The sequence below is a fragment of the Alcanivorax sediminis genome (assembly GCF_009601165.1).
In the GTDB taxonomy this organism is placed as follows: Bacteria; Pseudomonadota; Gammaproteobacteria; order Pseudomonadales; family Alcanivoracaceae; genus Alcanivorax; species Alcanivorax sediminis.
This window is the reverse complement of the sequence record NZ_WIRE01000001.1, coordinates 1,086,326-1,142,562: the sequence shown is the minus strand read 5'-3', so window position 1 is coordinate 1,142,562 and position 56,237 is coordinate 1,086,326. Positions and strand designations below refer to the sequence as shown.

The following is a 56,237-nucleotide window of genomic DNA, read 5'->3' as shown; positions in this document are numbered from 1 at the left end:
GCCAATCAGACTGCTATTTACAGTCTGAGGCTCGTCCCCGAGACGTCAAAAGTGCGTCAAATAGCGTTGTACTCAGATAAAACGGGGCCGCTGCCAGATGAAGCGTAAAAAATAGCGGTTGAATGGAATGGCAAAACAAGCCCGTGACGATCGGGCAGATCATTGGTCGCCCACCCGGTCAGTAAAACCCTGCGTCACCCATTCAGCAAATCGGCGAAGGAAAAATAATCAAGCTCATCGCCGGGAAAAACTTCCTCACCAACAGGCACCACCGCAAGACCATCTGCCCAGACAGCCGAACTGAGCATCCCGGAACTCTGATTGGGGTGTTTTTCCAGCACCAGCGACTGATGACCGGGAGTACAGCGGACGCGCAAATATTCTTGCCGCTTGCCTGCCTTGCCAATGGAAAATTTCACGGGCAAAGAGACAGGTTGCGGCAGCACATTTTCCTGACCACAACAACGCCGCAAGGTGGGCAGCACCAACATTAGATAGCACACAAGGACCGCCGACGGGTTACCCGGCAGGCCGAAGAACGGGAGGCCTTCCACCTCGCCAAAGGTGAAGGGCTTGCCCGGCTTGATCGCCAAACGCCAGAAGTCCAGCTTGCCATGGCTCTCCAGCACCGCCCGCAAGTGATCCTCTTCCCCCACAGAAACACCGCCGGTGGAAATGATGACATCCGGACGCTGCTGCGGATCAGTCAGATAGCGCGTCAGTGCATTGCGAATCAGCTCCGGGTCATCCGGCAGGTGCTCCCGCAGTACATTCGGGAAACCACTCTGGATTAGAAGCTGCTCCAGCTGGGGACCGTTGCTGTCGTAAATTTTTCCTGGCAGCGGCATTTCTTCCGGCGGCTGCAGCTCGTCCCCCGTCGTCAGCACCAGAATACGGGGCGCATTGATCGTCACACGGGCCTCGCCTACTGACGCAATCAACCCCACCGATTGCGGCGTCAATCGCTCCCCACGCTCCATCACCGTCTCATCCCGACGGGCATCCTGACCGGCGGGGCGAATATTATCGCCCGCATGGACGGTCTCTTGCCCGGGCAATCGCACGCGCCCGTCAGCGATCTCGCAGTCTTCCTGCATGATCACGGTATCCGCCCCCGCCGGCACTGGCGCACCAGTAAAGATGCGAGCCACCTGGCCCGGCATCAAGGTAGCGGGCGGATCGCCCGCCGCCACACGTAAATGCATGGGCAACGTCAACCCTGGCTCATCCAGATCGGCATAACGCAGGGCCACACCGTCCACCGCAGCATTATCAAAGGCCGGCACATCCACCCTCGCCCGGACCGCACTGGCCAGGTACTGGCCACGAGCGTCGATCAGCGCAATATCCTGTACCGCCTGAAACGGTTTGGCCGCCGCCAGCAGGCGCTCAAGCGCCTCGCTGACCGGCATCAACGTCACCGGCGCGCTCACCGTCGCACCTGCCCGACAAAATTACAGGGGCGATGACGGGCATCCAGCTGCTCGCGGATAATCCGGTCCCAGCCCGTCGCGCAGGCATTGTTGGAACCGGGCAGGCAAAAGATCACCGTGCGGTTGGCGAGGCCCGCCAGACAGCGGGACTGAACCGTAGAGGTACCAATATCCTCCACACTGACCTGACGAAACAGCTCGCCAAAGCCTTCTATCGTCTTGTCGAACAGCACGGACAGAGCTTCCGGTGTGGAATCACGACCGGAAAAACCTGTACCTCCAGTGGTCAGGATCACCTGGATGTCCTCATCCGCGATCCAGTCCGACACCACCTTGCGCAGCTGATAGATATCATCCTTGACGATCTGGCGCGCGGCCAGCGAATGCCCGGCCTCCTGCACCCGGGCCACCAGCAGGTCACCGGAGGTATCGGTTTCCGCAGTACGGGTATCACTGACGGTCAGCACCGCAACCGCCAGCGGCTCAAACACGGACTCGCTTTTCGACATCGCAAACTCTCCATGGCAATGCCCCAATAATAGCACGCCCCCCATACGGCATGGCCGCGCGCTGCGTCTCAAGGGCCCCATTTTAGCGTCAGCATTTGACCTGCGGCTCCTCAGAACAGCCCCGCTTGACCGTAGCCGACAACCCTCTATTCACTCCACACCGGCGGGCGTAAATTAAGGATATACAGATTGTTTATTTTCGGGAGACTCACATGAGCAGCATGGATACCGCCCAGCAAGAGGCCGCCAACCTGCCCCGCATGCCACAGCGCAACCTCAAGAATATCCCCGGTGACTACGGCTGGCCCTTGCTGGGCCACACCGTGCCGTTCCTGAAGGACTACCACAAAATGGTAACCGATCAGGCCAACAAGCACGGGCTTGTCTTCAAGGGCTCGGTGCTGTTTCAGCGGGGGGTCACTCTTCTCGGACCGGAAGCTAACGAATTTGTTCTCAAGGATCCCGAGCACGCCTTTTCCAGCCGGGCCGCCTGGAACCCGATTCTGGAAAAGCTGTTTACTGATGGCCTGATGTTGCGGGATTTTGCCGATCACAAATTTCATCGCCGCATCATGCAGCAGGCCTTCAAGAAGCCGGCCCTGGCCAGTTATCTGGATCGCATGAATACGCACATCGACCGTGAGATCCAACACTGGCCCACCGGTAAGGAAATCCAGTTTCTGGATTACATCAAAACGTTACTCTTGGATGTGGGCGCACAAATTTTCTTTGGTCTGGAGATGGGGCCGGAATCCGACAAGGTAAACCAGTCTTTTATCGATGCCACGGAAGCCTCACTGGCGGTACTTCGGGTGGAAATTCCCGGGACGCTCTGGCATCGCGGCATGAAGGGCCGTCGTTACCTGGAAGACTTTGTTACCCGACTGATTCCGGCAAAGCGCAACAGTGATCACAGTGATTTCTTCAGTGAACTGTGCAAGGCGGCGGATGAAGAAGGCGGGCTAAGTGATCGCGATGTAATGAACCACATGATCTTCCTGCTGTTTGCGGCCCACGACACCACCACCAGCACCCTTTGCTCGGTGCTTTACATGCTGGCCAAACACCCCGAGTGGCAAGATATTCTTGCATCTGAGATGCAATCGTTGAACAAGGATGCGCTGGAATATGATGACCTGGCCAAACTGGAAAAAACCGGATTGGTATTCAAGGAAACCCTGCGCATGCGCCCGCCGCTGACCACCTTCCCGCGGCGCACGGTCAAGGATGTCACTTTCAAGGGGTACACCCTACCGCGCAACACCCTTGTAAATGTATCAACGCTTTACACCCATTACATGGACGAATACTGGAGCCACCCGCATACCTTCGACCCGGAACGATTCAATGACGAGCGTGCCGAACACAAGCAGCACTTCTACCAGTGGCTGCCCTTCGGCGGCGGCCATCACAAATGTCTGGGGCTGAACTTCGCCGAGCTGCAGACCAAGACCTTCCTGTTCCACTTCCTGAAACAGTACAAGGTCAGCGTGAAACCCGGTTACGAAGTGCCCACCCAACTGGTGCCGTTGATCATGCCAAAGGATGGGTTGCCGGTGACGATTCAGAAACGTTAAAGACAGGCGCGAGTGACGAGAAGCGAGTTTCGAAAAACCAAACCGGTTTTGACTTTCGCTCCTCGTTACTCGCTTCCCGTTACTTATGATTGCTGAAACAAATGCACATCCCGCTGCGGGAAGGGGATGGTAATGCCCGCCTTGTCGAAGGCGTATTTCACTTGCTCGAACAAACCGAAGTACACCGGCCAGTAATCCTCGGAGTTCACCCAGACGCGGGTCAGCATGTTGATACTGCTGTCGGCGTGGGCAGAGACGAAAATATTAGGATCAAACTTGTCACCGCTCAGGATCCGGTCGTCACTATCGATAACGGACTGAATGGCAGCACGAGCGTCTTCAATGCTGTCGCCGTAGCTGATCCCGAACTCGATATCCACCCGCCGCTGGGGTTCGCAGAAAATGTTCTTGATGCAACCGTTGGACATCAGACCATTGGGAATCACGATACGCTGGTTGTCATAGGTGATCAGGATGGTGGTGAAGATCTGGATGTCGTGGACCCGGCCCATGTGCCCCTGGGCTTCGACGATGTCCCCCACCTTGTAGGGCTTGAAGAACAGAATCAGCACACCACCAGCCAGATTGCCCAGACTGCCCTGCAAGGCCAGCCCCACGGCAAGACCGATGGCACCCAGCATGGCGATGAAGGAGGTAGTTTCGATACCCACCATACCCGCCACTGCCACCAACAGCAGGATCTTCAACAGCACATCGACCAGGCTGGTAAGAAACTTCTGCAGAGACGCATCGATGGCCTGGTGGCCCAACACCACATTCATTCCCTTGACGATACGCTTGATGATCCAGAAACCCACGATCAGGGTTAGAATTGCCAGCACGAACTTGGGCAAATAGGTCATACCCAGTTCAATCGCCTTGTCCAGATAAGGCTGGAGCTGCTCCATGTCCATCGTTCCTTCCTTTGTTAGTAGTTATTGCGAGCCTTAAAATAGCACCAAGCGATATTCCGCCAACCCCCCACCGACTGAATTTGCAAATATTTTTGTTTGTCGGGACATGCAGGCCATTACCCCAAACCGCTATACTGCACACACTAATACCCCCACCGACAACACCGACAGACAGCTATGAAATACGCCATTCTCCCGGTCACCCAGTTCCAGCAGAACTGCTCCTTCCTGAAATGCGAAGCCACTGACAAGCTGGCCATCGTCGACCCCGGCGGGGACCTGGAGAATATTCTGGAAGCGCTGAAGCAGGTGGGAGGAACGCCGGAGAAGATTCTGGTGACCCATGCCCATCTGGATCATGTGGGTGCTGTGGCGGAGCTGGCTGACACCCTGAGCCTGCCCATTGAAGGCCCCCACAAGGACGATCAGTTCTGGATCGACATGCTGCCCCAACAGGCACAGATGATGGGCTTTGCGCCTTCCCGGCCGTTCACCCCGAATCGCTGGCTGGAAGACGGCGATCGCGTCACCGTGGGCGAAACCGAATTTGAAGTGCGCCACTGCCCCGGCCATACCCCCGGCCACGTGGTGTTCTATCAGCCGGAAAGCAAGCTGGTCGTCGTGGGTGATGTATTGTTCAACGGCTCCATCGGGCGCACCGATTTTCCCAAAGGGGATTTCGACACCCTGATCACTGCCATCAAGGAAAAGCTGCTGACGCTGGACGACGATGTGTCGTTCATTCCTGGCCATGGCCCCATGTCCACCATCGGTCACGAGCGGGTCAACAACCCCTTTGTCTCTGGTAAACACGGTTAAGCGCTAATGGAATCCATCGCCATGAAGTGGCTGCTCACCGCCGTCATTCTGATTCTCGGCTGGGCCATGTCCGCCGTGCTGCGCGGTGTCACCAAGCGGCTGGGCCGTCGCCGCGAGTTCAGCAGGGCGCGCATCTTCCAGACCTCCGTAGTGATCAATGCCGCCAGCCTGGTGATCAGCCTGATTGCGGTGGGGGTGTTATGGGGATTGAAAGGCGACGGCCTGATGGTCTTTGCCACCTCGCTGATGGCATTGCTGGGGGTGGCGCTGTTCGCCAGCTGGTCCATGCTCAGCAATGCCACTGCCGCGATCATTCTGTTCTTCAGCGCGCCTTATCGGGTAGGCGATCGCATCCGCCTGCTGGACGGCGACAACACCGTCACCGGGCAGATTCGTCACATGGGCCTGATCTTTATCACCGTGCAGGACCAGCTCGGACACCGCTACACTCTGCCCAACAACCTGCTGCTGCAGAAAACCGTAATCCGCCTGAAGAATGACACCCTGCCCAGGGATCAGAAACACGTGCGGGCGGATTAGAAGAGGGGCAAGCTGGAATCCTGGCGCGAGTTTCGAGTTTCGAGTTTCGAGTTTCGAGTTTCGAGTTTCGAAGATCAAAACCCGAAACCATCAGCCAGGCACATTGTGCGCCATTTTGTCTTTGCCTTTCGTAACTCGAAACTCGCGTCTCGAATCTTCCGCTACAGCCGATACCCCAGGCTCAACATGTACATGGTCCCCTCATAGGGAAAATCGGCGATGGAATCATTGAAATCCATCTTCACCGCCTGCTCGCGCACCACCACGCCCAACTCGGCATTGCGGGAGACAGAAAAGATCAGCCCCGCAGAGGCATAAGCACCGTAACCAACGCTGGTCTCCCGCTCGTCACCATTGATGACCACAGTGCTGCTCAGCGGCTGGGGATAGGTATCCGGTTTTTCCTGCTTCAGGGTAGCGACCAGCAGCATCGGGCCACCGGAAAGGTACAGGCGGGCACGGGAACCCAGCAAAACATCCCCATAGGCACCCAGCAGGGTGCCAAATACCAGCAGCTCATTGTCTATCTTGATGTTAATGGCGGTGCCACCATCGACCACTGCAGAGTAAGACACCGTGTCGTTCTGCCAGCTGATCAAGGCGCCGCCTTCATAGCCATAGCGAATGCGCTCGCCACCCAGCACTTTCTGCACACCTGCGGTAAAAAACGGCAGGTCGTCATACTCGCCATCCAGGACCACGTCTCCGGCATACAGGGTGGTATCACTGTCCTTGAGTTGTAACTGCCCGGCCTGGAGAAAACCGTACTGAATGTCCTCGGCGATCGCTCCTTCACTGCATAGCAATGCCGTCAATATCAGACCCTGCAATCTCCACATGATTGTTCCCGTGTTCAGCCCTGGCGGCCGGGCCTGTCCAGCCAACCACACAAGCCGGTTACCGCCATCGCCATAGTTCGGTAAAGTAGCCCCATTGGAACCGTTTGTGGAAGGATACATCATGCGCACTCTCCCCCTCTCGCTGCTGCTTGCGCTTGGCTTGCTGACCGGCTGCCAGAACAGTGACTCCGAAACACCGCTACCCGATGCCTGTTACCAGCCACCCGAGTCCGGGATGTGCAAGGCCTCCTTCCAGCGATACTACTATGATGCGGATACTGACAGCTGCCGCACCTTTATCTGGGGTGGCTGCAAAGGCAGCGTGCCCTTCGAAACACTAGATGCCTGTGTCAGCACCTGCGGTGCCAGCAACAGCGAAACCGCCACACCCGACTCCGGCAAGGGGGCCCCGCGATGAGCGATACGTCTCGCGCCAGCCTGGCCCGTGCGGTCTATGTGCTGCACCTGGTTGGCCTGATCACCGGCGGCCTGACCGCTATTGCCGGTGTGATCATTGCCCACATTAATGCCTCTGATGCACCGCCGCCCCTGCGTGAACATTTCCGTTTCCAGTACCGGACTTTCTGGATAGGGCTGCTGTATTCGTTCATCGCCGGCATCACCACCGTGGCCTTCATCGGATGGCTGTTGATGGTGGTCATCACTATCTGGTGGATCGTCCGGTGCGCCCGTGGCCTGAGCGCACTAAACCGAGACGTAGCCCCCAACAACGTCGACGGCTGGGGCTTTTAAGCCGCTGTCACCTTAATGTCATCCATGCCTGCCAGACTGGCGGGCTACCCGAACCCAGGAGAGACCATGCTGTTCCTGCGCCTGACCGCCATCGCCCTTTTTGCCCTGCTGCTTTCCGCCTGCGCCCAGAGCCCGGTTGTCCAACTTTATGACGGCCCAGCCCAATCCGATAACAAGGTCGTAACCGTTCGCGTGCCTAGCCAGCTCGAAGTGTTCACCATCAACGGCAAGGAAGTCGACGGCGTGAATACCTTCTTTGCTTCCGACTTCAAGGATCTGAAACTGACCCCGGGCCGCTACGAGATCCTGGCTTACTACAAGGAGCTCTGGCAGCTGGACGCAGATAACCACGAAATTGTTAAAACCAATCCGGCTAATTTCATCGTCGACGGCAAACCCGGTGACATGTGGGTATTGGGCTATAAGCAGCCCGCAGACGTGGAAGCCGCTCGCGCCATGGAAGACAGCTTCACTGGCTGGGCGGAAAATGCCGTCAGCGGTGAAAAGGTAGCGGCTGCGCAGTCTCAGCTGATTCTCAAGCGTGGTTTCCTGGCGCCGGTCACCGGCGAGGAAGTGGCCGCGCCGGCCAGCAACACGGTGGCACCACAGGCAACAGCCGCGAGCACCTCTGCCCCGGCGCCTGCGGCGGGTGGCGAAGCTGCTGCGGCCGCCAGCTATCTGGATACACTAAAAGCCCAGTGGAATCAGGCGACACCGGAAGAGCGCCGCGAATTCCTGCAGTGGATAGCGGAATAACACTGCACGCTGCATGGGCTTAAAGCACCCGAGAGGCCCTGCCCGCGATTAACAGGTGCCGGTTAACCCCGGGCCGACTTCGCTCAGGCAAGCTGAGCTCCTACGGATACACAAACGCTGTAGGAGCCCAGCTTGCCTGGGCGAAGGCTGAGAGGGGCAGTGCGGGCACTGCCTGTCCGTCCCTCCCCAGCTATCCCGCGTTGCAACTTTCAACTTTCAACTTTCAACTTTCAACTTGAAACTTGCAACTGTTCACTCCCCCTGAATCGTCGCCACCACTCTTCTCCCTCCACCATGATCGCGATGCTCGCAGAGGTAGATCCCCTGCCAGGTGCCCAGTGCCAGGCGACCATCCGAGATGGGCAGGCTCAGCGACGGGCCGATCAATACGCTTTTGATATGGGCAGGCATATCATCCGGACCTTCCAGGGTGTGCTCATAGTAGGGCGCATTTTCCGGCACCATCACATTCAAGTGACGCTCCAGATCGCCGCGCACATCCGGGTCCGCATTCTCATTAATGGTGAGTGACGCGGAGGTATGCTGGATAAAAAGATGCAGCAAGCCTACGCGTATGTCGGCCAACTCAGGCAACTGCTCCAACACTTCGCGAGTCACCAGATGACAGCCCCGGCGTTTGGCAGAGAGGCAGAGGGTTTTCTGTTTCCACATGGCAGTATCCCGGTATGGCAGGCTTCGTCCTGTTTTGACCTTGGCGCGCCGCCCATTCAACGGCAGACTCAATGTCATATAACAGGGAGCAAGCATGAAACTGAATGGCCAGACTATTGTACTCACCGGCGCCTCCAGTGGCATCGGCGCTGAAGCCGCTGTCCTGATGGCAAAGCGTGGCGCCAGGCTTTGCCTGGTGGCTAGACGCGAAGAACAGCTTCGTGAAGTGCAGCAACGGGTGGAAGCGGAAGGTGCCTCCGCCGCGATCTATCCCTGCGACCTGAGCGACAACAACGCCATCGAAGCCTGTGCTTCACAGATTCTGGCCGAACACCCGCAGATTGATGCACTGGTCAATAACGCCGCCCATTCCATTCGCCGCCCCATCGAGCAATCTCTGGATCGCCTGCATGATTATCAGCGCACCATGCAGCTTAACTACATGGGTGCCGTAGCCATGACCCTGAAACTGTTACCCCGCTTTCTTGAGCAGGGTCACGGTCATGTGGTGAATATTTCCAGCCTCTCCACCCAGATACCCATCCCCCTGTTCTCGGCCTACCTGGCCAGCAAGAGCGCACTGGAATCCTTCACCCGCTCCCTGCAGGCAGAAATGGGACATCAGGGCATCACCACCACCGTGGTGTACTTCCCCATGGTACGCACGCCCATGTCGTCAAAGACAAAAATCTATAAATACATGCCCATGATGCACGTGCAAAAGGCGGCAGGGTGGATCGTGGAAGCCTGTGAAAAACGTCCGGCGCGTATCTCGCGCCCTCTGGGTAACCTGGGCAGCATGCTGCTCGCTGCTGCACCCGGCCCGATCACGAAACTACCGCAGCCGTTATTTCGCGGGATGGATCAACTGCTGGCGAGCCGTTTGAAGAAGAAGGGATAAAGCAGGAGCGAGTGACGAGAAGCGAGTTTCGAAAAGCGAAAACATTTAGCCGCCCTACCAACAAGGACTGGCGGGTTTTGACTTTCGCAACTCGAAACTCGCCACTCGAAACTTCTGTTTTAATTCACCACATTGGTCGCTGCACCCGCCCGCCAATTCTGGATATTACTGACCACTCCATCCAGCAACCGTTGCCGGCACTCGCGGGTACCCCAGGCGTTGTGCGGGGTGATAATCAGGTTTGGAATATCTTTTGCCAGCAGCACATGGTCGCGGGGCGGTGGTTCGCTGCTGAGCACATCCAGGCCGGCACCACCCAGTTGGCCACTACGCAACGCCTCGGCCAGTGCAGGCTCATCCACCAGCCCGCCCCGGGCTGTATTGATCAGCAAGGCACCTGGCTTCATTTGCGAAAGGAAGGCAGCGTCCACCAGCTTGTCGGTCTGGGCGGTGAGAGGGCAATGCAAGCTGATCACATCGGCTTGCGGCAGTAACTCAGATAACGGCAAACGGCCCTCATGGCTGCGGCCACTGAAAGACTGCGCCGCGATCACCTTCATGCCAAAGGCCTCCGCAAGCCGACCCGTTTCTCGGCCCAGATCACCGTAGCCAATAATACCGAGGGTTTTGCCCGCCAGTTCCATGATCGGGTAATCGAGCAGACAAAACTGCCGTGCCTCACTCCAGTCGCCCCGTTTCACTGCCCGATCGTACTGCAAACAGTGGGTGGCCAGGGTGAGCATCAGCATCAGGCTGTGCTGCGCCACCGAAGCCCGCGCATAGCCGGACACATTGCACACCACAATGCCTTGATCCCGGGCGGCGTTCAGGTCCACATTATTGGTACCCGTGGCACAAATACAGATAAGCTTGAGCGCAGGGCAGGCAGCAAGGGTATCGGCATCCAGCACCACCTTGTTGGTGATAACCACCTGCGCCCCCTGCAAGCGCTCGACTCGCTGTGCCGGGGCCGTATAGGGGAAAAAGGTCCAGGGCATCAGCGCATCCAGTGCGCTGAAGTCCAGTTCATCGGGGTTCACGGTTTCCGAATCGAGAAAGACGCCCTGCATGATCAAAGTCCTTCAGCGGCAAGAATGAAAAGGGAGCACCCATGCTAACGGATCTACTGGAAGAAATGGGGTTTTCACTACCCCGCCAGGAGTGGCAAAAGCCGGTGATCGGAGTCAGCGCCTGCCTCACTGGCCAGAGAGTTCGTTACGACGGTGATCACAAGCATAATGGTATTGTCATGCACCAGCTGGCGCCGCTGATGCGTTTTCGTGAAACCTGCCCGGAAGTCAGCATCGGCTTGCCCATTCCCCGCCCCCCCATTCAGGTCGTGCAGTTTGACGATGCTCAACGAGTTAAAGCAGTAAACAACCCTTCCATGGACTACACCGAGTCTCTTGAGAACATTGCTGCAAACCTGGGGGAGCCCCTGTGCGGGTTCGTGCTCAAGGCTCGCTCTCCCAGTTGCGGCCACCTCACCACCCCGATTCATGACGAACATGGCAACGAGATTGCCACCGGCTCCGGCGCCTTCGCCCGCAAGCTTCACGAACTTTATCCACGCATTGCCCTGGCCAACGAGAGTGACCTGGAAAAACCGGCCTTCCTGAAACAATTCGTGATACAGGTTTTCTGTTATCAGCAGTGGCACCACAATGACCATCAGGGCAGCTGGCTGCAGGAGCGCCTTGAGAAAAGCGAATTACTGGAAGAACCGTTGAAGACCAACTTTCAGCATTATCTGTCGCGACTTGGGCAGGCCATGCACTAGAAAAGGCAATTAATAGTTAATAGCTAAAAGACGAATCCCGGATCAACTGCAGGAACGGAGCGAAGCGAGTTGCGAAAACCTTCAATCCTTACCGCTTTCCGGTTTTGTCTTTCGAAACTCGCCACTCGTAACTCGAACAGCCCTTCCTTTATCTGACAGGTCACCAGTCGAGAAACGATCAAAGAAGAAATCTGCCGTAGAAGCCAGCCTGCTGGCGACATTTTTCTTGTTAAAGAATCAACGTCAAACCGCCGGTCAAAATGGCGAACAGGATCGACAGGCCAATCAATGTTCCCCAGGGGAAAGGTTTCGGCGGTGGTTCGATTTCCAGCTGTTCTTCCAGGTAGCGGCGAAGCAGCGCGGTATTGCGGGTGTTGGCCTTGTAGATAGCATCGAACGCATCGCCCACCACCGGCAACAACCCGCCGGCGAAATCGATGAGCATGTTGCGCACCATACGCAGCTTCACCTTGTTGCTTGCCCCCGCCCGCTGCGCCTCGATCAGCACATAGCTCGAAAGCGCAAGACCTGCCACGTCACCGATGCCGGGAATCAAACCGATAAGGGCTTCCGCACCAAACCGGAATTTTGTGAAAGGAATACCGATACTGCTGTCGGTAAAGCGGCTGAACTTGTCCAGCCGCGCCAGCGCTGCGCGCTGCTTTTCTTCACTGACCGCCATCAGATCTCCACGAACAACTGGCCGTTCTCTTCACTGACTGGCCAGGTATCCAGTTTTTTCTCACCGCGGACCACGTTCAGCAGCTGTACACCGGGAGGGAAATTGGCCCACTCGCTCACATCGCCCGTACGAATATCGAAACGAGCGCGGTGCAGCGGGCACTGGACGCACTTGTCATCCACAATTTTGCCTTTGCCGAGAGAGGCAAACATGTGACTGCAACGAGCCTGTGTAGCATAGAACCCATCGCTCAGGTGATACACCACCAACTTGGTCTCACCGGCCTGCATGGCCTTGCTCTTTCCTTCCGGGATTTCACTACTGGCACACAATTCGTAACGCATCTTGCACTCCTTGCTGGCGGGGAAAAAGCTTCGAGCGGCTAGAAACACCCCCGAAGAACTAACTTGTTGGCAGAATGGGAGGCTGGCCATTCTACAGAGACCATGCCGACGGAAAGCCCTTCGTTCAACAAGTTGAATCTCCTAAGGGGCATCAGATCCTGCCTGTCGCCGAACTCGACGATTTGGAAGGCGTTTCCGTTCTTCGAAAAACCCGGGCACTATTTTGGGTTTAACTTTCCAATCGAGCGTAGCTCGTAGCTCGAAATCATTCCAGATAGGTATACCCTGCCAGCCCTTCCCTTACCAGTTCAATGAAGCCATCTTGCTCATCTGAGCTCAAATGGGCCTGGCGGCAGTTCTTTTCCAGGGTTTCCAGCAGACGATCCGGGTCGTAGTTCACATAGCGCAGCACAGAGCTCACCGTATCGCCCTGAATGGCATGATCAAGGACGATCTGGCCATCGTCAGTTACATCCACATCCACCGAGTCGGTATCACCGAACAGGTTATGCATGTCACCGAGGATTTCCTGATAAGCCCCTACCATGAAGATGCCTAGATGGCCGTTGATATCATCCGGCAACGGCAGCGAAGACTCCACCCCTTCGCCATCCACAAACTGGTCGATGCGGCCATCAGAGTCACAGGTAATATCCTGCAAAACCGCGCGCCGGGTCACAGGCTGGTTGAGGCCCGACAGTGGCAACACCGGGAAGACCTGATTGATCCCCCACACATCTGGCACCGACTGAAACACAGAGAAATTCACGAACAGCTTGTCGGCCAGCGTTTCGTTCAGCTTGTCGAGCAAATCACGCTGCTGTTTGCGTAGCGGGTTAAGGCGAGCACGCAGGGCCAGCAAGCAATTGATATACAACTGCTCGCCACGGGCGCGGGCATCCAGACCAAGATCCCCTGCCAGATAGCGCTGATGAATATCTTGCCATGCGCCCACCACCTCGGAGAAACGCTCCAGCAAATTGCCCGCCTTGCCCTGGAGCTGTTGTTGAAGCTCCCAGAGCTGATGCAGTTCTGTTGCGTCGTCATTGCCAGGTGCCGCCACCGTGACCGGCGACAGGGACTCCTGATCGGTGATATTGACCAGCAACACCGCATGATGCGCCGTCAGGGCTCGGCCAGACTCGGAAATGATGTTGGGCTCGGGCAGCCCGCGCTGATGACACTGCTGCTGCAGGGTCTGCACGATGTGGCGGGCATAGTCCGCCACCCCGTAGTTCATGGAGCAATAGGAGCGTGAGTGGGTACCCTCGTAATCGACGCCCAGACCGCCGCCCACGTCCACGGTTTCCACCGCCGCGCCCAGTGCTCGCATCTCGGCGTAGTAACGGGCCGCTTCGCGCATACCCGCCTTGATATCCTGGATATTGGCCACCTGGGAGCCCAGATGAAAATGCAGCAACCTGACGCAATCCAGCCGGCCCGCCTGACGACAGTGTTCGATGGCGCTCATCAGCTGCGGCGCGCTCAAGCCGAACTTGGATTTCTCTCCACCGGTGTTCTGCCAGTTGCCCTTGCTGATGCTCATCAGCCGCACCCGCAAGCCGATGCGGGGTGACACACCCAGCTCATCGGCAATACGCAGCAGGGCAGGCAGCTCGGACATTTTCTCCACCACAATATGCACGTGGAAGCCCAGTCGCTCGCCCATCAGCGCCAGACGCAGGTACTCCGCATCCTTGTAGCCGTTACAGACGATCGTGTCGCCGGGGTTGGACAATGCCAGTACGGCCAGCAGCTCCGGCTTGGAGCCGGCTTCCAGACCGATGCGCTCACCGTCTTCACGGGCACGGATGATCTCATGCACTACCCGGCGCTGCTGGTTCACCTTGATGGGGTACACCGGGGTGTACTGGCCCTGATAGCCATGACCGTCAATGGCCTCGCGGAAAGCACCTGCCAGCTGCTTGACCCGCTGGCGCAGGATTCCGGAAAACCTTGCCAACACCGGCGCACGCAGCCCGGCGGCTCGACAGGCCTCCAGCACGGCTTCCAGGGTGGCTTCGCCGCCCTGTTCACCATTGGGTCGCACACACAACTCGCCGCCCTGATCGATGCGGAAGTAGCTGTCACCCCAGCGGTCCACATTGTAGATCTCGCTGGCCGGTACGGAGCTTGAATCGGTCATTACCTGTCCTGTTAAACGCTGACATGCAACACGCACCACACTGGCACGCTCTTTGGCGCCATTATGCCTGCCTGCTGCCGCTCGTCGCATCCCTTTTTAGCCCTTTGACAGGGGGGGCTGAGGTCTTACAATCGCGACTATTAACCATCACAGGAGCCACAGCGCTCCCACCCACCGGAAAGGCCCATGAGCAGCACCCAAGACAACTGGTTTTACGAGCACTTTGACAGCGCTGGCACCGCCTTCGGCCTGCGTCTGAAGCAGAAGCTGGAAGAGGTACAGACCGAGTATCAACACATCGAGATGTGGGAGACCGACAGTTTCGGTTACCTGATGACCATCGATGGCGCCACCATGCTCACTACTCGTGACAATTTCCTCTATCACGAAATGATGTCGCACCCGGTGCTGTTCAGTCATGCCAACCCGAAACGCGTGGTCATCATTGGCGGCGGCGACTGCGGCACCCTGCGTGAAGTACTGCGTCATCCGGGTGTAGAGAAAGCCACCCAGATTGATATCGACGAGATGGTGACCCGCTACTCCGAGAAGTACTTCCCGGAGCTGTGCGAATCCAACGACGATCCCCGTGCCGAGCTGTTGTTTGAAGACGGCGTGCAGTACATGCGTGATTGTGCCGATGGCAGTGTGGACGTGATCATCGTGGATTCCACCGACCCGGTCGGCCCGGCGGAAGGCCTGTTCAAGGCCGACTTCTTCCGCGATTGCCACCGCGTGCTGGCCGAAGGTGGCATCATTGTGCAGCAATCGGAATCACCGCTGCTGCACAGCGACACCATCATCAAGGATTTGCACGCCAACATGCGTGAAGCCGGCTTTACCAGCACCCAGACCCTGCCGTTCCCGCAGCCGGTGTATCCGAGCGGCTGGTGGAGCTGCACCATGGCGGGCAAGAACACCAATGTGGGCGAGTTCCGCGAAGCGGATGCCACCGGGAAAGGTTTCGACACCCAGTACTACTCCGCCGCCATTCATAAAGGTGCACTGGTATTGCCGCCCTTCATGACCAAGGCCATCAAGGGCTAAAGATACGCCCCCCTTCCAGGATGCAGAAGGGGGTTCTTTGCCCGGCTGGCGATCTCAACCCAGCCCTCTATACGTCAACCGCCAGCCATCTCAGCAAGCGCTGCGAGAGCCTGATCCCAAAGCTCGGAATACATGCCGAGAATCTTATCCCGATCATTGGGATCGAACATGCCCTCACAGGAAGCCCCATCTCCAGCCTCCCGGTAACCTTCCACCGTGACAGCCATTGAACGCTTGATAGAAGAGTGCAGCTCATTCACAGGAACGAAGAAAATTTCGGACATCGCCTCCAGGCTATCGACTTCCTGTTGGTTTTCCGCACTACCCTGAATCATCATCGAAGCTTCGAACAATTTTTCTTCCCGTATCGCTTCAGCACTTGCTAAAAAATCAGAAGAAAAAGCTTTAGCCTGATCATAGCAACTTCCGGTAGCACTCCCTTCTCCTTCTCTCCCCGCCGAGCAAGCCACGACTGCCAGGAGAAGAACAAGGCAAAACATTGTCTTCACACACTGCATATCACCACCCCCAAAGGCCAGACCCAGATTGCGCAAGCGACGTATTAAGTATCAGGGCCAATTCGATATCATTTAAGCTTTTTCAGTTGAACAGAAAGGCTGCTCATATAATCCCCCAGACGGTACGGCCCCGCCCAATTTTCCTTTACGTTGGCAAACTGGGTCGCCACATAATGAGACAGTACCTCAATGCTCTCCGGGTCAGTCTGCAACTCGATTCTCGCAACGCCCTCGGAATGAGGAAAATCCTTGAGCGCGGCTTTTAACGATTTTTCAAGCAGTGCTTCGTTATCGGCAACACCCACCAGATAACTGATTGCATAGTTGGGCTCGTGCAGTTTTTTCCAGCCATGAAGGTCAACCTCCCGCAGCGCCTCCTGATTGCCGGTGGAAACGTAAAGATGCGCGAGAACGTCATAGTAGGGCTTCGCCTCGGCATCCGACTTGGCAAGCGCCAGCAAGCGTCGCTCCCACCTTGCCATCACCTCTTCAGCTGACATCTCTTGCTCCGAGAGCAAATGCCTGACCAAATCATAGACAAACCGTGGGGATCCAGGCAGCTGCTGCTCGCCATCAATCAGCCCCAACCCCTTCACACGCGCAAGATACTCTCCCGGAGTAACCGTATCCGCATCACGACACAGGGAATAGATCACCGCCAGCGGAGCGTCTGGATCCAGCACCTCCCCGGCTAGGGCATCATCAAAGGCGAGGTAGCTCTCTCTGGGAGCATAATTCCACCAATCACTTTCCCATTCACTATCCAGAGCCGCCAGATCGCAAAGCAACGCTTTCTCTCCCCGTCGAATCCGGCTGATCAGCCTGGTCCGTTCCGCCTCCTGATTACGGTCAGAAAAAATCGGGTACATCGCTTTTTCAATACTCGTGTGATGCTGCCGAAAATTCACTTTGGACCAAACAGCCAGAGCGTCCTCAGGCTGATTCAGCATCAGGTACACGTGCGCGAGATAGGCCGGCAAAACCGGGGATTCTGCCTGTACACCAGAATCAATAACTGCCAGATAGTAGTCCTGCGCAGATCGATAATTTCCCTTTCGATGCTCATGCATCCCTCTCTCGAACCAGACAAAGGGGTTCTCGGTATCAAGACGCTCGGCTTTCATCATTAACTTGCCACTACGCTCGGGATCGATCTGATAAAGCATATTGCCGAGAAAGAAGTAATCCGATGCTGTTTTATCCTTGTTGGGAACCAGGGAAATCAGCAGGTTATTTGCTTCTTCAATCCGGCCCTGCTGCATCAAGCTGTGAATTTCCTTGCTGTCCGCCATTTCCTGATAAATCGCGCTTTTTTCCCGCACGGAAGCCATAAAACGGGCACTGTCATAGGCTTGCGTCAGCCCAGGGGCCAGCAATCCCGAGAGAAGGAAAAACACGATTGATAATTTCACAATACCTCCTTGATTATCGTCAGGACAGGCAGAGTGCACCGGAGGCATACAACGAGGTATCTACGGACATCCTTTCCATCATTTTCTGACTAGCTCATCATCCTGATGAAAGCTGATTGTTGTTTTATTCTGTTATCGACGCAAACCGTTGAGGCTGTCAAATGGTCCAATCTGTCTGATCGTCGAAAATGGTCCCCTTTATACTCCCTCGAAATTCACAATGTTGAGAGGTGATCTAATACAAAAGCAGCCAAGCCCTTCGCACTACCAAAGTACTCCAGCTGCTCCACCTGCAGCTCCGGGAACCGTTCTCTGGCCTCGTCGATCTGGAACGGAATATCTTTGCCTACATGCTTCCCCTTATTGAAAAACAAGGGATACAACTGAACCGTATCCACCGGCTGATGTTCCAGTTGCTGGATCGCCTCGATGAGCGATGGCTTGGCCAGCTCCAGAAAACAGGGAAGCACGGCGGCATATTCCTGACCGTTAGCGCGAGCGAATTCCGCCACCTTTTCGACCAGGGCACGAAATTCGTCGTTAGCGGTTTCGCTGCGGCTACCATGGGCCATGATCAACAGGGCCTTGCTCATGTGGACTCCTCCCGTGATGGATTCTCTGAAAAGGCCGCTATTCTAGCCGCTTCCTCAATCACCAGCGCGTGACGGCGAGCCAATGCCCGCCTGTCATCATCGTAGCCGCCGCCAATGACCGTGGCGACCGGTATACCTTTGTCCCGACAACGCCGAATCACACCATGATCCCGATCGGCTATCCCCTGCAAGGAGATGGCCAGACGGCCAAGAGGGTCATGATGATAGACATCCACGCCGGCATCATAGAACACCAGATCCGGCTTCACTTGCTCAAGCAAAGATTCCAGTGTTTCAAACACCGTATCCAGATAATCCTGATCCGTCATCCCCAGCGGCAACCCTACATCCAGATCACTGGTCATCTTTCTTACCGGAAAATTCTTCTCGCAGTGAATAGAGCAGGTAAAAGCTCGCGGCTCCTCCATCAGCATGGCCGCTGTGCCATCGCCCTGATGGACATCGCAATCAAAGATCAGGATTTTCTGCACCGAGCCGCTGGCCAGCACCTGTTTAGCCGCGAAAGCCAGATCATTAAAGAGGCAGAAACCGGAGCCGAAATCATAATGGGCGTGATGAGTACCGCCCGCCAAATGGCACGCCAGCCCGTGCTGCAAGGCCAGCTGCGCGGTGAGCAAGGTACCCATGGGAGCAATGCAGGTCCGGCGGATCAGGCCAGCGCTCCAGGGCAACCCCATCCGCCGCAGGGCCTTCTGATCCAGGTTGCCGTTCACGATGGCGTCAACATACTGCGGGCAATGCACCTGTGACAGCAGGCTCTGCCGGGCCCGCCCCGGCCGATACTCGTTATCCCGATGGGCAATACCACTACTGCGCAGATAATCGTGCAGCAACGCGAACTTCTCCATCGGGAAGCGGTGTTCGCCGGGGAAGGGAAAACTGTAATCGGGGTGATAAACGAGGGGAAGCATAGCGACCCGAGGCTGGACTCTTGAAAGCATTGTGACCAGACGAGCGAGAGGAGGCAATGGGCTTCCAGCTCTCCGCTTCAATGGTTTCCTGCCTGCCGGGTGGTAGCGCCTGAGGAGGCGTGATAACAGCACTCGCCCAGCTTGCCAGGGCGAATGCTACGCCTGAAGCGATCTCACCCTTTCCGGAATAATAAAGCAGACTCGCTGTTCAACCAGGCGCATCCTGTTTTTCATCACGACAACAGCCAGCGCAGCCCCACATACATCTGGTTGCGTGCATTGCCAACTATCACATCACCATGGGCCAGGCTGAGATTTTCGATGGGCCATTCGAGAATACGGGTCACACTCACCCGTGCCTTGCGACGACTCAGGTAAACCAGGCGCAGGAGCGGGTGCCAGCCGGGCTTCTTCCACAGGCCACCGATTTTCAGGTACCAGCGGGTAAAACCATGGTCACATTCGTTGAAGTTCTCGATCAGGTCTGCAGCGATCAGCGTCCTGCTGGCGGGATGAAAGAAAACGGTTTCATTCAGCAAAGAGCCTTCAATGAAGACCAGCTCGAAGTCATTACCCCAGTCTGGATGCGGAGTTTCCGTCAACACCGCATCGAAGCTGAGATCCTTGCGTTTTTTGGCCAGCTTGGCAGGGCCATGCAACAGCGCCTCGGGATAACGAGCCTTCACTTCCCCAGCAAAAACATGATGGAAGAGATTTGGGCAAACGATGTGAGTCACGTCACCCAGTGACGCCAGCTCCGTAGCCAGCGCGTCGTCCACCGGAATGGGCGAGTGTAGCAACAAACCACCGGAAGACAGTTTTACCACTGTCATACGACTGCCCACATGCAGCCCAACAAAGGTATGGGGTACAGATACGTGCCATAGGCCATCGGCTAGCGGTTGCAAGCGTGACATCGGTGTCTCCTCATTTGTCCTTTACGCCCTGAGCGGGTCCAGCAGGTTTTCAGTGCCATCCATTTTCAGCATCAGGGCCAGGGCCATCAGGCGCCCCAGCTCCCCTTTCGGAAAGCCCTTGTCCGCAAACCACAACAAATACTCTTCAGGCAGATCAATCAGCACCCGCCCCTGATACTTGCCAAAAGGCATGGTGCGCTCCACCAGTGCCTTGAGGTCTTCCTGTTTAAATTCCATATCATCAGCCATAACGACGGCACAAACGACGATGACGATGCCGAAACAGCAGCGACACCAGCGCCCGCGCCACGCCGGGAAAACACCGCGGCTCGAATTCCAGAGTGTCCAGCAGCGTACAGCCCCCGGGGGCCGGGGCCAAGTGTCTTTCATGGCGCCACTGCCGCATGCCCGTCATCGGCGACCGCTCAATAAAGCCCGTCATGGGACTCAGGGACAGCAGGGTCAGGTGCGACACGCCCACAGGCACTATCCCGAACAACCGCAGCTGGCTTCGAAACAACGGCACACCGGGTTGAAACGCCAGGGCATCCAGACGGCAGGCAGGATCAGGCATGCTCATGGTTATCAGCGGACGCATCTCATCATTGATTCCGGCGCCACTCATGACCCCCTCCCATACCCGCTCTACCGGTGAACGCAACGCCGACTGAAACTGCAGATACATCATGGCGCCAATCCTTCCTCCCCGTGACGGCAGGACTCCTCGGGCCATTCAAACTCGATGGTGGAGTGGGCAAAGCCATAGTCCATTACCAATTGTCTGAAATGCTGCTTGAGGGCCAAAACCTCTTCCACCGGGGGCGCTCCCTGAAGCTCCACATGGGCACTGAAGACATGGTGCTCACCATCCAGGCTCCACACATGCACGTGGTGTACCCCCCCAACCTGTCGCGGTTCGCACAGCTGCGCAACCAGCGCCTGCACATCCACATCCGCAGGCACCGCTTGCAGAAACACCTTCAGCGAGGCCCACAGATTGCGGGCAACGTTAAACAGAATGAACAGGGTAAAGCCAATAGACAGGATCGGGTCCAGAATCGGCACGTCCCAGACCATCAGTACCAGCGAAACCACCAACACAGCCAGCCAGCCGAGCACATCCTCCAGCAGATGCCAGCGGATCATGCTGGCATTCATGGACGACTGCCTCAGCAAACGCCATGCCCCCAGGCCATTGACGACCACACCCAGCACCGCCAGCCACAACATGCCGGTGGCGTCCGGCATTTCCGGTGCCCACAAGCGCGGTACGGCCTCGCTGATGATGAATATGGAACCGACAATCAACACCAGCGCATTGATCACCGCCGCCAGTACCGACAGCCGCTGATAGCCATAGCTGTACTTGCTATCCGCCTTGCGCTGGCTGGTCTTGCCCAGCGCCCAGCCCATGCCGATGGCCAGGGTATCGCCCAGGTCATGCACTGCATCGGAAAGAATGGCGACGGAGTTCACCATCAGTCCGCCGACAAATTCGATAATGGTGAAGATAAAGTTCAGCCAGAAGGCAACCGCAATGGCCCTGCCCTCCTCCTCGGCATGGTGGTGGTGTCCGTGGGAATGCGGATGTCCATGCATCAGCGCGTCTCCATATGCATTTTCAGTGACGCCGGAATCGGCATGGGCTTGAGTGGGCTCACATTGGCTCCGCCGGTATTCCCCTCCGGCACCCACAGGCGCGACATCAACAGTGCCGCTGGCAAACGCAGCCACTGGCCACGAATCTCATGCCAATCCCGCTGACGCCAGGCCACCTTGAACATCCACCAGTGACTGAGTGTGTGCGCCCGGGTGCTGCGCTGGCCGAGAATATGCGCCTGCTCGAGCAAGGCAAACGCCTCGCTCCACTGCTCTGCCTGATAAGCATTGCGCGCCTGGTTCATGGTGTACTGAAACGCCCGCCGCTGTCTTGGGTGCATGAGCTCCTCCTGATTATCTGGTCCCATGTCCCCATTAAAAAAGCTATAGTGACTACAGGTTCAAGTCCTGCGGAACAAAATGATGAACAACCTGTTTTCCATAGGCTCGCTCAGCAAGGCCACCGGCTGCAAAGTGGAGACCATTCGATACTACGAGAAGATTGGCCTGATGCCGGAACCAGCACGCAGTGAAGGCGGGCAACGACGCTACCATCGCCATCATCTCGACCGACTGCGATTTATTCGTCATGGCAGGGCGCTGGGTTTCACCCTGGACGATATCCGAGAACTGCTGGATTTGAGCGCATCCCACCAACATGCTGACAGCATTGCCCGTCGTCATCGGGATGCGGTTCAGGAACGCATTCGCTCACTCACCGCCCTGCGAAATGAACTGGATCGAATGATTGAAGATTGTGCCCACGGACACAGCGGCGAATGCCGGGTTATTGAAACACTGAGTGATCATGGCCGCTGCCTTGGCGACCATGATCATTAACGGGGCAGGTCAGGGCTGCTGCAGTTTGTCGAGCGTCTTGTTGTCAAAGTCACTGGCATCGTGACGTTCCCAGAGCTGACTGGACGGCTCACCCCAGGCCCGGTTCACCTTGCGACCACGCTGCACTGCCGGACGCTGGGCAATCAGGTCATTCCAGCGCAGTACATGCTTGTAGGTATGCGCTTCGATGAATTCTGCTGCTTCATAGACCTTGTTGGTCACCAGCGCCCCGTACCAGGGCCAGATGGCCATGTCGGCAATGCTGTATTCGCTTCCGGCAATGTACTCATTTTCCGCCAGCTGCCGATCCAGCACATCCAGCTGCCGCTTGATTTCCATGGTGTAGCGGTTGATCGGGTACTCGTATTTTTCCGGCGCGTAGGCATAGAAGTGACCAAAGCCACCCCCAAGCATGGGCGCACTGCCCATCTGCCAGAACAACCAGTTCATCACTTCGGTACGGGCACCCGGTTCCGAAGGCAGAAACTCACCAAATCTCTCCGCCAGATACAACAGGATACTGCCTGACTCGAACACCCGTCGTGGCGGGTTAACGCTGTGATCCATCAACGCCGGAATCTTGGAGTTGGGGTTCACCTCAACAAAACCGCTGCCGAACTGGTCTCCATTCTGGATATTGATCAACCAGGCATCGTACTCCGCCTCCTTGTGCCCCTTCTCCAGCAGTTCCTCCAGCATCACCGTGACCTTGACGCCATTGGGCGTGGCAAGGGAATACAGCTGGAGCGGGTGCTTACCCACCTGCAATGCCTTGTCATGGGTGGCACCGGCAATCGGGCGGTTGATATTGGCAAACTTGCCGCCGCTTTCCTTGTCCCATTTCCAGACTTTCGGCGGGGTATAGGTAGGGTCAGACATACTGGCTCCTGGTCGTAGGACGACTGAATGGTATGCCAATCATGGCCAGCAGCAGAGGCCGGAACAAGGGCAAAAAAACGATCAGACTCTTCAACTCAATCAATCTTTCGGGTTTGTTGCGCCGCTTTCATGCTGCTGCACATCCCACAGATGAGCGTACAGTCCACCCAGGGCCAGCAGTTCCGCATGACTGCCCTGCTCTGCCACCCGCCCCTTGTCGAGCACGATGATGCGGTCTGCATCCATGATGGTAGACAGACGGTGGGCGATCACCAGGGTCGTCTGCTGATGGGAAATATCCTGAATCGCCTTGAGAATGATCTTCTCGGAATGGCTGTCCAGTGAGGAGGTAGCTTCATCGAATACCATGATCGGAGGTTGCTTGAGCAACGCTCGGGCAATGGATACTCGCTGCTTTTCGCCGCCGGACAATTTCAGCCCACGCTCCCCCACCATGGTGGCCTCGCCCTTCGGCAGCGACGCGATGAAATCAGACAGATACGCCAAACGAATGGCCTCGCGCACTTCTTCATCCGTGGCATCGATCCGGCCGTAACGCACATTTTCGAAAATGCTGGTGTTGAACAGCACCGTATCCTGCGGCACGACACCAATCTGGCTGCGCAAGGAGTCCTGGCTCACTGTGCGGATTGACTGCCCGTCGATGCGAATCTCGCCCTCACTCGCGTCATAAAAACGGAACAGCAACTTGAACAGGGTCGACTTTCCAGCCCCACTGCTGCCGACGATGGCCACCTTCTGTCTGGAGGGCACTGTAAAACTCGCACCGCGAATAATTTCCCGGCTGTCCCCGTAACCAAAGTGCACATTGTCAAAATGAATCTCGCCGCCGCGCACCTGCAACGCAGCAGCATTCTCCTGATCCACCACCTTCGGTGAAATGTCCAGGATGGCAAACATATTTTCGATGTTGGTCATCGCGCCTTTCATTTCCCGGTACACAAAACCAAGAAAATTCAGCGGCATGAAGACCTGCATCATGAACGCATTGATGAGCACAAAATCACCCAGCGTCATCACCTTGTCAGTGACCTGCACCGCAGCCAGTACCATGGCAGCCGTCATCGCCGCCGCAATAATGAGCGACTGGCCACCATTGAGCGCAAACAGGGAAAGGCGATTCTTGCGCCGTGCGTCTTCCCAGCGCGCCAGGTTCTCGTCGTAGTTGTCCGCTTCAAAGTTTTCGTTGATGAAATACTTCACCGTTTCGTAATTGAGCAGGCTGTCGATAGCACGGGTACTGCTGGAGGATTCCGCCTGATTGGCCTCACGAATAAACGCAAGCCGCCACTCGGTGGCATACACGGAAAAGCCCACATAGGCCGCCACCGACACCGTCACGATCGCCGCAAACCAGGCATCGTAGTTCCACAGCAACAGGCCGATCACCATGCCGATTTCCAGCAGAGTGGGAAGAATATTGAAGACCATGAAACGGAGCAGAAAACTGATGCCATTGGTGCCCCTTTCAATATCCCGGGACAGGCCACCGGTACGCCGGTTGAGATGAAAATCCAGATCCAGCGCGTGAAGGTGGCGAAACACTTTCAGCCCCACCCTGCGCATGGCGCGCTCGGTAACGCGGCCAAACAGGGTGTCTCGCAACTCGCCGAACAGCACATTGGAAAAGCGCACGACCCCGTAGGCCAACAATAATCCCAATGGCAGGGTAATCAGCTGACTGGCGCCCTCCGCATCCAGATCATCAACAATGTGCTTGAGAATAAAAGGCAGGCCAACACTGGCCAGTTTGGCCAGCACCAGGCAAACCACCGCCAGGGCGATACGTGCCCGGAATTCCAGCAGGTAGGGAAACAGGGTTTTCAGCACGGACCAGTCCATGGGCTTGGGGGTAATGTCATGGCTCATGCCGCGCATAAAAAACCTGCTCTGGAAAGAATGGGGACCACAGTATAGCAACGCCCGCCGACCACAGAGGCGCACAAAAAAGCCCGCCGGAGCGGGCTTTACAAGCAATGATGTGTAGCGCACACCGATGGCCTGTGCACCTGTTATACCTCATATTTGGCCATGCTGTCCTGCAATGGCCGGATCAGTTCGCGGTTATCCTGATCCCAGGGGTGAAATCCCGGGCGGAAATAATCCAGGTACTCCGGCAACAGCTTGCGCAGCGGTCCCGGTTGGGCCAGCAGCCACCAGTAGCCTCGCATCATGCGCCCGAACGAAGCGTTGCCTTCGCTTTTCAGGTTGCGCCAGGTGATCCGGGTGATGGCAAGCCAGAACAGCAGGGTCACCTGCAACATAATCATCACCCGGTTCCAGTAACCTCCATCCACGGTCTGGTAGACATCGAATGCCACAGCCTTGTGCTCGGTTTCTTCCACGGCATGCCAGATGAACAGTTCACGAATCTCCGGATGCATCTGCTCTGACAGTTCCGGCATGGTCAGGAACTGGTTGGCCATGATGGCAGTGAAGTGCTCCAGCGCCAGCGTCATGGCCAGCTGCTGGCGTGCCGACAGGCGCTGGCGTGCCGCGGTCAGACCCTCAGCCAGACGACGCAGCGTCTCACCGACCGGGTAGCCCTTGTCCGTCAGCCACTGATTGAACGCTTCATGCTCCTGCCCATGGTGGGCCTCCTGGCCGATGAAGCGGCGTACCTGTAACACCAGTTCCGGATCGTTCAGCTGCTTCTGGTAATGACGCACAGAGTCGATGAAGAAACGCTCGCCGTCCGGGAACACACTGCTCATGGCGGCAAAGAACGCACTCAGGAACGGGTCGCCGCTGTGAAAATGGCGGTCAATGTGAATGCTGGGCCGCAAGGATAGCTTGCGCACCGTAATATCGATGGCCTTGTGCAGGCGGGCTTGTGCGGTCATGGAGCCTCCTCGCTGTTGTTGTGCGGGCCGGAATAAATACTGTCTTCAGGCAATATGCCCTGCCTGCACGGCCCACTCGAGGTCATGTCGCGTCATTCGCCGATCATTTTGGGCCGGAGCCCAAAGGGGACACAGCATCCAGTCTCTCAGGTGTGTTGTTGCTCAATCCAGACCATCAGTCCCTGACTGTTAAGGTTGATATCAAACCCCAGCGCCTCCTGCAGCGCCTCCTCCGACAAGGTAACACCATGGTCGCGAGCCTTGGCAAACAGGTATGCCTGCAGGGCGGATTCCAGCCGTAGCAGCAAATCGGCCGGCCCTTCCTGTGCGGCCTTTTCAGCCAGAGCCACATAGTCGTCCACCATGGCCAGCAGCCGCTCGCCCGGTTTCTCAGGGTTCTCGAGCATTCCGTAATGGGTCAGGAACATGCGCTCAGGATTCAATGCCAGCAATCTTCGGATGGAGCGCTTCAGCGCCTCCGGGTCGAACTGCACCGGGGTGGTGGTGGGCAAAATGAAGGGGCCTTTTTCGGTCACCAGTGAAGGGTAGGACAGGCCGAAGGTATCGCCAGTGAAAATACCCTTCGACAGAGGATCAAAGACACAGAAATGATGACGGGCATGACCCGGGGTGTCGTAGAACACCAGCTCGCGATCCGCCAGCCTCACGCTGTCACCGTCGTGCATGATGCGCACCCGACGCTCGTCCACCGGAATCACGTCACCATAGATCCGGGCAAACGTGTCTTCTCCATACACCGCAGTGGCGCCTGCTTTCAGTTTCGATGGATCAATCATATGCCGTGCGCCACGGGGATGAATCAGCAGGCTGGCCTGGGGCAACGCCTGCATCAGCCCACCCACGCCCCCGGCATGATCGAGATGCACATGGGTGGGAATGACATATTTCACCGCATCCCGGCTAATCCCCTTCTCGTCCAGCAGAGCGAGAATGATGGGCACGGTATTGTGGGTACCGGCTTCAATGATGGCGCACTCATCGCCTGCCTCCATCAGATAGCAGGCGGCCAGCTCCTCATGCACCATGGCCGTATCGATGCGGGTAATGCCGAACGGTAATGCGTGATACTTCTGAAAAGGCATGCGTGATTCCTGAAAAAAGGGCGGTGTCTTTTCACTATAACCCCAGGGAACTCTGCCCCCACAGCAGACCAAAGTGGCAAGCCTTCAACCGGCACGGGTACTCTCGGCAAACCACTGGAAAATCGCATCCCGTTGTTGCTGGCTGTGCGGGTGCACCAACAACCCTTCAACAACAAAAGTGCCCACGGTAGCCAGCATTGACGCTCGTTCCCTGCTCACCCCATCCATTTGCAGAGCCTCTGACACCGCCACCTCAACAAAAGCATGAAACTGCTCGTGCCACTGATGAATAACCGCCGACTGCTCCAGCCTGGCATGGACGGTGCCGACCAACTCCCGACTTTCCTCGAACTCGTTCAACGCCCACTCCAACTTGTCGGCAAGCGACGTGTCCGCTATGTCAGGCAACCGGGCAAGCGACGCGGACATTTGGCGATTGAGCACACCCACCAACAATTCGTCCTTGCTAGCGTAGTACCAGTACAACGTATTGGGGGCGACCCCCAACTCACGGGCAATCATGTTCATAGAGGTGCCTTCATACCCCAATGACAGAAACAATCGACTGGCCACTACCTCCAACTCGTCCCGCTTCACCTTCAAATCAATATCCCGCTTGTTCTTGGCCAAGGGGCGCCCTCCCTGAGTCTGCACAGTCATCTTGTATTCTATTCAAGAATGATAGCCTTTTCTCTTGAATGACATACAAGAATGATTGAGGACGCTATGGATACCCTGAGATACAGCCCCAAAGAGCTAACCTGTTTGAGTCGTCGAACCGGCTTCTACTCGGCCGGCACCTGGTGTGCCGCCACGCTTCACCGACCGGCAAAAGCGTGCGATGAATCATTGCCAGCTATTCTCATGCTGCACGGCTGGGGAGGCATTCAGGATGCAATGACGGCTTCGTACGTCGAGGAGTTCACTCGTGCGGGCTATGCCGTGATGTCGTTCGATTACCGCGGCTGGGGAGACAGCGCAGGGATGCCCCGTCAGGTCATTTCCGCCCACCAGCGGGTAGTTGATGGCGATGCCGCACTGGCCTTCCTGAAAAGCCAGGAAGGCATCGATCCCAGACGTATCGTGCTGTGGGGCACCTCATTTGGCGGCGGCCATGCAGTGCAGCTGGCAGCGGAACACCCGGAGCTGGCTGGCGCCATCGCCCAGGTCCCCATGCTCGATGGCCTTGCTGCAGTAAAAGCCGTGCCCTTGACGCGGCTGTTGCGCTTTGGGGTTTACGCCCTGGCCGATCTTCTCAAACCAGGCCACCCTCTGTATCTCCCCGTAGTCAGCGAACGAGGCGGGTTTTCTTCCATGGATCGTGATGATGCCAACAAGGCGCTCACGCTGGCGGAAATCAGTATGGGGTGGCGCTACGATAACCGCGTCGCAGCAAGGTCACTGCTGACCATGGGGCCCTACCGCCCGGTGAGACATCTCAAGAACATTCGCATTCCCACCCTGCTGCTGGGCGCGAGTAACGATTCCGTTGCCCCTTTCGTGGAAAGCGCCATTCATGCTGTCGGCAACCCCAACCTGACCCTGGCAAGTATCGACGCCAACCACTTCGAGCCTTACTTCGAACCCGTCTTCACCGATGTGATCTCTCAACAGCTGGACTTTCTGAACCGGATCTTCTCTCCCGGATGCACACCTTCAAACCTCGCTTCCGCGATTTGAACGACGAACAAGGCCAATGGCGAAAGGCAGCTGATGCCATCAACGCCTGCGGCATGATGGCATGGGAGCGACTCAGGCACCCACGGCCCAATGCTCAAGAAATATGCCGAAACGCTCGCTTGCCTGGATCCTCGGGCAAGTTCTTGCGTAATGCCCTGCGAAGCATGCGGATGTTCATGGCTTCGCTTGCCCTTGCCGCCCCAGGCACATGGTAATGGGAGAACGCCGCCAGCTTGTTCATCCCCTTGTAGGCCATCACCGCACGCCACCAGAACGCGCTGCGTGGTAACTCATACACATCAGCCAGTTCATCCCCAAGACAGATACGACTCAGCTCGAACAACAATTCCTCAGAGAGATGGAAGGGCGGCTGCCGTGCCAGTGCGGTGATCACTGCCTGGGCCAGCATGCGTCCCTCTTCATTGGGACTGTACTGGCGCTCGCGGATGCGCTGGTACTGATAGATTTCCTCATCCAGCGAGTCGGTGAGCATCTCTTCACAGACACCATTGAGATGGGCCATGAAACGCCACAGATGATGGCTCGCAGCCTTGTCGTCGGCATTGAGTGCAGCGCCCATGCGCTCCATCCCTCGTTGGGCAAGATAATCAAATTCGATCACGGTGAAGGCCATGTCTTCCTGGTTGATTGGCTCATCGTAGAGACTCGTATCCCAGCCCTGCGCCCGCAGGTACTTGCGCACCATGGCATGCAGCAAACGCACCTCCATGACGGTGCGATGCCCCTCGGCACCAGGGCGCAGCCCGCCCGGTACATTCATGTTGTGGGTCATCTGCGAGGTCTCGTAGACACGGCGCAGTACGTCCTGATGCAGGCGCCCGGTGGCCACCAGCACATGGGTGGCCTTGCTCAGTGAATAACCTTCCACCAGGCTGCTGACCAACAGGGCAATGGAACGCACATTGGCAAAGCCAAGATTGACGCGCGCAGCATGCTCAACCTGCTGCCAGTCCACCCAGGACGGAATCGTGTGGCAGTGATCCACATAATCCGAGAACACCCCGCCTTCACTCTTCGCCCGGGCATACACCTCATCCAGCATCTGCGCCGGACGGCCACGCTTTATACGGGTCGCCACCGCATCGGCCAGCGGATCACAGGTATAGCGCATGCGATCCATCACCCTGTCTGAATATTGGGCTTCCCAGCCCGGTTGGTCTTGTGGGGACACGATGGCTGCAGGTGCGTTCATGATGGGGATCTCTTGCAGTTTGCTGTTAACCGACCATAATCCAAGCAATCACTTGGTTAATACTTGGTTTTATGACCGAACTCCCCCTCCAATTAAGCTCACTCAAGAAACAGCCCAGCCAGCCCCGCGCCCGGCGGACGGTGGAGCGAATCATCGCTGCCACCGGCGAGCTGATACTGGCCCACGGACTGGATGCGCTGACCACCAACCGGGTGGCAGAGCAGGCCAACGTGAACATTGCCACCCTGTACCAGTATTTTCCTCACAAGCAGGCGCTGCTCAGCGCCCTGCTGCAAACCCACATGCACGACCTTACCCGCCACCTGAATGCCTTGTTGGAAGGGCTCGGAGAAGCGTCGGTGGCAGACTCCACCCGACTGTGGGCCACGCTGGGCATTCAGTACTTCCGACAGAATGACAGCCTGCTCGGCATGCTTATCCAGAGCCAGCATGCCCTCAGCGCCCTGCCAGAAGGCAAGGAATTTGAGCGCCGTCTACTGGAGGCCATGCATCGCTTTTTATCCCGCCAGCGTGACCGCCTGCAGGTAGAAGATCTGGACCGGGCCATCTATGTGGCACTTCACGCCTGTACCGCGATTCTGTCGCGGCACTTACTGGAACCGGTGCCGTATTACCGGGATGAGGAAATTGTCGAAGAGGTGGTTACCCTGATGACCCGCTACTTTTACCGGCAGCCTGCCACGGTCAGCGGGTAAAGGTGTCCACGTAAAGCGCCTCCACCTTTTCCCTGGCCCAGGGAGTCTTGCGCAGAAACTTCAGGCTCGACTTCACGGAAGGGTCCTTGAGAAAACAATTGATACGAATCTCGTCACCCAGTACTTCCCAGCCATAATGCTCGACCAGTTCGGTGACAACACGTTCCAGGGTAATCCCGTGCAACGGGTTGTTAGCTTGTGATCCCGCCATGCCTAACCTCCTCTTCGCTCAGCGGACAGGTCTGTCGCCGACGCTGACAGGCTGTATGATACGCGCTTCTTTTCAGAACGACTGCATGGACCGCTTTGGACATCACCATGAAAAAAGGCATTTTCAGTTTACTGGTTGTGATCTTTGTTTTGCTGGGAATCGGCAAAGTTGCCAGTCAAATCAGAACCAGCTGGCAACACCAGCAAAATATGCAGGTCAGTCTGCAGGAAAATATCGCCAACCAGAAAGCCAAACTGCAGGCCATGGATGAAGATATCGCACGCACGCAAGCCAAGCCCAGACTATCCGACCATGATCGCTGGCTGATCGGACACCTGAGCAAGAGCCGGGAAAAGCTGGCGACCGTCATTACCGGTCTTGAGAAAACCGGGCAGCACATTCACCGGCCGCTGATACGTCAGTGGGTGGGCCATGGCTTTATGCTGGCGGTTTTTGTGGTGATGGCTGGCCTGGCACTCTCGGGGCGCAGCAACCATCTGACAAAGGAAGAACAACGTTGGCGGAATAGCGAGCTGAACGAGATCCCGCAATTACAGTTGAGTCCAGGCCAGGTTCGTCACACCACGGCCCCGCTCAGCAATGCCAGTAATTTTGTTACCGGCCGCATCAAGCCCCGCAACCGCCACCAACTGGGCGTTACCCGCAGCAGCACCCTTACGGCCATGGGGCTGGCCTTCCTGCTTGCCCCGCAGGGCACACTGGCGGTAGACGTCTACTATCTGGTCGATACGCTGCTCAGCACCTCCACCCCACTCGCCGAACTGCCCTGGAACACGCTCTCCAACAGCCTGATGGTCTCCATCCCGTTCGCACTGGCCGGACTGTATGTGCTGATGTTCACCACCGGGTCTGCTCGCATTGATCGCCAACGTCAGCAGATCCAGCTGGATGCAAACGGGCAACCCATTGAATTTCGGGAGGTGGAGTCGCTGCAACTCAACCAGTTGCTGACGACAGGGCAGAGAAGTTTTGTGAACAGTCAGATCCAGCTCAATCTGCGCGATGGCAGCAGCGTGTCACTGCTCAGTCATGCGGGCAAGGACCAGATGTATGTGGACCTGATCCGTGTCGCCCTGTTCATGGACAAGCCAATCGCCGTGCCACAGGCAAATTGACTGGCGGTGCGGCCTGCCTGACCGCTTTACGCAGACAGGTCGCTATTGAGTGTCGTCTCTATTGGGGGCAACTCGCCGATCAGCTTGGCATAGGCCAGTGATACACCGCCTTCCTCGATATCGGATACTTTCCAGTCACCGCCGTCCATGGTAAACGACCACACGGTTTCCACTTCCTTGTAGCGCTTGCTGCCCTCGACCACCTGGCCGCCGACACGTTTGGCCAGGTAATCCTGCATGTGAGCGGTCATGGAAATCACCAGCAGCGAGCCTTCATGCTCATGGCCGAGGTTGCGATGCACAAACAACAGTGGACGAATCTTGCCCATCCGCTTCACATTGCACACATTAACCAGCCCCTCGCGCTTCCATTTATCCAGAAACACCTGCTGCTGGTTCTGCCAATACCAGGTGGTCATCCAGTCTGATACCAGAGTCAGGTCTTCCTTCTCCCAACCGGAATGCACCCGGTGAAAGCAGTCCTTGGCTCGCTGCTGGATGGTCAGCCAGTCGAACCGGGGATCCCGCTCGGTCATGAATCGCAGGTCCTTGCGTGTGCGACGTTCGGCCAGCTTTTCCCGCACCAGCACCATCAGGATCAGCGGCAGAAAAATGATCGTCAGGGCGCCCAGCGCCACCCGACCCCAGAAGGTTTCAAACGCTGCCTTGGCAATGGTGCCGCCCGGCCCTGCCAGCGCAGGCTCACAGGCCAGCCACAGTATCGTGGCCAGCATCAGTCCGCGTTGATTCCAGCCTGTCATCATCCAATCCTCCCCATATTCCCGCTGAGACCCGCCCGTCGACCGGGCAATGCACCTCAGGCAACCGCCTTTCATCGAATTTAGCTTAGTTTGCCAAGCGGAGGTAAGCTTGAAGCAGACAGACGGAGCAAACAGTGGCCCAAGGCAAGGAGCGCCTCATGGCAGGGAAACCGTGGCGGTACAGCATTCGTATTGGCGTTGTGGCCATCTTCGTCATCGCTACCGCACTCACGGCCAGCATTGCTATCGGCCTGCAGTATTATTTCAGCTACCAGCAATCCCTGGCGGCCACCAAGACGCTGTACCGTCACACCGCCGAGCAGACCGCCGACTTCCTGGAAGGTCAGGACCGCAAGGCCCGCAATGTGGCCCTGTCCCTGGCCCGCTATCCCCGGCTGGCGTCCAGCAATGGCCAGGTGCCCGCCTCGACCCTGCGCCTGTTCGCCCAGACCCTGTCACTGAATCCGGGGCTCTACGCGATTTATCTTGGCTTCGATAACGGACGTTTCTACGAACTGATCAATCTGGATGCCCATGCGCAGGTGCGCAATCGGCTTGGCGCCAGTCCTGAGGCCAGCTGGCTGATCGCTATCCGTGACAGCGATACTGATCACAAGACGCTCTATTATCTTGATGCCCAGCTGAACATCCTCAGGGAAGCCCGTGAACCAAGCAGCTATGACCCTCGCACCCGCCCCTGGTATCAGCACGCCAGCAGCGAGACCGTGTACCAGACTGCCCCGTATATCTTCGACAGCCTCGATGCGCCAGGGCGTACTTATTCGCTAAGGCTGCAGCAGGACGCTGCGGTGCTGGGCATGGACGTCACCCTGGATGCCATTACCGCACACCTGCAGAGCCTGCCTGTGGCTGACCGCACGGAGCTGTACCTGCATGATCAGCACGGCCGCATCATTGCCAGCAACGCCCCACCCCTGAGTAGCAACCTTCCCGACGTGACGCCTCTGGTGTTGAGCGAACAGGAGCAAGCGCTGGTCAAGGCGCTTTCACCGTTGCGAGTGTCCAACGAACTGGACTGGGCGCCGGTGGATTTTGCTATCAGCGGTGAACCCAATGGCTATGCCATCGATGTCCTGACCCTGATCAGCCGCATGACCGGACTCAGCTTCCAGTACGTGAATGGCCATACCTGGCCGGCACTGGTGGGGCTTTACCAGGAAGGCAACATCGACATTCTTCAGCCAATACTGCGTAACGATAATAACGCCAGCCTGGGCTTGTTCTCTCAACCGTTTCTTAACCTGCCCTTTGCGTTCGCCAGCCGCGATGATCAGATCGCGTTCACCCACCTTTCCCAGCTCAAAGGCAAGACCCTCGCGGTCGGCGAAGACTGGTCAATCATCCCCGTCATCGAACGGCAGTATCCGCAGGTGTTACTCAAGCAATACCCCGGCACTCTGGATGCGCTGCGGGCCGTGCAGAACAGGGAAGTGGATGCGGCCATCGACAACGCCGCCATCCTGCGCTTTATCAAGCGTCAATTCTTTCTCAACGGGATCCGTATCAAGGACAGTCCCGACACCGGCCTGCCCGGCAACATGGGTGAGTTGTACCTGCTGGTGCATCCTGACCAGCAACCCCTGCAGGCACTCCTGAACAGGGCGCTGTCAGCAATCCCCGCGCAAGCCCATGCCCGGTTACACAGCAAATGGCTGAGCGACAACCAGGCTTTCAGTCAGTTCAGCGGCACCGTGCCTTATCCGGCCCTCATCAAGGAAACAGGCGATAGTGGCGTAGCTCTGCAGGAATTCCAGGATGACCATCGCCGCTACTACTCCTTCTCCCGCCGCTTCGCTGATGGCACGGATCTTTCCTTCTCGGCGGTGGCACCCGCCTCACTGATTACCGGGCCAGCACGCGACAACGCACTCTGGGCGGCCGGCATTACGGCCATGTGCATCCTGGTTCTGTTACCCCTGGCAGGCTTGTTCGCCGCGCCCATCGTCAATCCCATCAAGCGTCTGGAAGCAGAAACCCTGAAAGTAAAGAATCGCGACTACAAACAGGTCAAACGGATTCGCACCCGCATTATTGAAACGGAACGTCTGGCGGCGTCGTTGTACGCCATGGCCCAATCCATCCGTCAGCATGAAAAAAATCAGGAAGCGCTGATGGAATCCTTCATCGAGCTGATCGCCCAGGCCATTGATGAAAAGTCAGCCTACACCGGCGCCCACTGTGCCCGTGTACCCGAGCTGGGCATGATGCTGGCCGAGGCAGCCTCGTGCAGTGACGACAAGGCCTTTCAGGACTTCAGTCTGGACGATGAAAGAAAACGGAGGGAATTTCGCATTGCGGCCTGGCTGCACGACTGCGGCAAAATCACCACACCGGAGCACATCGTCGACAAGGGCGCCAAACTGGAGGCCAATTACAACCGCATCCATGAAATCCGCACCCGCTTTGAAGTCTTGCTACGCGATGCCGACATTGACTACCTGAAGGCGACACTGGCACACCCGGAGCAACAGCCGGAGCACGACAAGGCCTGGCAGGCCCGGCGGGAAGAGCTGCAGGAACAGTTTGGATTGATTGCCAACGCCAACGTGGGCTCGGAATATCTCGCCGAGGAAGACAAACAAAAAATTCGCCGCATCGGCGCCCAGACCTGGCAACGTCATTTTGACGACCGCCAGGGGCTCTCGCCGCTGGACGCCCGCCGCCTTGGTCCGGGCGACGGCCATCTGCCCGTGACCGAAACCCTGTTGGCGGACAAGCCGGAGCACCTGATTCCCCACGAGCATCCGCCCCACTACCCGGAACATCTCGGCATCACCCTGTCGCCACCGCACTTTCAGGCCAATCTTGGCGAGCTGTACAACCTGCTGATCGATTACGGCACCCTCACCGCCGAAGACCGCTTCAAGATCAACGAGCACATCATCAACACCATCCGCATGCTCGATAAGCTGCCGTTCCCGGAAGAGCTGGCCAGGGTGCCCAAGTATGCATCCACCCACCACGAGCGACTGGATGGCAAGGGGTACCCTCGCAGCCTCGGCGCGGATGATCTGGACATTCCTGACCGAATTCTGGCCGTGGCGGATGTGTTTGAAGCGCTCACCGCGTCGGATCGCCCCTACAAGCATGCCAAGACCGTGAGCGAGTCCCTGGTCATCATGAATAATATGGTGGCCGAGGGGCATCTTGATGGGGAGGTGCTGCGGTTGATGTTGCTCAGTGGCGTGGTGGAGGAATACGCCCGCCTGCACCTCAGCGCCGACCAGCAGGACGTGCATGACTTCAGCCTGTTTCTGCCCGCCAGCCCTTGAGCGCCAGGAAAGGTTGCATACACAAAAACAACCATAATTATCGCCGGTCGCGTTGATCCCCCGGCCGGCACTGGGCTAGTTTTAGGTATTCCGACATAACGAAAACAGACTATGGCCCTGACTGCTGCGGATGTACGCAACGCCACTGCCCTTGCCAAGCCCTACAAGCTGAACGACAGCAAAGGGCTTTTTCTGCTGGTAGAAACCGATGGCCAACGTACCTGGAAGTTTTCCTACCGCTTCAACGATCGCGACAAGGTGATCACCCTGGGCCCCTACCCCGAGGTTTCCCTGCAGTCCGCCCGGGAATTGCGCAATGAAGCCCGTGAGCTGATTGCCGACGGCACTGACCCGCTCAGTCGTTGCGAAAAACGGGAAATTTTTCGTCCTTCCGTCTCCACCTTTGAAGCCGTGGCCAACGACTGGCTGGAACGGGTCTATCGCCTGGAAGTCTCTGAAGAACAATTCCGGCGCACCAAGCGGCAGCTGGAAAACTACCTGATTGCCAGTGTTGGCAAGCGGGTCGTCAGTGAAGTGACGCCGGAAGACCTCAAGTCATTGGCGAACGCGCTGGGCGCCGAGGGCCATGTGGAGAAAGGTAAACGGGTACTGGGCATTGCCAAGCGGGTCTACCAGCATGCTCGCGACACCGGTGTGGCCGGCTATCAGCACACCGCAGCCCTGCACCGACGCCTCACCGGCTCCGGCACCGAGCCGGAATTCCTCGTCAGCACCCGGGAAAAGCTCACCCAACTGGCCACCGGGGTACTTGGGCAATGGGGACGAACCGGCAGTACCGCAGCCCTCAAACTGATGGTGTGGCTGCTGGCCAAGCCCAGCGAGATCGTTAATGCACGCTGGTCAGACATGGATCTGGATGCGGGTGAATGGCGCATCCGCCGCACTCAGCCTGAAACCGGAGAGGAGCGTATTATCACCGTTCCCCTGCCACGTCAGGCCGTGGAACTGTTGCGCGAACTGGAGCCTCTGACCGGGCGCCATGAATATGTTTTCCCCGGCAGCGGCGGCAAAAAAAATCACCTCGGTGCCAGCACCATCTCCGGCGCGCTGCGCAAGGTCACCCGCAGCAATCCGGTGACACCAGACACATTGCGCACCCTGGCCGCGACGGCCCTCGGCGAGCTGGGGTATCAGGCAGAACAGATTCAGGCACAGCTGCTGGATCAGAACGATGACGCGATCCTGGATCGGGATCACTACCCCGAAAAGCGTCGGGAAATGCTGCAGGCCTGGGCCGACTACCTGGAGGGTTCGCTACTGGGCAAAGTCGCCCGGCGCTGAATTCCCGTACTAGTCAGCCTGATGCTGGCGCCGCCATTCCCGTGGGGTCATCCCGGTCCAGCTCTTGAACGCACGAGTGAAATTGGCCGGATTCAGGTAGCCCAGCATCTCGCCGACGCGCCTCACTTCCAGATCTTCGCGCAGTAGCCGCCGGCTGTCTCGCAGCCGCGCCTCTTCCAGTAGCTGCTGATAGCTGGAGCCCCTTTCCTGCAGGCGGCGGCGCAAGGTACGCGGCGTCTGGTGAAGCATGTCGGCAAGCTGCTCCGGCGTGGGGTACCCGTCGGTTCCCGGCAGCAGGATAGCCCTCACCCTGTGGACGATGTCATCGTCGCGCTCGATGAGCAGGCTCTCACGTTCACATTGCTCCAGCGCCGCGCGTAATGCTTCCGTGTTGGCAGTGGGGAGCGGCTGGTCAAGCAACCCCAGATCCCCGTATAGATAAAGGCCGATCCGGTGGCGACCGAAGCGGGCCTGGGGCAAGCGTTCCTGCCATTGCTCAAACCCCTCAGGCCGCTCGCCTGGCAACCACAGCTCCATCCCCTGCGGCAGAACCGGCACAAGGAACTCGATCCCGCGCAGCATGCTCGTCAGAATCGAGCTCAGCATCAGCCACGTGAGCGTGGGCGAGAACGAGACTTCCGTGGTCAGCTCCATGAACAGCGAGTCCTCCTCGCTATGGATCTGCAGCTTTACCCCACGGCCACGCAGGTGCCAGTACTGCTCCAGAATGCCCATGGCCTCACGCACAGTAGGGGCACACATCAAGGCATAACCCAGGTTGCCGTGAGCGGTCAGGAGCATGCTGTCACCGGTGGCAAAGCCGAGACAATGATCCTCGCTCAGCAAATACGCGGCCGCGACAATCTGGGCGACTTCGAAAAGGGACACTTTAGCGGAAGGGTCTGCAAGGCGGAGCTCCGGGACCTCAGCCAGGGCAAACAGGGCTGCGCGGTCCACGCCACGCCCCTGTGCGGCAGCAATAAAGGCAAGCGGATAGGTGGCAGCCTGGCTGGGCTGATGCACCCAGTCAGGCAGAGCGTCGCGCTTTTCCGCCAGTTGCGTGAGAATGGTCTCCACGGATGTTTGGCCACCAATGATAATTATTATGTCCTCGCAGCGTCTCACGCTCCGCCGTGCGGTGCCAGTACATTAGGTCCCATGGAATGCATATTGGCCTGATGGGCCCAAGCAGGAGAAAAACAATGAATGCCATTGTCCCGATCAAACCAGCCAGTGCCCGCAAGCGCGTCAGCAAGGCGCTGAAAACCCTGAGCAAAACGCCCAAGGGTATGATTCCCAAAGTTCGTCGACCCAACTTCACCTTCAATGAAGGTAACGTGTCCCGTTACTGGTGGGATAACAACCCGGTCAAGACGCTGTTGCTGGCCGCCATGTCGTCCGGCTTCCCGCCGGGGGAACGTTTTTTCATCGATTCCGTACGGCACTTTGAAAACCAGATCACTGATCCGGAGCTGAAGAAGGCCATCAAGGGATTCATCGGCCAGGAGGCTCACCACTCCCGCGAGCATGACATGCTGAATGGCTACCTCCAGGAGCAAGGTGTGGACCTGGCACGGCTCGAGCGCGAGATCCTCGGTTTCATGAACTGGATGCGCAAGAATCTGAGCCCGGAACGTCAGCTGGCTCACACGGTGGCCGTGGAACACTTTACTGCTCTGATGGCGGAAGAGTTCCTGCTCAAATACGACGCTCTGGACGAAATGGATCCGAAAATGGCTCCGGTATGGGCCTGGCATGCGGTGGAAGAATCCGAACATAAGGCCGTGGCCTTTGATGTCTACAAAGCCATCGGTGGCAGTGAGTTCACTCGTATCACCGAGATGATGCTGGTGAGTGTGATGTTCCCGCTCTTCACCGGCGTTCACCTGTACCAGCTGGTACGCGATGAGGGGCAGCTGGGCAACTGGAAAGCCTGGCGCGAAACCGTGAATTACATGTGGGGCAAGCCCGGCGTGTTCCGCAAACTACTGCCCGGTTACTTCAGCTTCTACAAGCCCAGCTTCCACCCCTGGGATCACGACGCTCGTGATCTGGTGGAAAAGGCCAAGCAACGTTGGCTGGGCGATATCGCCTGATCCCCTTTGCGGTTACGGACTCTCCGTAACCGCACCTTTCCTGCCTTCAGCACCCAGCCCTGTTCCCCGGGCCCAGGCCCCCTTATCCCAAAACCATACCCAGGCCCAGACCAAAGGGTCATGCAGCACGCTTGGGGTTGCCCTAAAATGCCCTCTACAATGGCTTCAGCGTGGCCCGAACAGGTGCGCAAAATAACCCTCAAAGGCAACGAGAGCTCCATCTTGAACCGGATCAGCACTGCAATTGTTGCCCTCTGCTTCAGCGGGCCCACCCTGGCTGACGATGTCAGCCCCGAGCTGGTTGCCTTCGCCCGCACACAGGCTGCCCATATTGCCGCTCGCACGGATGTGATCGAACACATCATTGCTCAGAACACCAACCATGCCCACCTGACGCTGGAAGAGATTTCCCGGCTGGACGTGCACTGGCGGCAACAGTACGGCAGCCAGGACTCCCCTTTGATCCACCGCCTCATGAACACCCCGCTGTCCGACGCTTTACGTTCCCTGCAACTGCGTAGCAGTGAGTTGATCACCGAAATCATCATCATGGATAACCGTGGCCTGAACGTGGCGCAGAGCAGCGTCACAAGTGACTACTGGCAAGGAGATGAAGCCAAATGGCAGCAGACCTTCCTGTTAGGGCCTGGCGCCGAGCATGTGGGCGAGCTGGGCAGGGATGAATCCACGGGCAGCATCCAGATCCAGGTCAGCCGCACCGTTACCGACCATAACGGCCACCCCATCGGGGCCGTCACCGTGGGCGTGGCCCCGCTGCAGTTCTGATTAGTCGCCGTCCCGTCGCATAGCGGATAGCCCCTAGCCCTTCACCTGCTGTAGACCTGCACTCAGCCACAGTTGCCTAATGCCATCCATCACCGCGCCGTCCCTCGATACAGACATCGCCACATTGCCTGCCGGGCCAGGTATTTATCGCTTCTGGGGTGAGGGCCAGTCGTTGCTGTACATTGGCAAAAGCATCAACATTCGCCAGCGCGTGCGCAGTCACTTCCAGAATCGCAGCCCAAGGGCACGGCGCATGTGCCGCCAAACGCTAAACATTGATTACACCGAAACCGCCGGGGAACTGGGTGCCCTGCTGCTGGAAAATCGCGAAATCAAGCAGCGGCAACCGATCTTCAACCGCCGCCAGCGACGTTACAGACAGCTGCAAACCTGGATATTGGTGAAAGATGAGTGCGGATTCCTGGTTCCGCACCGCTATCAACCCGATCCGCTTAACCCACTATGGCAGCAGGACTGCTACGGCCTGTTTCGCAGCCCGAGGCATGCCCATCAGGCCCTGGAGAACTGGGTTAAGGCACATCAGCTATGCCCGAAAATCTGCGGACTGGAACAGGGAAAAGGTCCCTGTTTTTCCTTCCAGCTGGGCCGTTGCCAAGGTGCCTGCTGTGAGCAGGAGGCGGCCGACGCTCACAACCAGCGCCTCATGGAGGCGCTCCAGGAGCACCAGATCCAGGCCTGGCCCTGGCACGGCACCCTGGTGATTCGTGAGCAGGGCCAAGACCGGGAAGATTTTCACCTGATTCGCCAATGGTGCCACCTGGACACCCTGCCGCATCCGCCCTGTGATGACGACCTGGTTGCCACTGGCGATGCCTTTTTCGACCTGGACAGCTATCGCATGCTGCTGCATTTCATCCATCGCGGTATCGATTGTTTTGTCATGAAATAACACGACAGCAGTGACCTTCACGGCCACTTGCCCCGTTCAGCTCATACTGTCGGCATGACACACCACACTGACTCGACGATCACCCGACTCATCACTGGCGCCAGCTCCGGTATCGGGCTGGCACTGGTGCAACACTGGCTTGAGGATGATGCTCCCGTAGTGGCCGTTTCGCGTCGCGCCACCGACTCTGAAGCACTACAAAGGCTGCAACAACAGGGGTTACCGCTACGCTGTGTGAATACGGATCTGCGCAGTGAAGCGTCTCTGCTAAACCTTGTCAGGGAACTGAAGGACAGTGGGACCGAGCTGCGCCAGATCATCAACTGCGCTGGCGTACTTCATGACAAGGAGTCCGGTCTGGCTCCGGAAAAACGACTCGAAGACGTGAGTGTCCAAGCGCTACAGCAAAGCTTTGCCCTGAATGCGTTTGCGCCCATCCTCCTTGCACGGCATCTGCTCCCGTTAGTGTCAAAGCAGCAGCAGGCCTGTTTCGCCAGCATCAGCGCGCGAGTGGGCAGCATTGAAGATAATCATTTGGGGGGCTGGTACAGTTACCGGGCCAGCAAGGCAGCACAGAACCAGTTGTTGCGGACCCTGGCCGTAGAAACGCGACGTCGCCACCCGAACCTGTGCGTCCTGGCACTGCATCCCGGCACCACCGATACACCACTCTCGGCACCGTTTCAACGTAACGTTCCCGAGCACAAGTTGTTTTCCCCACCGCGAGCAGCTAAGCAACTGGCTGCCATCATTGATGGCGCCGGGGAAAACCAGCACGGTCGATTTATCGCATGGGATGGCGAGCCCATCCCATGGTGATCAAGCTTCGGTCAATTTGAGCAATCCTGCTGCGTAGGCATTCAGGTCGAATGCCTCATTCTTCTCCGCGCTGACAGCCACATGCTCAGCCAGCACGTCGGCCATCTTCTCCAGCACGGCATCATGTTCTTCGCCCCTGGCGGTCAAGGCCATCATCACCAGTCCCGCTTCCCGGGGGTGGCCATCGGCAATCTGGTTTTCAATCGCTTCCACTAACCGTGCAAAGGCGAAATCATCCTCTGCCTGTTCCAGTTCTTTCATGACAGTTTCCGTTTCTAAAAAGGTCTCGCTTCAGGGATTGACCACCCGGCTGTTAAAAGATTCCACGGTCTGGTTCCATTGCTGAACTACGGCATTCTCGGTATCCGCGGCATCGGCAATACAACCTTCTAGACACTGCTTGTAGCTCTGCATTTTCTCCTGGTAGCCCACCAGCTTGTTGCGGGCAAACTGGATCTGCTCGTTGCTGGCCGTCTGGCCATCCGGAATGCTCGGGCTCTCGGGAAGATAACAATTACACAAAGCCGAGGCCTGCCCGGCCATGCCCAGCAGCAGCACGGCCATCAATCCTGTCAAACGCTCTCGCCACATTTTCTTCTCCTTGATTATCGCGGCTGATGAATGTCTCCATGATAGGCCATTGGCCTCCTAATTCCCGGCAGCACTTCACTTTCCGGCGCATCCCTGCATTTCATCCACCAATCCCGCCGTTCTTGACTCGCGCCCTTGTCATGCGCCCTGTCGCCCTTATCCTGTGAACCACCACTCTGTCCGATTCAACGACAGCACAATAATCGACATGAAGACACCGCCATCATGAATCCTCCCTTTGTTCGCTCTCTGCAATGCCTCACCCTCGCCGGCCTGTTCAGCCTGCTGGCAGGCTGCTTTGGCCCGGAAAAACCCGAAGACGCGGCAGCGGATTTCTGGACCGCCGTCATCACCAATGATGCTGACGCGGTGGTCGCGCATTCCACCCTGCAAGACCCTGAGGCCTTTGATGGGTTCGGCAAGAACTGGAACGGCTATCAGCCCACATGGGGCAAGATTGTCCTCGACGGAGACACCGCCAGTATCGAGACCCGGCTTACCGCCAAAGACCGTGAAAATCGCGAAGTCACCACCTGGCTGGTTCAACAGGACGAAACATGGCGGGTTGACTACAACCGCACAGGCAAGAGTGCTCGCGGCGGCCTGCTGGGCAGTCTGATCAACAAGTTCAGTGGGCTGGGCAAGGAACTGGGCGATAAATTCAACCAGTCTGCCGAGGAAGCCAACCAGAAAATGGAACAGCTTTTACAGGAACTGGAAGACAACGAAGAAGCCTTCAGCAATCAGGCAAACCAGGCCCTGGAAGCCTACAGTGCGCAGCTGCAGCAATCCTTGCACACCATGGATCAGTCTATTCAGCAAACACTGGAAGAGCAGGCTGGTCGACTCAGTGAAACGGACACAGAAACACTGGAAGAAGCCTCAAAAGAACTGGAGCAACGCCTCCGGTCCATCGATCCGGACTCCATCCAATCCGCCCTGGAGAACAGCAAGGCCCTGGCGGAGATTCGGGGGCGCCTGGAACGCATCGACACACAAGCACTGGAGAAGCAGCAACAGCAGTGGCAGGAGCTGTCAGACTCCCTGATGAAGGAAGTCGAAACCTTGCTTGAAGAAATGGAAAAATAGCCTCAGCGCTTTAGCGTCTCTACGTAGCCGAGGAGAGGGAATCCGCTGCCACTAACCCTGCTCCAGCCAGTCCGCCATCTTCCTGGCGAGGTCATCCAGCACCGCCTTGCTATCCACGCCGGGAGGGGCCATCAAGACCAGATGCAGCAAACTCCCCGCCGTGGACGTGGCCATCAGATACAGGGTGCTGGACGGGACAGTAAGCTGATAATGCTCGCGGGATTTCTGCAGGCCATTGACCACCACCTGCAACAACTCCCGCTGCAACTGTTGCGCAGATGGCAGCTGTTGAACAAAGGGCACCTGAAAAATCAGCACTTTCAACAAGCGGCGATGCTGGTAGACCAGCCCATGCAAGGCGCCAATCAAATGCCGCATGGCGCGGTGCAGGTCTTCACGGCGGTCCGTCAGTTCAATCCTGGCATTGAGAGTGCGTGAAACATCCTCCAACAGCGTGTCAGCCAGTCTTGCCACTATCGCCTCTTTCCCGGGAAAGAACTCATACACTGAGCCAATACTCACGCCAGCCACATCCGCCACCGCATTGGTGGTCAGCCCCGCATAGCCCCGCTCCACCAGAATCCGAGCACCTGCCTCTACGATGGCCTTTACCGTGGCCCGAGACCGAGCCTGACGGGGTTCTTTTTTCATCTTGAAATCAGCAGCTTGAAGCATTTGCCTGGCCATAAACGGCATCCTGTGATGGATCCTCAAATCCGAGTATTTCCGAGCATATACTCAGATTAGACTTAATGCATTCGATCAACCGTTAACGGCTGGAGCATCCCGTGTCCAACGATCTCAAATTCCGCATTCCGAAAGTGCTGCCCTACCTGAACCGATTCGGTCAGCACTGGCGCTGGAACGTACAGAGTGTCATCGCCCCCAAAGACGCACTCCAACAAAGAGTGAACGGCAAAGTGGTCATACTCACCGGCGCCAGCTCCGGCATTGGTGCCCAGGTGGCCAACGAGCTGGCTCGAGCTGGCGCCACCCTGGCGCTGATTGCCCGCAACCAGGAAAAGCTGGACGCCCTTGCCCGCGAGATCCACGATCAGGGCGGCAAGGCATACGTCTATGCTGGCGACCTGACCGACTTTGAGGAATGTGATCGCCTCTGCAAGGCTATCGAGCACGATCATGGCCGGGTGGATATCTTGATCAACAATGCGGGCCGATCCATTCGCCGGTCGATCAAATTTACCTACCATCGCTTCCACGATTATGAGCGCACCATGCAGCTCAATTATCTGGCGTCCATTCGTATGGCCATGAACGTACTGCCCGGCATGGAAGCTCGCAACGAAGGACACATCATCAATGTATCCACGGTGGGCGTGCAGGCTAACCCTGCACGCTTCTCTGCCTACCTGGGGTCAAAGTGGGCCCTGGAAGGCTGGACCTGGGTTGCTGCCAATGAATTTGCCCACACCAGGATTCGCTTTTCCTCACTGAACTACCCTTTGGTGCGCACCCCGATGATCGCGCCGACAAAGATTTACCGTTACATGCCGGTGATGTCGGTGGACACCGCCGTCAAGTGGATGCTCGATGTCATCATTACCCAGAACAAACGCAAGCTGGGCATTTTTGGTAAAGGCGCACTGGCCATGTACTACCTGCTGCCAAAGACATCCGAATCCATCGTGAACTTCAGTTATCAGGCCGTTTATGAGCAACCACCCGAAAATTATATCTCGTCAAAAGTACGCAATCAGACGTCCGCCAACGAAGAAAAAAGTGAGCATCGCGTGAAGGCGCCCGGCAAAAAAAGTCAGTGATAGCGTCGGCTATGCGCACCCCGAGACAATGGGGTGCGCAACTCAATTGCACATGACGAAATCGTCATTTTCCATGCCTGATCCCCTTCCATTTCGCCCATTCAAATAACCTATTCCTTCCATAGAAAAGAAAAGGCTTATTTATCGATTCGGCACCTAGCCGGGGCCGGTTATTAGCTTTAGATTGAGTGCATAACATTCATGACTTGATCCAAGGGAGAGTGACTATGGGTAATGCAAACGCAGGGAAATGTCCGGTCATGCACGGCGCCAACACTTCGGCAGGAAGTGAGGCGACCAAGTGGTGGCCGCAGGCGCTGAACCTCAGCATCCTTCACCAACACGACAGCAAAACCGATCCCATGTCGGCCGGTTTCAATTATCGTGAAGCACTGAAAAAGCTCGACACCGCCGCGCTCAAGCGTGACCTCACTGCCCTGATGACCGACAGCCAGGATTGGTGGCCCGCCGACTGGGGTCACTACGGTGGTTTGATGATCCGTCTGGCTTGGCACGCAGCAGGCTCCTACCGGATGGCCGATGGCCGCGGTGGTGCCGGCACCGGCAACCAGCGCTTCGCGCCGCTGAACTCGTGGCCGGATAACGGCAACCTGGACAAGGCACGTCGCCTGCTTTGGCCGATCAAGAAAAAGTACGGCAACAAGATCAGCTGGGCCGACCTGATGATTCTGGCCGGTAACGTGGCCTATGAATCCATGGGTTTCAAGACCTTCGGCTTCGCCTTTGGCCGCGAAGATATCTGGGCACCGGAAGAGGATATCTACTGGGGCGCAGAAGACGAGTGGCTGGCGCCAACCGACAACCCCAACAGCCGCTACTCCGATGATCGCGATCTGGAAAACCCGCTGGCCGCAGTGATGATGGGCTTGATCTATGTGAACCCGGAAGGCGTGGATGGCAACCCGGATCCGCTCAAGACCGCTCATGACGTGCGCGAAACCTTCAAACGCATGGCCATGAATGATGAAGAAACCGTGGCCCTGACGGCCGGTGGTCATACCGTGGGTAAAGCCCACGGTAATGGCAATGCTGGCAACGTGGGCCCGGAACCGGAAGCGGCGGATGTGCACGAACAGGGTTTGGGCTGGAACATAACTGCCACTCGTGGCGTGGGCAATCAGGCCGTCACCAGTGGCCTTGAAGGTGCCTGGACTACCAACCCAACCCAGTGGGATCACGGCTACTTTGATCTGCTGCTCAACTATGAGTGGGAGCTGAAGAAGAGTCCGGCCGGTGCCTGGCAGTGGGAACCCGTGGGCATGCCGGAGGAGCACAAGCCGGTGGATGCGGAAGATCCGTCCGTGCGTCACAACCCGATCATGACCGACGCCGACATGGCCATGAAGGTGGACCCGGAATACCGCAAGATTTCCGAAAAATTCCATAAGGACCCTGCCTACTTCGATGACGTGTTTGCCCGCGCCTGGTTCAAACTGACTCACCGCGACATGGGCCCGAAAGTCCGCTATGTCGGCCCGGAAGTGCCCAGTGAGGATCTGATCTGGCAGGACCCGATTCCGGCCGGCAGCAGCGGCTACGACGTGGATGCGGCCAAGGCCAAAATTGCCGCCAGCGGCCTGAGCATCAGCGAAATGGTCAGCACCGCCTGGGACAGCGCCCGGACTTACCGCGGTTCTGACATGCGTGGTGGCGCCAACGGAGCCCGTATTCGTCTGGCGCCCCAGAAAGACTGGGAGGGCAACGAGCCAGCCCGTCTCGGCAAGGTGCTGGGTGTGCTGGAAGGCATTGCCAGTGAGGTGGGTGCCAGTGTGGCCGACATGATCGTGCTGGCCGGTAACGTGGGTGTGGAGCAGGCGGCCAAGGCCGCTGGCCACAACATCAGCGTACCGTTCACCCCCGGTCGTGGTGATGCCACTGACGAACAGACCGATGCAGAATCCTTCGAGCCACTGGAGCCGATCCATGATGCGTTCCGTAACTGGCTGAAGAAAGACTACTCGGTGCCGGCGGAAAAGTTGATGGTGGATCGCGCCCAGCTAATGGGTCTGACCGCACCGGAAATGACCGCGCTGATTGGTGGTATGCGCGTGCTGGGCACCAACCACGGTGGCAGCAAGGACGGTGTCTTCACTGACCGCGAAGGCCAACTGACCAACGATTTCTTCGTCAACCTGACCGACATGAGCAACAGCTGGAAACCGGCAGGCAACAAGTATGAAATTGTGGATCGCAGCAGCGGCAAGGTTAAGTGGACCGCCACCCGGGTAGATCTGGTGTTCGGCTCCAACTCCATCCTGCGCGCCTACGCCGAGGTGTACGCCCAGGACGACAACCAGGAGAAGTTCGCCAACGACTTCGTGGCCGCCTGGACCAAGGTCATGAACGCCGACCGCTTCGACGTGTAAGGACCGCACTGAACGCCCCCGCACTTTTGTGCGGGGGCGTTTTTTATGTCTGTCACTTTCAGCCTTGTTGCTCGCACACTATTCGACGCGCATTTTTGAATGCGCTTTTGCAGGAGCGATGCTTGCATGGCGATCTGCGGAATTTGATATGCCGGATATGTTTGGTTTAACCCGAGCTTTTCATCCGGCTCACGTCAGAGCTTTCCATTTTCTGTGCTCCATTTCGTGTGGGTGCTCTGATCGCCATGCAAGCATAGCTCCTACAGGAAACACCCTCCTTCAGTATCCGCCCCCTTAAACAGTAGAGACACCCGTTCTCATTTTTCCCATGCGTTCTTCGCCTGTCAGGAAACGAAAAAAACGGCCCATAAAGGGCCGGGGGAAAGACGGTGGTTGCTGGGGTTGCAGGCCACCGTGATCGTGATGCCTTTCGGCAAATGCCTTACTGCGCCGTTTCTCCAAGCTTGAATTCCACTCGACGATTGGCTTCGCGCCCTTCTGCGGTAGAGTTATCCGCTACCGGATCCGCTTCGCCTTTGCCGACGGCGGTCAGTCGTATGGGATCTACACCTAACGTCACCAGCTCTTCCACTACCGTCGCGGCGCGTTTTTCGGACAGGGCCAGGTTAGCTGAAGCGGCACCGACGCTGTCGGTATAAGCCAGCACCTGGATTGCCACAGGGCTATCACCCAATGCTTTTGCCAGTTTGACCACCGCCTGCTTGCCTTGATCGGTCAAGGCAGCGGAACCACTGGCAAAGAGAATATTACGGGTGTCGAAGGCAAAACTTTTGCTGCAGCCCAATGCATCCACCACTTCTCCGGGCGAACTCCCGGGGCAGGCATCCTTGTCGTCACTGACGCCGTCACCATCACTGTCCGTCGCTACGCGCTCTGCTTTCAGTTCACAGCCAGCAGCATCCACAGCGGTCTCCGCTGCGGAATCAGGACACTGATCATCGGCATCCACGACACCATCGTCATCGCCATCCAGCGGCGCGGTGACTCCCGCTGCCGCAACGTCTTCCACCACTTCAACAGGCGTCTCTTCTGACGATGGCGGTGCGGCTTTGCCAAAGCGCTTGATCACCGCCAGTGACACCAGGCTGGCATCGCTGTCAAAACTTTGCGCCTCGGCACGCAGCGCCCAACCATTACTCCAACGCTGCTCGGCACCGGCACCGAAGTAGATCTGGCTGCTGTGCTCCGCATCCTCCCTGGTGCTACCGGCATTACCTTCCAGCGCACCGCCACCCAAACGAGCAAAGAAATCCCATCCTTGCTCGCCGGGTTCCAGACCTTTCAGGTAGTACATGGCCGACACACCGGCAAAACGGTAGGCCACATCGAGAGTGGCCGGCATGACACCCTGCCGTGCTTCCAGTCCCGCATCGCCCAGATCCACATACAGGGCCTCTGCTGCCCAGTGGGGATGCCACTGGTAACCGCCCAGCACCAGCAAGCTGAGGTCATTCTTGTCGTCCAGGTGATAACCCGCGTCATCCGCATCCGGCTGCAACCAGGACAGGCCGGCGCCGGCGCCCAGGTAAGCTTCTCCGGCCAGGGTAATCCCTGGCAGCAGCGACAGCAGCGTCAACATCACTTTGCTGCCGTTCTTGCGAGCCCGTACCAGACCCGCCAGCAACAGCATCAGCACGGATACCAGCGGGGTGCTGCCGGCACCGTTCAGGCCGGTGCCAATGGCGCCACGGCTTGCAGACGGAGAGGCTGTCTTGCTGGCCAGCGGGTCCAGATAATCCGGAATACCGTCACCATCGCTGTCCGGGCAACCTGCGCCGGCAAAGTCAGGACACTCTTCATTGTCGGTCAGACCGTCGTTGTCACTGTCATTGCCATCGCTATCGTCGCTGTCCGGATCCAGATAGTTGGGGATGCCATCACCGTCATCATCACCGGTTCCCTCATCCTTGCTCGGTACGCCATCGTTATCATCGTCGGTATCCAGGTAGTCCGGCGTGCCATCACCATCCGTATCGTCGTCACGGGCATCGCCGTTACCGTTGATGTCTTCGTCAGCAGTATTGATGCCATCGTTGTCATCATCCGGGTCGATGAAATCGCTGAAACCATCGCCATCGCTGTCCGGGCACGGCACACCGTTGGGACACTCGATACCATCGCCAAGGCCGTCGCCATCACTGTCACCGGTATCCGGATCCAGGTAGTCAGGAATACCATCTTCATCGGTGTCGGTTTCCGGGCCGCCTTCATTGCGGGTTTCTACACCGTCGTCATCGTCATCGCTGTCGAGGTAGTCCGGGGTGCCATCGTTGTCGCTGTCGTCATCGGTGGGATCACCGTTGCCGTTCAGGTCTTCATCACGGGTGCTGATGCCGTCGCCGTCATCATCCTCGTCCATGTAGTCCGGGGTGCCATCGTTGTCGCTGTCCTGACAGGGAACACCGGTGGGGCATTCCTCGGCATCGCTCAGGCCATCGCCGTCGGAATCACCAGTGTTGTCGGCGGTACCACCGCTGTTGTTGCTGTCCTTGTCGAGATGATTGGGAATGTTGTCGCCGTCATCATCGTTGCCGCCGTTCTCTGCACTGGTCTCAATGCCATCACCATCATCATCGGTATCGAGATAGTCCGGCGTGCCATCTCCGTCGGTATCGTCATCACGGGGATCGCCGTTACCGTTCACATCTTCATCCGCAGTATTGATGCCATCGTTGTCATCATCTGCATCCATGTAATCCGGCACGCCGTCATCGTCGCTGTCCTGACAGGGCAGTGATCCACACTCCTGGTCATCGGTAAGACCATCGCCATCCGCGTCGCCCACGCCGGCAATGCCGTCATTGGGATCCAGGTAGGCAGGAATGCCATCGTTGTCCGCATCCGGGCCAGGATTGGTGGAGGCGTCATCATCCATGTCGGTGTTGGCGTCTTCGTTGCGGGTCAGCAGGCCATCACCGTCATCGTCTGCATCCAGATAATCGGGTGTGCCGTTGCCATCGGTGTCACGGCTGGCTCCTTCTGTGGCCGTGGGGATGCCGTCGTTGTCGTCGTCATCGTCCAGGTAGTTCGGCAGACCATCGTCGTCGGTATCCGGACAGCCGGCGGAGTAATCCGGGCATTCTTCACCATCCGGGATGCCGTCATTGTCGCTGTCGTTGCCGTTACCATCGTCGGGCACATCATCCGGATCCACATAATCGGGGATGCCATCGCCATCGGAATCTTTCGGGTTGCTGGTATCACCGCCGACTTCGTCACCGTCGTTCTTGCCATCGCCATCGGTGTCCTGCTCGTTACCGTTGGAACCGAGATCTTCTTCCTGCTGGTTGGTCAGGCCATCGCCATCCGGATCACCATTGGGGCCATCGCTGTCATCTGCATCGATGTAATTGGCAATGCCGTCGCCATCCACGTCACCGGTGCCTTCGTCCTCATCCGGCTTGCCATCGTCATCGCTGTCCGTGTCGCGATAGTTGGGCGCACTGTCTTCATCGGTGTCGACCACGCCTTCCACGCTGTCGGGAATACCATCGTTATCGCTGTCGGTATCCAGATAATCCGGGATGGTGTCATTGTCGGTATCCACCGTACCTTCCACCGAATCGGGAATACCGTCATTGTCGGAATCCAGGGTGCTGTCGATAGCGATGGAGCCATTGCTCTCGGAAGTATTGCCAGCCAGATCCGTACTGGTGACCAGCACGGCATAGCTGCTGTCTGCCAGGGCGTGAGTGACAGTGACAGACCAGTTGCCAGCACCGTCGGCGGTGGTGCTGTACTGCTGACCATCAATGCTCACCACTACCGCCACATTGGGTTCAGCGGTGCCGGTCAGGGTGGGCGTATTGTCACTCAGGGTGTCGCCATCCTCGGCAAAGGTCGCTGCCTGCGGATCGGTGGTGTCCACCAGCAGATTGAAGAAGGGTGCCGCCACGGTACCGGTGTTACCCGCCGCGTCAGAGGCCTGAGCCTTGAGCGTGTAGGCTCCTTCCGACAGGACCGTGCCGGTGTAATCCAGGGTCCACTCACCACTGCCATTGGCAATGGCGCTGCCGATCAGGGTGCCGTTGAGCAACACCTCGACAGTGGCGTTCGGGTCGGCGCTACCGGAAATCATCAGGGTGGTATCACTGGTCACCCCATCGGTCGCGCTGGCACCGGTATCGGCACTGATCGCGGTCACCAGGGCATCGCCGGGGGCGATGTTATCCAGGGTATAGCTTTCATTGGCACCACTGGGGGAGGTGTTGCCCAACGGGTTGGCGCTGGTATCGGCAATGTCCTGCCCGCCAGCGAAACCCAGCGCGAGGTTGCCGTTGGCATCGCTGATACCGGCAACGGTCACATCGAAGGTATTGAGCGACTGGGCGAATACGGCACTAATGATGGCGCCGGTAGAGGCGGTTCCGGAGGCGAAAAAGTCGTTCGCAGTAACGTTGTCCACCTGTTCACTGAAAGTGACACGGAAAGTCACGCTGTCCGTGTTGGTCAGTTCTGTCAGCGGGTTCAATCGCGCCACGCTGAGTACGGTGGGCGCCAGGGTATCGTTGGTGCTGTTCAGCACGGCGGCACCGCTCAGATTGGCCACCGGATTAGCCGCCGCATCCTGGACCGGTACGCCCGCCGCCGTGTAGCTGACGGTCACGGTGTCGGTATCGGCCACTGTGGCGGCCAACGTCAACACGACCGTATTGCCATTCACCGCAACGGAGGAAACCGTCGCACTGCCTCCGCCATTCAGTTGCACATCGAAGTCCGAGAGGGACGGCAGGCTGCCACCATCAAGGGTTTCGTCATAAGTCAGCGTCAAGGTGTTGCCGATCACTTCTGCGCTGGACAACGTCGGCGCCTGATTATCCAGGGCGTAAGTTTCGCTGGTACCGGTGGGCGCTGTATTGCTGAGGGCATTGCCACTGGTGTCAGTAATGTTCTGGGTCGGGGCAAAGGCCAGGCCCAGAGTACCGTTGGCGGCGGCGATACCGGCCACCGTCACGCTGTAACTGCCGCCACCCAGGTCCACCACCCCGGACACGCTGGCACCCGCCACCGTGCCACTGACAACAAAGTCATCCCCGCTGACATTCAGGACGGGTTCATCAAAGGTCACCGTGAACGTGACGCTATCGGCATTGGTCAGTTCACTGCTCGGGCTACCGCGCACGATGCTGGAAACGGTGGGGGCGATCACATCCCCGCTCACCTCATCAACGATCACCGTCAGGGCCTGACTGTCGGCGCCCCCACGCTGATCGTCCGCCGTCACGATCACCAGGTATTCATTGTCTGCCCCAAAGACCGGCGCGCTGATAAAAGACAGCTGATCGCCATTGATGGAAAACAGCCCCGCATCCGCTCCACCGGTAATTGTGTAAATCACGGTATCGCCGTTGGCATCGGACGCCGCCACGGTGGTGACTGCGGTGGTACCTTCATAGATATGAATGGTGGCAGTATCACCACCACCATCACTGTTGATCACCGGAAAGATGTTGGAGACACTCAGTGGCGGTGAAAACGCACCTTGCTCTTCAAAGCTGACGGACATGTCATCGTTCTTGTTGTCGTAGCCTCCCACGTCCGCATTCACATTGTTACTGTTGGTAGAGGTGGACAACGTGTAGGCGATGGACGTGTCCTTGGTGATACCCACCCCACCGTTGAGACTGCCGATCAGGTTACCGCTGGGGTCGGTCAGCGGCTTGGCATTCAGCGCTGCCTTCAGGGCATCCCAATTGACCTTGAAGCTGATAAAACGGTCCGTCTTGGCATCCAGGTTGATATCATCAGTGCTGCGCAATGGGTCGGTAATGTTATCTACGGTATCGAACGAATAGTTGGTGCCATTATCAAGCAGGTCTGCGACCCACACCGGGTTGATCGCAGAGCTGGTACTCGGCGAGTTATTCAGATCGTTACCGGCCTCATAGACCGACACCTGGCCATCAAAAGAAGCGCCAGTCTTGCCATCCCCGTCCATGCCGATGAACACATCCAGATCACCATCCAGATCCACGTCCATACCGATCCACAGGTTGCCGCCAAAGCCGCCCTGGGAATTGGCGCCACCCACGCGTACCCGAAACGCCAGCTCGTCATCACTGGTATCGCCAAGCGTCCCCTTGTCGTCATAGATGGTGAGCATGGTGGCATCGAGATCGGTGCCAACAATATCCACACCGGGGTTAGAGCTGGCCTGTTGATCGTTGCCGGGATCAAAGGCGGTCCCCTGCATGATGATGTCCCAGCTGGACACCGGCCCGGTCAGGTCGATGGGGGTAACCGCCGCATGGACAGCATCTGCGGCCACCAACAGCCCCGTTGCCATCAACAAGCGTCGATAACGCACGGCATGCCGTGAACAGGTCATCTGGCGTGAAGTCAGGGCGGGTTTATGGGTATTCATGTGTCGTTCCCCCGGAACACGGTCCGTGTCTTTATGCGTGCCGACAGCGTTGTCAGTCCTTTTTTGCGGCAAAAAACCGCTTTTTAATCAGTGCCTTGCCATTTTGTGTGACTTATATCACACGAATAATGTGAAACCTTACAAAGCCTTACAGAAGGCGAGTATCTGACGTTGACCGCCGACAGGCGGCACAAAAACAGGGAGGAATGGTTTTGGGGGCTTGCGGTAACTTCGGAGTGAAGGTGAAGACCGGAGACGCAGAGGAGGAAAAATGTATTGGCGTCGGAATCAGCTGATGGTCACGCTGACACAGAGCTGATAGCCCACATTACGCAGTGACTTGATGGCCGGAGATTCGGCACCGCAATCGCGGAGCTTCTTGCGCAACCGGGTCATGCGTACCTCAATGGCCGACTTGCTCAGACCATCCTCATCCGTCCCCAGAATCTCGCCAATCTGCCAGGTTTCCAGACGCTGCCCCGGAGCACGAATCATGGCCACCAGCAGATTCGCTTCTACCGCCTGAAGTGATACGTTGACGTCATTACTGCGCAGGCACAGCTCTGACTCCAGCAAGGTCAACCCGTTGGGTGCAGGAGCGGGCTGCAGCCGACGGGCCATGGACGCCACCGCAGCCAGCAAGGTATCAGAGGCCAGCGGCTTGACCAGATAGATATCAGCACCGCTGGCATACCCTTCGGTCTGCTCCTGCGGCAAGCTACGGGCAGTGGTCATGATGATGCCCACACTCGGATGCCCCTGACGCAGACGCCGGGCCAGGCTGATGCCATCCTCCCCCGGCAGGTTCAGATCGAGGATGAACAGGTTCACCGCGCCCAGGCTGGCCAGCTGGTCCAGGTCTTCAGCACACTCAAGCGCGGTCACATGGTGGCCAGACTGTCGCAACACATCCGTGGTGACTTCCCGCAGAGCGTCGTGATCTTCCACCAGTACAATATTCAACGCAGTGGTATCCATAACCTGAACCTGACCCTGTTTTCTTTTGGCGCGTACTCGACGCGGCCCTCCATCAGGCGCGCCAACCCTTCCACCAAAAACAGGCCGAGGCCAGATCCGGTTTCCTTTCGCGCTTTCGGATCACGATAGTACTTCTGAAAAAGTTGCTCCGCATCCGGCATTCCCGATTTGCCAGCCAGATTGGAGACTTCCACCCTGAGGCCCTTTTGACCCTCCCACTCCTGCGCTTTTGCCAACACATGCACTGGTGACGATGCATCCCCGTACTTGAGTGCGTTATCCAGCAGGTTGGCCACAATCATGCGAAACAGTGACACGTCCAGACGTGTTGTCAGGGGCTCCAGCGGCCCCACGCTGATGCGATCAGTCCGTCCGGTATTCTCAACCAGCTCCCGTAACTCCTGATCAATACGACAATCGCTGAGGTCTGTCTCTATGCGGTTATCCTCCAGCCGGTCCACCTGCAGGCAGCGCTCAATCACCGCGCCCATACTGCTGATGGCGTACTCCGCCCGGGATAACATGGTCTCCGTTTTTTCCGGGGCGCTGAGCACCATTCGAATCACGGCCAGAGGCGTTTTCAGTTCATGGGTGAGCATGGCCAAAAACTGCGCCTGCTCAAGTCGGCGAGCTTCTTCCAGTTCGGCCCGCTGCTCAGCAGTGCGCAGGGCTCCCGCTAATGTCAGGCGCTGCCTGCGCATGTAATTAGCGCGAATCTGCAGCATGACCAACAC

General features: G+C 57.6%; 55 protein-coding genes (1 of these 55 cut by a window edge). 22 read left to right on the top strand and 33 right to left on the bottom strand.

All coding sequences use genetic code 11. From position 1 onward, the window contains the following. Positions 1-194: 194 nt before the first annotated feature. Positions 195-1,433: a molybdopterin molybdotransferase MoeA gene (locus GFN93_RS05115; protein ID WP_328594266.1), complete on the bottom strand. Its 1,239-nt coding sequence runs from the start codon at positions 1,431-1,433 to the stop codon at positions 195-197. After that, positions 1,430-1,942 carry a molybdenum cofactor biosynthesis protein B gene (gene moaB / locus GFN93_RS05110; protein WP_153499475.1) on the bottom strand — a complete coding sequence of 171 codons (513 nt, stop codon included), beginning with the start codon at positions 1,940-1,942 and terminating at the stop codon, positions 1,430-1,432. The genes GFN93_RS05115 and moaB overlap by 4 nt, the downstream gene beginning before the upstream one ends. 212 nt (positions 1,943-2,154) lie before the next feature. Here moaB and GFN93_RS05105 point away from each other — a divergent pair, with 212 nt between their 5' ends. Further along, a complete protein-coding gene (locus GFN93_RS05105; protein WP_153499473.1) occupies positions 2,155-3,519 on the top strand; it encodes a cytochrome P450 in 1,365 nt (454 codons plus the stop codon). Positions 3,520-3,602: 83 nt separating this feature from the next. Here GFN93_RS05105 and GFN93_RS05100 read toward each other — a convergent pair whose 3' ends face one another. Continuing rightward, complete coding sequence (locus tag GFN93_RS05100; protein ID WP_153499471.1) at positions 3,603-4,433, bottom strand: mechanosensitive ion channel family protein; 831 nt, start codon at positions 4,431-4,433, stop codon at positions 3,603-3,605. A 177-nt stretch (positions 4,434-4,610) separates the two neighbouring features. Here GFN93_RS05100 and GFN93_RS05095 point away from each other — a divergent pair, with 177 nt between their 5' ends. After that, entirely contained in the window at positions 4,611-5,252 is a 642-nt protein-coding gene (locus GFN93_RS05095) for an MBL fold metallo-hydrolase (protein WP_153499469.1), read from the top strand. 6 nt (positions 5,253-5,258) lie between these two features. Further along, a complete protein-coding gene (locus tag GFN93_RS05090; RefSeq protein ID WP_153499467.1) occupies positions 5,259-5,792 on the top strand; it encodes a mechanosensitive ion channel domain-containing protein in 534 nt (177 codons plus the stop codon). Positions 5,793-5,953: 161 nt separating this feature from the next. On the opposite strand, the gene GFN93_RS05085 is transcribed toward GFN93_RS05090, so the two are convergent. Beyond that, positions 5,954-6,631 carry a hypothetical protein gene (locus GFN93_RS05085; RefSeq protein ID WP_153499466.1) on the bottom strand — a complete coding sequence of 226 codons (678 nt, stop codon included), beginning with the start codon at positions 6,629-6,631 and terminating at the stop codon, positions 5,954-5,956. Positions 6,632-6,752: 121 nt separating this feature from the next. On the opposite strand from GFN93_RS05085, the gene GFN93_RS05080 reads away from it, so the two are divergent. The 3 genes from GFN93_RS05080 (at position 6,753) to GFN93_RS05070 (ending at position 8,140) form a co-directional block, all read left to right on the top strand. Then, positions 6,753-7,049, top strand: a complete 297-nt coding sequence (locus GFN93_RS05080; RefSeq protein ID WP_153499464.1) for a BPTI/Kunitz domain-containing protein — start codon at positions 6,753-6,755, stop codon at positions 7,047-7,049. Continuing rightward, entirely contained in the window at positions 7,046-7,384 is a 339-nt protein-coding gene (locus tag GFN93_RS05075) for a DUF4870 family protein (protein ID WP_153499463.1), read from the top strand. Before GFN93_RS05080 ends, GFN93_RS05075 begins: the two co-directional genes overlap by 4 nt. A gap of 66 nt (positions 7,385-7,450) precedes the next feature. Then, complete coding sequence (locus tag GFN93_RS05070) at positions 7,451-8,140, top strand: DUF2057 domain-containing protein (protein ID WP_153499461.1); 690 nt, start codon at positions 7,451-7,453, stop codon at positions 8,138-8,140. A 252-nt stretch (positions 8,141-8,392) separates the two neighbouring features. On the opposite strand, the gene GFN93_RS05065 is transcribed toward GFN93_RS05070, so the two are convergent. Beyond that, positions 8,393-8,812: a secondary thiamine-phosphate synthase enzyme YjbQ gene (locus tag GFN93_RS05065; RefSeq protein ID WP_153499459.1), complete on the bottom strand. Its 420-nt coding sequence runs from the start codon at positions 8,810-8,812 to the stop codon at positions 8,393-8,395. A gap of 94 nt (positions 8,813-8,906) precedes the next feature. Between GFN93_RS05065 and GFN93_RS05060 the strand changes: the two genes are divergently transcribed. Then, positions 8,907-9,713 (top strand): SDR family NAD(P)-dependent oxidoreductase, encoded by an 807-nt coding sequence (locus GFN93_RS05060; RefSeq protein WP_153499457.1) that lies wholly within the window; start codon positions 8,907-8,909, stop codon positions 9,711-9,713. A gap of 119 nt (positions 9,714-9,832) precedes the next feature. Here the strand turns inward: GFN93_RS05060 and GFN93_RS05055 are convergent, their stop codons facing one another. Next, on the bottom strand, positions 9,833-10,783 hold the full coding sequence (locus tag GFN93_RS05055; protein WP_153499455.1) for a 2-hydroxyacid dehydrogenase: 951 nt from the start codon (positions 10,781-10,783) through the stop codon (positions 9,833-9,835). A 41-nt stretch (positions 10,784-10,824) separates the two neighbouring features. Here GFN93_RS05055 and GFN93_RS05050 point away from each other — a divergent pair, with 41 nt between their 5' ends. Then, a complete protein-coding gene (locus GFN93_RS05050) occupies positions 10,825-11,493 on the top strand; it encodes a DUF523 domain-containing protein (RefSeq protein ID WP_153499453.1) in 669 nt (222 codons plus the stop codon). Between the two features lie 229 nt (positions 11,494-11,722). Here the strand turns inward: GFN93_RS05050 and GFN93_RS05045 are convergent, their stop codons facing one another. The 3 genes from GFN93_RS05045 to speA all read right to left on the bottom strand — a co-directional run bounded on the left by GFN93_RS05045 (position 11,723) and on the right by speA (position 14,665). Next, on the bottom strand, positions 11,723-12,175 hold the full coding sequence (locus GFN93_RS05045) for a DUF4112 domain-containing protein (protein ID WP_194285746.1): 453 nt from the start codon (positions 12,173-12,175) through the stop codon (positions 11,723-11,725). Then, the gene (locus GFN93_RS05040) at positions 12,175-12,519 is read right to left on the bottom strand and encodes a Rieske (2Fe-2S) protein (RefSeq protein WP_153499449.1); all 345 of its coding nucleotides are present in this window, start codon (positions 12,517-12,519) and stop codon (positions 12,175-12,177) included. Before GFN93_RS05040 ends, GFN93_RS05045 begins: the two co-directional genes overlap by 1 nt. Before the next feature lie 265 nt (positions 12,520-12,784). Beyond that, the gene (gene speA / locus GFN93_RS05035; RefSeq protein WP_153499447.1) at positions 12,785-14,665 is read right to left on the bottom strand and encodes a biosynthetic arginine decarboxylase; all 1,881 of its coding nucleotides are present in this window, start codon (positions 14,663-14,665) and stop codon (positions 12,785-12,787) included. 186 nt (positions 14,666-14,851) lie between these two features. Between speA and speE the strand changes: the two genes are divergently transcribed. Then, positions 14,852-15,712 carry a polyamine aminopropyltransferase gene (gene speE, locus GFN93_RS05030; RefSeq protein ID WP_153499445.1) on the top strand — a complete coding sequence of 287 codons (861 nt, stop codon included), beginning with the start codon at positions 14,852-14,854 and terminating at the stop codon, positions 15,710-15,712. A 74-nt stretch (positions 15,713-15,786) separates the two neighbouring features. Here the strand turns inward: speE and GFN93_RS05025 are convergent, their stop codons facing one another. The 9 genes from GFN93_RS05025 to GFN93_RS04985 form a co-directional block, all read right to left on the bottom strand. Then, complete coding sequence (locus tag GFN93_RS05025; RefSeq protein ID WP_153499444.1) at positions 15,787-16,230, bottom strand: hypothetical protein; 444 nt, start codon at positions 16,228-16,230, stop codon at positions 15,787-15,789. A 68-nt stretch (positions 16,231-16,298) separates the two neighbouring features. Continuing rightward, positions 16,299-17,690 carry a tetratricopeptide repeat protein gene (locus tag GFN93_RS05020; protein ID WP_153499442.1) on the bottom strand — a complete coding sequence of 464 codons (1,392 nt, stop codon included), beginning with the start codon at positions 17,688-17,690 and terminating at the stop codon, positions 16,299-16,301. 167 nt (positions 17,691-17,857) lie between these two features. Beyond that, positions 17,858-18,235 carry a sirohydrochlorin chelatase gene (locus GFN93_RS05015; protein ID WP_153499440.1) on the bottom strand — a complete coding sequence of 126 codons (378 nt, stop codon included), beginning with the start codon at positions 18,233-18,235 and terminating at the stop codon, positions 17,858-17,860. After that, positions 18,232-19,167, bottom strand: a complete 936-nt coding sequence (locus GFN93_RS05010) for a histone deacetylase family protein (RefSeq protein WP_153499438.1) — start codon at positions 19,165-19,167, stop codon at positions 18,232-18,234. The genes GFN93_RS05015 and GFN93_RS05010 overlap by 4 nt, the downstream gene beginning before the upstream one ends. 233 nt (positions 19,168-19,400) lie before the next feature. After that, on the bottom strand, positions 19,401-20,084 hold the full coding sequence (locus GFN93_RS05005) for a DUF4336 domain-containing protein (protein WP_153499436.1): 684 nt from the start codon (positions 20,082-20,084) through the stop codon (positions 19,401-19,403). 21 nt (positions 20,085-20,105) lie between these two features. After that, on the bottom strand, positions 20,106-20,321 hold the full coding sequence (locus GFN93_RS05000; protein ID WP_153499434.1) for a DUF3820 family protein: 216 nt from the start codon (positions 20,319-20,321) through the stop codon (positions 20,106-20,108). A gap of 4 nt (positions 20,322-20,325) precedes the next feature. Further along, on the bottom strand, positions 20,326-20,772 hold the full coding sequence (locus GFN93_RS04995) for a hypothetical protein (RefSeq protein WP_153499432.1): 447 nt from the start codon (positions 20,770-20,772) through the stop codon (positions 20,326-20,328). Next, positions 20,769-21,683 carry a cation diffusion facilitator family transporter gene (locus tag GFN93_RS04990; RefSeq protein ID WP_153499431.1) on the bottom strand — a complete coding sequence of 305 codons (915 nt, stop codon included), beginning with the start codon at positions 21,681-21,683 and terminating at the stop codon, positions 20,769-20,771. The genes GFN93_RS04995 and GFN93_RS04990 overlap by 4 nt, the downstream gene beginning before the upstream one ends. Continuing rightward, on the bottom strand, positions 21,683-22,024 hold the full coding sequence (locus GFN93_RS04985; RefSeq protein ID WP_153499429.1) for a DUF3703 domain-containing protein: 342 nt from the start codon (positions 22,022-22,024) through the stop codon (positions 21,683-21,685). Before GFN93_RS04985 ends, GFN93_RS04990 begins: the two co-directional genes overlap by 1 nt. A gap of 79 nt (positions 22,025-22,103) precedes the next feature. Here GFN93_RS04985 and GFN93_RS04980 point away from each other — a divergent pair, with 79 nt between their 5' ends. Beyond that, positions 22,104-22,523, top strand: a complete 420-nt coding sequence (locus GFN93_RS04980) for a MerR family transcriptional regulator (RefSeq protein WP_456236703.1) — start codon at positions 22,104-22,106, stop codon at positions 22,521-22,523. Positions 22,524-22,532: 9 nt separating this feature from the next. Here the strand turns inward: GFN93_RS04980 and yghU are convergent, their stop codons facing one another. The 5 genes from yghU to GFN93_RS04955 form a co-directional block, all read right to left on the bottom strand. Next, complete coding sequence (gene yghU, locus GFN93_RS04975) at positions 22,533-23,402, bottom strand: glutathione-dependent disulfide-bond oxidoreductase (protein WP_153499428.1); 870 nt, start codon at positions 23,400-23,402, stop codon at positions 22,533-22,535. A 99-nt stretch (positions 23,403-23,501) separates the two neighbouring features. Continuing rightward, entirely contained in the window at positions 23,502-25,301 is a 1,800-nt protein-coding gene (locus GFN93_RS04970; RefSeq protein WP_153499426.1) for an ABCB family ABC transporter ATP-binding protein/permease, read from the bottom strand. Positions 25,302-25,435: 134 nt separating this feature from the next. Next, positions 25,436-26,266, bottom strand: coding sequence for a metal-dependent hydrolase (locus GFN93_RS04965; RefSeq protein WP_153499424.1), 831 nt, complete (start codon positions 26,264-26,266; stop codon positions 25,436-25,438). Positions 26,267-26,412: 146 nt separating this feature from the next. After that, the gene (locus tag GFN93_RS04960; RefSeq protein WP_153499423.1) at positions 26,413-27,369 is read right to left on the bottom strand and encodes an MBL fold metallo-hydrolase; all 957 of its coding nucleotides are present in this window, start codon (positions 27,367-27,369) and stop codon (positions 26,413-26,415) included. 84 nt (positions 27,370-27,453) lie between these two features. Then, complete coding sequence (locus GFN93_RS04955; protein ID WP_235901669.1) at positions 27,454-28,029, bottom strand: TetR/AcrR family transcriptional regulator; 576 nt, start codon at positions 28,027-28,029, stop codon at positions 27,454-27,456. Between the two features lie 66 nt (positions 28,030-28,095). Between GFN93_RS04955 and GFN93_RS04950 the strand changes: the two genes are divergently transcribed. Next, positions 28,096-29,049 carry an alpha/beta hydrolase gene (locus GFN93_RS04950; RefSeq protein ID WP_153499421.1) on the top strand — a complete coding sequence of 318 codons (954 nt, stop codon included), beginning with the start codon at positions 28,096-28,098 and terminating at the stop codon, positions 29,047-29,049. Positions 29,050-29,143: 94 nt separating this feature from the next. Here GFN93_RS04950 and GFN93_RS04945 read toward each other — a convergent pair whose 3' ends face one another. Further along, positions 29,144-30,262, bottom strand: coding sequence for an oxygenase MpaB family protein (locus GFN93_RS04945; RefSeq protein ID WP_153499419.1), 1,119 nt, complete (start codon positions 30,260-30,262; stop codon positions 29,144-29,146). Between the two features lie 71 nt (positions 30,263-30,333). Between GFN93_RS04945 and GFN93_RS04940 the strand changes: the two genes are divergently transcribed. Then, positions 30,334-30,978, top strand: a complete 645-nt coding sequence (locus tag GFN93_RS04940; RefSeq protein WP_153499417.1) for a TetR/AcrR family transcriptional regulator — start codon at positions 30,334-30,336, stop codon at positions 30,976-30,978. On the opposite strand, the gene GFN93_RS04935 is transcribed toward GFN93_RS04940, so the two are convergent. Beyond that, entirely contained in the window at positions 30,968-31,189 is a 222-nt protein-coding gene (locus GFN93_RS04935) for a VF530 family protein (RefSeq protein WP_153499416.1), read from the bottom strand. The two genes, GFN93_RS04940 and GFN93_RS04935, sit on opposite strands and share 11 nt — an antisense overlap. Before the next feature lie 107 nt (positions 31,190-31,296). On the opposite strand from GFN93_RS04935, the gene GFN93_RS04930 reads away from it, so the two are divergent. Beyond that, a complete protein-coding gene (locus GFN93_RS04930) occupies positions 31,297-32,325 on the top strand; it encodes a hypothetical protein (protein WP_153499414.1) in 1,029 nt (342 codons plus the stop codon). Between the two features lie 26 nt (positions 32,326-32,351). Here the strand turns inward: GFN93_RS04930 and GFN93_RS04925 are convergent, their stop codons facing one another. Beyond that, the gene (locus GFN93_RS04925; RefSeq protein WP_208993722.1) at positions 32,352-33,089 is read right to left on the bottom strand and encodes a Tim44 domain-containing protein; all 738 of its coding nucleotides are present in this window, start codon (positions 33,087-33,089) and stop codon (positions 32,352-32,354) included. 155 nt (positions 33,090-33,244) lie between these two features. On the opposite strand from GFN93_RS04925, the gene GFN93_RS04920 reads away from it, so the two are divergent. After that, positions 33,245-36,379: an HD domain-containing phosphohydrolase gene (locus GFN93_RS04920; RefSeq protein ID WP_153499412.1), complete on the top strand. Its 3,135-nt coding sequence runs from the start codon at positions 33,245-33,247 to the stop codon at positions 36,377-36,379. A gap of 111 nt (positions 36,380-36,490) precedes the next feature. Beyond that, positions 36,491-37,681 carry a tyrosine-type recombinase/integrase gene (locus GFN93_RS04915; RefSeq protein WP_153499410.1) on the top strand — a complete coding sequence of 397 codons (1,191 nt, stop codon included), beginning with the start codon at positions 36,491-36,493 and terminating at the stop codon, positions 37,679-37,681. 9 nt (positions 37,682-37,690) lie between these two features. On the opposite strand, the gene GFN93_RS04910 is transcribed toward GFN93_RS04915, so the two are convergent. Beyond that, positions 37,691-38,758 carry an AraC family transcriptional regulator gene (locus tag GFN93_RS04910; protein WP_328594257.1) on the bottom strand — a complete coding sequence of 356 codons (1,068 nt, stop codon included), beginning with the start codon at positions 38,756-38,758 and terminating at the stop codon, positions 37,691-37,693. A gap of 125 nt (positions 38,759-38,883) precedes the next feature. Between GFN93_RS04910 and GFN93_RS04905 the strand changes: the two genes are divergently transcribed. From GFN93_RS04905 to GFN93_RS04890, 4 genes are all read left to right on the top strand, one after another. After that, on the top strand, positions 38,884-39,777 hold the full coding sequence (locus tag GFN93_RS04905; protein WP_153499408.1) for a metal-dependent hydrolase: 894 nt from the start codon (positions 38,884-38,886) through the stop codon (positions 39,775-39,777). Positions 39,778-39,999: 222 nt separating this feature from the next. Beyond that, positions 40,000-40,563 carry a PDC sensor domain-containing protein gene (locus GFN93_RS04900; RefSeq protein WP_153499407.1) on the top strand — a complete coding sequence of 188 codons (564 nt, stop codon included), beginning with the start codon at positions 40,000-40,002 and terminating at the stop codon, positions 40,561-40,563. 79 nt (positions 40,564-40,642) lie between these two features. Continuing rightward, positions 40,643-41,473, top strand: coding sequence for a GIY-YIG nuclease family protein (locus tag GFN93_RS04895; RefSeq protein WP_153499405.1), 831 nt, complete (start codon positions 40,643-40,645; stop codon positions 41,471-41,473). A gap of 54 nt (positions 41,474-41,527) precedes the next feature. After that, positions 41,528-42,292, top strand: a complete 765-nt coding sequence (locus tag GFN93_RS04890; protein WP_153499403.1) for an SDR family NAD(P)-dependent oxidoreductase — start codon at positions 41,528-41,530, stop codon at positions 42,290-42,292. Here GFN93_RS04890 and GFN93_RS04885 read toward each other — a convergent pair whose 3' ends face one another. Both GFN93_RS04885 and GFN93_RS04880 read right to left on the bottom strand, forming a co-directional pair. Beyond that, positions 42,293-42,553 carry a hypothetical protein gene (locus GFN93_RS04885; protein WP_153499401.1) on the bottom strand — a complete coding sequence of 87 codons (261 nt, stop codon included), beginning with the start codon at positions 42,551-42,553 and terminating at the stop codon, positions 42,293-42,295. 30 nt (positions 42,554-42,583) lie between these two features. Beyond that, positions 42,584-42,883 (bottom strand): hypothetical protein, encoded by a 300-nt coding sequence (locus GFN93_RS04880; RefSeq protein ID WP_153499399.1) that lies wholly within the window; start codon positions 42,881-42,883, stop codon positions 42,584-42,586. Positions 42,884-43,108: 225 nt separating this feature from the next. Between GFN93_RS04880 and GFN93_RS04875 the strand changes: the two genes are divergently transcribed. Continuing rightward, positions 43,109-43,972 carry a hypothetical protein gene (locus tag GFN93_RS04875; RefSeq protein WP_153499397.1) on the top strand — a complete coding sequence of 288 codons (864 nt, stop codon included), beginning with the start codon at positions 43,109-43,111 and terminating at the stop codon, positions 43,970-43,972. Positions 43,973-44,023: 51 nt separating this feature from the next. Here GFN93_RS04875 and GFN93_RS04870 read toward each other — a convergent pair whose 3' ends face one another. Beyond that, entirely contained in the window at positions 44,024-44,659 is a 636-nt protein-coding gene (locus GFN93_RS04870; protein ID WP_235901667.1) for a TetR/AcrR family transcriptional regulator, read from the bottom strand. A 101-nt stretch (positions 44,660-44,760) separates the two neighbouring features. On the opposite strand from GFN93_RS04870, the gene GFN93_RS04865 reads away from it, so the two are divergent. Then, positions 44,761-45,753, top strand: coding sequence for an SDR family NAD(P)-dependent oxidoreductase (locus tag GFN93_RS04865; protein ID WP_328594255.1), 993 nt, complete (start codon positions 44,761-44,763; stop codon positions 45,751-45,753). A 227-nt stretch (positions 45,754-45,980) separates the two neighbouring features. Continuing rightward, entirely contained in the window at positions 45,981-48,140 is a 2,160-nt protein-coding gene (gene katG / locus GFN93_RS04860) for a catalase/peroxidase HPI (protein WP_153499393.1), read from the top strand. Between the two features lie 442 nt (positions 48,141-48,582). Here the strand turns inward: katG and GFN93_RS04855 are convergent, their stop codons facing one another. The 3 genes from GFN93_RS04855 to GFN93_RS04845 all read right to left on the bottom strand — a co-directional run. Next, positions 48,583-54,525: an Ig-like domain-containing protein gene (locus tag GFN93_RS04855; RefSeq protein ID WP_153499391.1), complete on the bottom strand. Its 5,943-nt coding sequence runs from the start codon at positions 54,523-54,525 to the stop codon at positions 48,583-48,585. Between the two features lie 288 nt (positions 54,526-54,813). Next, complete coding sequence (locus GFN93_RS04850) at positions 54,814-55,503, bottom strand: response regulator transcription factor (protein WP_153499389.1); 690 nt, start codon at positions 55,501-55,503, stop codon at positions 54,814-54,816. Continuing rightward, positions 55,485-56,237 carry the final stretch of a sensor histidine kinase gene (locus GFN93_RS04845; protein WP_153499387.1) on the bottom strand. It continues 1,143 nt past the right edge of the window, so 753 of the gene's 1,896 nt are visible here — the last part of the coding sequence; the start codon falls outside the window, past its right edge — the gene reads right to left on this strand; it ends in the stop codon at positions 55,485-55,487. Before GFN93_RS04845 ends, GFN93_RS04850 begins: the two co-directional genes overlap by 19 nt.

Excerpts from the sequence above, each read along its gene's own strand:
- GFN93_RS05085 (WP_153499466.1), bottom strand. The coding sequence starts at position 6,631 with ATGTGGAGATTGCAGGGTCTGATATTGACGGCATTGCTATGCAGTGAA.
- GFN93_RS04885 (WP_153499401.1), bottom strand. The coding sequence starts at position 42,553 with ATGAAAGAACTGGAACAGGCAGAGGATGATTTCGCCTTTGCACGGTTA.
- GFN93_RS04915 (WP_153499410.1), top strand. The coding sequence starts at position 36,491 with ATGGCCCTGACTGCTGCGGATGTACGCAACGCCACTGCCCTTGCCAAG.
- GFN93_RS05105 (WP_153499473.1), top strand. The coding sequence starts at position 2,155 with ATGAGCAGCATGGATACCGCCCAGCAAGAGGCCGCCAACCTGCCCCGC.
- GFN93_RS05000 (WP_153499434.1), bottom strand. The coding sequence starts at position 20,321 with ATGGAATTTAAACAGGAAGACCTCAAGGCACTGGTGGAGCGCACCATG.
- GFN93_RS05070 (WP_153499461.1), top strand. The coding sequence starts at position 7,451 with ATGCTGTTCCTGCGCCTGACCGCCATCGCCCTTTTTGCCCTGCTGCTT.
- GFN93_RS05045 (WP_194285746.1), bottom strand. The coding sequence starts at position 12,175 with ATGGCGGTCAGTGAAGAAAAGCAGCGCGCAGCGCTGGCGCGGCTGGAC.
- GFN93_RS04870 (WP_235901667.1), bottom strand. The coding sequence starts at position 44,659 with ATGGCCAGGCAAATGCTTCAAGCTGCTGATTTCAAGATGAAAAAAGAA.
- GFN93_RS04855 (WP_153499391.1), bottom strand. The coding sequence starts at position 54,525 with ATGAATACCCATAAACCCGCCCTGACTTCACGCCAGATGACCTGTTCA.
- GFN93_RS05080 (WP_153499464.1), top strand. The coding sequence starts at position 6,753 with ATGCGCACTCTCCCCCTCTCGCTGCTGCTTGCGCTTGGCTTGCTGACC.
- GFN93_RS05090 (WP_153499467.1), top strand. The coding sequence starts at position 5,259 with ATGGAATCCATCGCCATGAAGTGGCTGCTCACCGCCGTCATTCTGATT.
- GFN93_RS05020 (WP_153499442.1), bottom strand. The coding sequence starts at position 17,690 with ATGCCTCCGGTGCACTCTGCCTGTCCTGACGATAATCAAGGAGGTATT.
- GFN93_RS04930 (WP_153499414.1), top strand. The coding sequence starts at position 31,297 with ATGAAAAAAGGCATTTTCAGTTTACTGGTTGTGATCTTTGTTTTGCTG.
- speA (WP_153499447.1), bottom strand. The coding sequence starts at position 14,665 with ATGACCGATTCAAGCTCCGTACCGGCCAGCGAGATCTACAATGTGGAC.
- GFN93_RS05060 (WP_153499457.1), top strand. The coding sequence starts at position 8,907 with ATGAAACTGAATGGCCAGACTATTGTACTCACCGGCGCCTCCAGTGGC.
- GFN93_RS05050 (WP_153499453.1), top strand. The coding sequence starts at position 10,825 with ATGCTAACGGATCTACTGGAAGAAATGGGGTTTTCACTACCCCGCCAG.
- GFN93_RS04895 (WP_153499405.1), top strand. The coding sequence starts at position 40,643 with ATGCCATCCATCACCGCGCCGTCCCTCGATACAGACATCGCCACATTG.
- GFN93_RS05100 (WP_153499471.1), bottom strand. The coding sequence starts at position 4,433 with ATGGACATGGAGCAGCTCCAGCCTTATCTGGACAAGGCGATTGAACTG.
- speE (WP_153499445.1), top strand. The coding sequence starts at position 14,852 with ATGAGCAGCACCCAAGACAACTGGTTTTACGAGCACTTTGACAGCGCT.
- GFN93_RS04875 (WP_153499397.1), top strand. The coding sequence starts at position 43,109 with ATGAATCCTCCCTTTGTTCGCTCTCTGCAATGCCTCACCCTCGCCGGC.
- GFN93_RS04880 (WP_153499399.1), bottom strand. The coding sequence starts at position 42,883 with ATGTGGCGAGAGCGTTTGACAGGATTGATGGCCGTGCTGCTGCTGGGC.
- GFN93_RS04925 (WP_208993722.1), bottom strand. The coding sequence starts at position 33,089 with ATGATGACAGGCTGGAATCAACGCGGACTGATGCTGGCCACGATACTG.
- GFN93_RS05005 (WP_153499436.1), bottom strand. The coding sequence starts at position 20,084 with ATGTCACGCTTGCAACCGCTAGCCGATGGCCTATGGCACGTATCTGTA.
- GFN93_RS05095 (WP_153499469.1), top strand. The coding sequence starts at position 4,611 with ATGAAATACGCCATTCTCCCGGTCACCCAGTTCCAGCAGAACTGCTCC.
- yghU (WP_153499428.1), bottom strand. The coding sequence starts at position 23,402 with ATGTCTGACCCTACCTATACCCCGCCGAAAGTCTGGAAATGGGACAAG.
- GFN93_RS04940 (WP_153499417.1), top strand. The coding sequence starts at position 30,334 with ATGACCGAACTCCCCCTCCAATTAAGCTCACTCAAGAAACAGCCCAGC.
- GFN93_RS04935 (WP_153499416.1), bottom strand. The coding sequence starts at position 31,189 with ATGGCGGGATCACAAGCTAACAACCCGTTGCACGGGATTACCCTGGAA.
- GFN93_RS04985 (WP_153499429.1), bottom strand. The coding sequence starts at position 22,024 with ATGCACCCAAGACAGCGGCGGGCGTTTCAGTACACCATGAACCAGGCG.
- GFN93_RS04965 (WP_153499424.1), bottom strand. The coding sequence starts at position 26,266 with ATGACCGCACAAGCCCGCCTGCACAAGGCCATCGATATTACGGTGCGC.
- GFN93_RS04960 (WP_153499423.1), bottom strand. The coding sequence starts at position 27,369 with ATGCCTTTTCAGAAGTATCACGCATTACCGTTCGGCATTACCCGCATC.
- GFN93_RS05055 (WP_153499455.1), bottom strand. The coding sequence starts at position 10,783 with ATGCAGGGCGTCTTTCTCGATTCGGAAACCGTGAACCCCGATGAACTG.
- GFN93_RS05075 (WP_153499463.1), top strand. The coding sequence starts at position 7,046 with ATGAGCGATACGTCTCGCGCCAGCCTGGCCCGTGCGGTCTATGTGCTG.
- GFN93_RS05010 (WP_153499438.1), bottom strand. The coding sequence starts at position 19,167 with ATGCTTCCCCTCGTTTATCACCCCGATTACAGTTTTCCCTTCCCCGGC.
- GFN93_RS04950 (WP_153499421.1), top strand. The coding sequence starts at position 28,096 with ATGGATACCCTGAGATACAGCCCCAAAGAGCTAACCTGTTTGAGTCGT.
- GFN93_RS04955 (WP_235901669.1), bottom strand. The coding sequence starts at position 28,029 with ATGACTGTGCAGACTCAGGGAGGGCGCCCCTTGGCCAAGAACAAGCGG.
- GFN93_RS04890 (WP_153499403.1), top strand. The coding sequence starts at position 41,528 with ATGACACACCACACTGACTCGACGATCACCCGACTCATCACTGGCGCC.
- GFN93_RS04970 (WP_153499426.1), bottom strand. The coding sequence starts at position 25,301 with ATGCGCGGCATGAGCCATGACATTACCCCCAAGCCCATGGACTGGTCC.
- GFN93_RS05025 (WP_153499444.1), bottom strand. The coding sequence starts at position 16,230 with ATGCAGTGTGTGAAGACAATGTTTTGCCTTGTTCTTCTCCTGGCAGTC.
- GFN93_RS04980 (WP_456236703.1), top strand. The coding sequence starts at position 22,104 with ATGATGAACAACCTGTTTTCCATAGGCTCGCTCAGCAAGGCCACCGGC.
- GFN93_RS04920 (WP_153499412.1), top strand. The coding sequence starts at position 33,245 with ATGGCAGGGAAACCGTGGCGGTACAGCATTCGTATTGGCGTTGTGGCC.
- GFN93_RS05065 (WP_153499459.1), bottom strand. The coding sequence starts at position 8,812 with ATGTGGAAACAGAAAACCCTCTGCCTCTCTGCCAAACGCCGGGGCTGT.
- GFN93_RS04905 (WP_153499408.1), top strand. The coding sequence starts at position 38,884 with ATGAATGCCATTGTCCCGATCAAACCAGCCAGTGCCCGCAAGCGCGTC.
- GFN93_RS04850 (WP_153499389.1), bottom strand. The coding sequence starts at position 55,503 with ATGGATACCACTGCGTTGAATATTGTACTGGTGGAAGATCACGACGCT.
- moaB (WP_153499475.1), bottom strand. The coding sequence starts at position 1,942 with ATGTCGAAAAGCGAGTCCGTGTTTGAGCCGCTGGCGGTTGCGGTGCTG.
- katG (WP_153499393.1), top strand. The coding sequence starts at position 45,981 with ATGGGTAATGCAAACGCAGGGAAATGTCCGGTCATGCACGGCGCCAAC.
- GFN93_RS05015 (WP_153499440.1), bottom strand. The coding sequence starts at position 18,235 with ATGAGCAAGGCCCTGTTGATCATGGCCCATGGTAGCCGCAGCGAAACC.
- GFN93_RS05040 (WP_153499449.1), bottom strand. The coding sequence starts at position 12,519 with ATGCGTTACGAATTGTGTGCCAGTAGTGAAATCCCGGAAGGAAAGAGC.
- GFN93_RS04995 (WP_153499432.1), bottom strand. The coding sequence starts at position 20,772 with ATGATGTATCTGCAGTTTCAGTCGGCGTTGCGTTCACCGGTAGAGCGG.
- GFN93_RS04945 (WP_153499419.1), bottom strand. The coding sequence starts at position 30,262 with ATGAACGCACCTGCAGCCATCGTGTCCCCACAAGACCAACCGGGCTGG.
- GFN93_RS04990 (WP_153499431.1), bottom strand. The coding sequence starts at position 21,683 with ATGCATGGACATCCGCATTCCCACGGACACCACCACCATGCCGAGGAG.